Annotated in this window: 54 protein-coding genes, 1 other RNA gene and 2 pseudogenes (2 of these 57 running past the window's edge); 22 read left to right on the top strand and 35 right to left on the bottom strand. The window is 65.0% G+C overall.

What is annotated here, in order from left to right; all coding sequences use genetic code 11:
* From gcvP to N0B28_RS25125, 9 genes are all read right to left on the bottom strand, one after another.
* On the bottom strand, nucleotides 1-245 hold the start of the coding sequence (gcvP, locus tag N0B28_RS25085; protein ID WP_196932020.1) for an aminomethyl-transferring glycine dehydrogenase. 2,629 nt of this gene lie to the left of the window's left edge; 245 of the gene's 2,874 nt are visible here — the first part of the coding sequence; its start codon is at nucleotides 243-245; its stop codon lies beyond the left edge, outside the window.
* An 83-nt stretch (nucleotides 246-328) separates the two neighbouring features.
* Entirely contained in the window at nucleotides 329-712 is a 384-nt protein-coding gene (gcvH, locus tag N0B28_RS25090) for a glycine cleavage system protein GcvH (RefSeq protein WP_275729466.1), read from the bottom strand.
* Between the two features lie 45 nt (nucleotides 713-757).
* Nucleotides 758-1,840, bottom strand: coding sequence for a glycine cleavage system aminomethyltransferase GcvT (gene gcvT / locus N0B28_RS25095; protein ID WP_058541754.1), 1,083 nt, complete (start codon nucleotides 1,838-1,840; stop codon nucleotides 758-760).
* 118 nt (nucleotides 1,841-1,958) lie between these two features.
* Complete coding sequence (locus N0B28_RS25100) at nucleotides 1,959-3,581, bottom strand: iron ABC transporter permease (RefSeq protein WP_058541753.1); 1,623 nt, start codon at nucleotides 3,579-3,581, stop codon at nucleotides 1,959-1,961.
* Nucleotides 3,582-3,711: 130 nt separating this feature from the next.
* Nucleotides 3,712-4,713 carry an extracellular solute-binding protein gene (locus tag N0B28_RS25105; protein WP_043863409.1) on the bottom strand — a complete coding sequence of 334 codons (1,002 nt, stop codon included), beginning with the start codon at nucleotides 4,711-4,713 and terminating at the stop codon, nucleotides 3,712-3,714.
* 105 nt (nucleotides 4,714-4,818) lie between these two features.
* Nucleotides 4,819-6,036, bottom strand: coding sequence for a 2-octaprenyl-3-methyl-6-methoxy-1,4-benzoquinol hydroxylase (locus N0B28_RS25110; protein WP_167400227.1), 1,218 nt, complete (start codon nucleotides 6,034-6,036; stop codon nucleotides 4,819-4,821).
* A 36-nt stretch (nucleotides 6,037-6,072) separates the two neighbouring features.
* Complete coding sequence (ubiH, locus tag N0B28_RS25115) at nucleotides 6,073-7,269, bottom strand: 2-octaprenyl-6-methoxyphenyl hydroxylase (RefSeq protein WP_043863407.1); 1,197 nt, start codon at nucleotides 7,267-7,269, stop codon at nucleotides 6,073-6,075.
* A complete protein-coding gene (gene pepP, locus N0B28_RS25120) occupies nucleotides 7,266-8,600 on the bottom strand; it encodes a Xaa-Pro aminopeptidase (protein WP_043863469.1) in 1,335 nt (444 codons plus the stop codon). Before pepP ends, ubiH begins: the two co-directional genes overlap by 4 nt.
* A gap of 26 nt (nucleotides 8,601-8,626) precedes the next feature.
* On the bottom strand, nucleotides 8,627-9,181 hold the full coding sequence (locus tag N0B28_RS25125; protein ID WP_043863406.1) for a YecA family protein: 555 nt from the start codon (nucleotides 9,179-9,181) through the stop codon (nucleotides 8,627-8,629).
* A gap of 153 nt (nucleotides 9,182-9,334) precedes the next feature.
* On the opposite strand from N0B28_RS25125, the gene N0B28_RS25130 reads away from it, so the two are divergent.
* From N0B28_RS25130 to N0B28_RS25145, 4 genes are all read left to right on the top strand, one after another.
* Nucleotides 9,335-9,544, top strand: coding sequence for a TIGR02449 family protein (locus N0B28_RS25130; RefSeq protein ID WP_043863405.1), 210 nt, complete (start codon nucleotides 9,335-9,337; stop codon nucleotides 9,542-9,544).
* Entirely contained in the window at nucleotides 9,541-9,858 is a 318-nt protein-coding gene (locus N0B28_RS25135) for a cell division protein ZapA (RefSeq protein ID WP_043863404.1), read from the top strand. Before N0B28_RS25130 ends, N0B28_RS25135 begins: the two co-directional genes overlap by 4 nt.
* Before the next feature lie 19 nt (nucleotides 9,859-9,877).
* A non-coding RNA gene (gene ssrS, locus N0B28_RS25140) (6S RNA) lies at nucleotides 9,878-10,055 on the top strand.
* An 86-nt stretch (nucleotides 10,056-10,141) separates the two neighbouring features.
* A complete protein-coding gene (locus tag N0B28_RS25145; RefSeq protein ID WP_043863403.1) occupies nucleotides 10,142-10,747 on the top strand; it encodes a 5-formyltetrahydrofolate cyclo-ligase in 606 nt (201 codons plus the stop codon).
* A gap of 16 nt (nucleotides 10,748-10,763) precedes the next feature.
* Here the strand turns inward: N0B28_RS25145 and N0B28_RS25150 are convergent, their stop codons facing one another.
* Nucleotides 10,764-10,886 (bottom strand): hypothetical protein, encoded by a 123-nt coding sequence (locus N0B28_RS25150; protein WP_255001640.1) that lies wholly within the window; start codon nucleotides 10,884-10,886, stop codon nucleotides 10,764-10,766.
* Between the two features lie 210 nt (nucleotides 10,887-11,096).
* Here N0B28_RS25150 and N0B28_RS25155 point away from each other — a divergent pair, with 210 nt between their 5' ends.
* From N0B28_RS25155 to N0B28_RS25170, 4 genes are all read left to right on the top strand, one after another.
* On the top strand, nucleotides 11,097-11,546 hold the full coding sequence (locus tag N0B28_RS25155) for an EVE domain-containing protein (RefSeq protein ID WP_123753399.1): 450 nt from the start codon (nucleotides 11,097-11,099) through the stop codon (nucleotides 11,544-11,546).
* 101 nt (nucleotides 11,547-11,647) lie between these two features.
* Nucleotides 11,648-12,607, top strand: coding sequence for an HlyD family efflux transporter periplasmic adaptor subunit (locus N0B28_RS25160; protein WP_080922916.1), 960 nt, complete (start codon nucleotides 11,648-11,650; stop codon nucleotides 12,605-12,607).
* Nucleotides 12,604-15,339 carry a ribosome-associated ATPase/putative transporter RbbA gene (rbbA, locus tag N0B28_RS25165; RefSeq protein WP_275729479.1) on the top strand — a complete coding sequence of 912 codons (2,736 nt, stop codon included), beginning with the start codon at nucleotides 12,604-12,606 and terminating at the stop codon, nucleotides 15,337-15,339. The genes N0B28_RS25160 and rbbA overlap by 4 nt, the downstream gene beginning before the upstream one ends.
* Nucleotides 15,339-16,448 carry an ABC transporter permease gene (locus N0B28_RS25170; protein WP_229588995.1) on the top strand — a complete coding sequence of 370 codons (1,110 nt, stop codon included), beginning with the start codon at nucleotides 15,339-15,341 and terminating at the stop codon, nucleotides 16,446-16,448. Before rbbA ends, N0B28_RS25170 begins: the two co-directional genes overlap by 1 nt.
* Here N0B28_RS25170 and N0B28_RS25175 read toward each other — a convergent pair whose 3' ends face one another.
* A complete protein-coding gene (locus N0B28_RS25175; protein ID WP_054915500.1) occupies nucleotides 16,449-16,859 on the bottom strand; it encodes a flagellar basal body-associated protein FliL in 411 nt (136 codons plus the stop codon).
* A gap of 156 nt (nucleotides 16,860-17,015) precedes the next feature.
* Between N0B28_RS25175 and N0B28_RS25180 the strand changes: the two genes are divergently transcribed.
* On the top strand, nucleotides 17,016-17,993 hold the full coding sequence (locus N0B28_RS25180; RefSeq protein ID WP_275729482.1) for an NADPH:quinone oxidoreductase family protein: 978 nt from the start codon (nucleotides 17,016-17,018) through the stop codon (nucleotides 17,991-17,993).
* Between the two features lie 61 nt (nucleotides 17,994-18,054).
* Here N0B28_RS25180 and N0B28_RS25185 read toward each other — a convergent pair whose 3' ends face one another.
* The 7 genes from N0B28_RS25185 to trxA form a co-directional block, all read right to left on the bottom strand.
* Nucleotides 18,055-18,585, bottom strand: a complete 531-nt coding sequence (locus tag N0B28_RS25185; RefSeq protein ID WP_054915498.1) for a CbrC family protein — start codon at nucleotides 18,583-18,585, stop codon at nucleotides 18,055-18,057.
* An 11-nt stretch (nucleotides 18,586-18,596) separates the two neighbouring features.
* A complete protein-coding gene (locus tag N0B28_RS25190; RefSeq protein ID WP_081315193.1) occupies nucleotides 18,597-19,238 on the bottom strand; it encodes a TonB family protein in 642 nt (213 codons plus the stop codon).
* A gap of 51 nt (nucleotides 19,239-19,289) precedes the next feature.
* Entirely contained in the window at nucleotides 19,290-19,940 is a 651-nt protein-coding gene (locus N0B28_RS25195) for a gamma-glutamylcyclotransferase (RefSeq protein WP_043863394.1), read from the bottom strand.
* 276 nt (nucleotides 19,941-20,216) lie between these two features.
* On the bottom strand, nucleotides 20,217-21,185 hold the full coding sequence (locus tag N0B28_RS25200) for a CDP-6-deoxy-delta-3,4-glucoseen reductase (protein ID WP_043863393.1): 969 nt from the start codon (nucleotides 21,183-21,185) through the stop codon (nucleotides 20,217-20,219).
* Nucleotides 21,185-22,651, bottom strand: a complete 1,467-nt coding sequence (gene ubiD / locus N0B28_RS25205) for a 4-hydroxy-3-polyprenylbenzoate decarboxylase (RefSeq protein WP_054915496.1) — start codon at nucleotides 22,649-22,651, stop codon at nucleotides 21,185-21,187. The genes N0B28_RS25200 and ubiD overlap by 1 nt, the downstream gene beginning before the upstream one ends.
* Before the next feature lie 125 nt (nucleotides 22,652-22,776).
* On the bottom strand, nucleotides 22,777-24,036 hold the full coding sequence (gene rho, locus N0B28_RS25210) for a transcription termination factor Rho (protein WP_043863391.1): 1,260 nt from the start codon (nucleotides 24,034-24,036) through the stop codon (nucleotides 22,777-22,779).
* Between the two features lie 230 nt (nucleotides 24,037-24,266).
* On the bottom strand, nucleotides 24,267-24,596 hold the full coding sequence (gene trxA, locus N0B28_RS25215; RefSeq protein ID WP_043863390.1) for a thioredoxin TrxA: 330 nt from the start codon (nucleotides 24,594-24,596) through the stop codon (nucleotides 24,267-24,269).
* 240 nt (nucleotides 24,597-24,836) lie between these two features.
* On the opposite strand from trxA, the gene ppx reads away from it, so the two are divergent.
* Nucleotides 24,837-26,339 carry an exopolyphosphatase gene (gene ppx / locus N0B28_RS25220; RefSeq protein ID WP_043863389.1) on the top strand — a complete coding sequence of 501 codons (1,503 nt, stop codon included), beginning with the start codon at nucleotides 24,837-24,839 and terminating at the stop codon, nucleotides 26,337-26,339.
* Here ppx and ppk1 read toward each other — a convergent pair.
* Entirely contained in the window at nucleotides 26,326-28,560 is a 2,235-nt protein-coding gene (ppk1, locus tag N0B28_RS25225; protein WP_043863388.1) for a polyphosphate kinase 1, read from the bottom strand. The two genes, ppx and ppk1, sit on opposite strands and share 14 nt — an antisense overlap.
* 19 nt (nucleotides 28,561-28,579) lie before the next feature.
* Nucleotides 28,580-29,590: a porphobilinogen synthase gene (hemB, locus tag N0B28_RS25230; RefSeq protein ID WP_043863387.1), complete on the bottom strand. Its 1,011-nt coding sequence runs from the start codon at nucleotides 29,588-29,590 to the stop codon at nucleotides 28,580-28,582.
* 207 nt (nucleotides 29,591-29,797) lie between these two features.
* On the opposite strand from hemB, the gene N0B28_RS25235 reads away from it, so the two are divergent.
* Both N0B28_RS25235 and elbB read left to right on the top strand, forming a co-directional pair.
* Nucleotides 29,798-30,439 carry a DedA family protein gene (locus tag N0B28_RS25235; protein WP_043863386.1) on the top strand — a complete coding sequence of 214 codons (642 nt, stop codon included), beginning with the start codon at nucleotides 29,798-29,800 and terminating at the stop codon, nucleotides 30,437-30,439.
* Nucleotides 30,440-30,555: 116 nt separating this feature from the next.
* Nucleotides 30,556-31,224, top strand: a complete 669-nt coding sequence (gene elbB / locus N0B28_RS25240; RefSeq protein WP_043863385.1) for an isoprenoid biosynthesis glyoxalase ElbB — start codon at nucleotides 30,556-30,558, stop codon at nucleotides 31,222-31,224.
* A gap of 4 nt (nucleotides 31,225-31,228) precedes the next feature.
* Here the strand turns inward: elbB and N0B28_RS25245 are convergent, their stop codons facing one another.
* On the bottom strand, nucleotides 31,229-31,690 hold the full coding sequence (locus N0B28_RS25245) for a YaiI/YqxD family protein (protein ID WP_043863384.1): 462 nt from the start codon (nucleotides 31,688-31,690) through the stop codon (nucleotides 31,229-31,231).
* Nucleotides 31,691-31,788: 98 nt separating this feature from the next.
* A pseudogene (locus N0B28_RS25250) lies at nucleotides 31,789-33,312 on the bottom strand (FTR1 family protein); the annotation flags it as partial.
* 429 nt (nucleotides 33,313-33,741) lie between these two features.
* Here N0B28_RS25250 and N0B28_RS25255 point away from each other — a divergent pair.
* From N0B28_RS25255 to N0B28_RS25270, 4 genes are read left to right on the top strand one after another with little or no spacing between them, the layout of a single operon-like run.
* Nucleotides 33,742-35,133 carry a hypothetical protein gene (locus N0B28_RS25255; RefSeq protein ID WP_054915494.1) on the top strand — a complete coding sequence of 464 codons (1,392 nt, stop codon included), beginning with the start codon at nucleotides 33,742-33,744 and terminating at the stop codon, nucleotides 35,131-35,133.
* Between the two features lie 14 nt (nucleotides 35,134-35,147).
* Nucleotides 35,148-35,522: a YcfL family protein gene (locus N0B28_RS25260; protein WP_043863382.1), complete on the top strand. Its 375-nt coding sequence runs from the start codon at nucleotides 35,148-35,150 to the stop codon at nucleotides 35,520-35,522.
* Between the two features lie 29 nt (nucleotides 35,523-35,551).
* Entirely contained in the window at nucleotides 35,552-36,139 is a 588-nt protein-coding gene (gene lpoB / locus N0B28_RS25265; protein ID WP_043863467.1) for a penicillin-binding protein activator LpoB, read from the top strand.
* Nucleotides 36,140-36,142: 3 nt separating this feature from the next.
* Nucleotides 36,143-36,883 carry a hypothetical protein gene (locus N0B28_RS25270; RefSeq protein WP_043863381.1) on the top strand — a complete coding sequence of 247 codons (741 nt, stop codon included), beginning with the start codon at nucleotides 36,143-36,145 and terminating at the stop codon, nucleotides 36,881-36,883.
* A 123-nt stretch (nucleotides 36,884-37,006) separates the two neighbouring features.
* On the opposite strand, the gene N0B28_RS25275 is transcribed toward N0B28_RS25270, so the two are convergent.
* The 3 genes from N0B28_RS25275 to N0B28_RS25285 form a co-directional block, all read right to left on the bottom strand.
* Nucleotides 37,007-37,639, bottom strand: coding sequence for a LysE family transporter (locus N0B28_RS25275; protein WP_043863380.1), 633 nt, complete (start codon nucleotides 37,637-37,639; stop codon nucleotides 37,007-37,009).
* A gap of 85 nt (nucleotides 37,640-37,724) precedes the next feature.
* Complete coding sequence (locus tag N0B28_RS25280) at nucleotides 37,725-38,312, bottom strand: mechanosensitive ion channel family protein (RefSeq protein WP_043863379.1); 588 nt, start codon at nucleotides 38,310-38,312, stop codon at nucleotides 37,725-37,727.
* Nucleotides 38,312-40,222: an ATP-binding cassette domain-containing protein gene (locus tag N0B28_RS25285; RefSeq protein ID WP_058541744.1), complete on the bottom strand. Its 1,911-nt coding sequence runs from the start codon at nucleotides 40,220-40,222 to the stop codon at nucleotides 38,312-38,314. Before N0B28_RS25285 ends, N0B28_RS25280 begins: the two co-directional genes overlap by 1 nt.
* Before the next feature lie 50 nt (nucleotides 40,223-40,272).
* Between N0B28_RS25285 and N0B28_RS25290 the strand changes: the two genes are divergently transcribed.
* Entirely contained in the window at nucleotides 40,273-40,749 is a 477-nt protein-coding gene (locus tag N0B28_RS25290; RefSeq protein WP_058541743.1) for a TIGR02444 family protein, read from the top strand.
* Here the strand turns inward: N0B28_RS25290 and N0B28_RS25295 are convergent.
* Nucleotides 40,725-41,696 (bottom strand): AlgP family protein, encoded by a 972-nt coding sequence (locus N0B28_RS25295; RefSeq protein WP_123753393.1) that lies wholly within the window; start codon nucleotides 41,694-41,696, stop codon nucleotides 40,725-40,727. The genes N0B28_RS25290 and N0B28_RS25295 overlap by 25 nt on opposite strands.
* Nucleotides 41,697-41,923: 227 nt before the next feature.
* Between N0B28_RS25295 and N0B28_RS25300 the strand changes: the two genes are divergently transcribed.
* Nucleotides 41,924-42,589 carry an FKBP-type peptidyl-prolyl cis-trans isomerase gene (locus N0B28_RS25300; protein ID WP_123753392.1) on the top strand — a complete coding sequence of 222 codons (666 nt, stop codon included), beginning with the start codon at nucleotides 41,924-41,926 and terminating at the stop codon, nucleotides 42,587-42,589.
* Between the two features lie 25 nt (nucleotides 42,590-42,614).
* On the opposite strand, the gene N0B28_RS25305 is transcribed toward N0B28_RS25300, so the two are convergent.
* The 8 genes and pseudogenes from N0B28_RS25305 to N0B28_RS25340 form a co-directional block, all read right to left on the bottom strand.
* Entirely contained in the window at nucleotides 42,615-43,085 is a 471-nt protein-coding gene (locus N0B28_RS25305; RefSeq protein WP_043863375.1) for an Rsd/AlgQ family anti-sigma factor, read from the bottom strand.
* Nucleotides 43,086-43,317: 232 nt separating this feature from the next.
* Entirely contained in the window at nucleotides 43,318-43,839 is a 522-nt protein-coding gene (locus tag N0B28_RS25310; RefSeq protein ID WP_043863374.1) for a disulfide bond formation protein B, read from the bottom strand.
* 210 nt (nucleotides 43,840-44,049) lie between these two features.
* On the bottom strand, nucleotides 44,050-45,288 hold the full coding sequence (locus N0B28_RS25315) for a heme biosynthesis HemY N-terminal domain-containing protein (protein ID WP_054915489.1): 1,239 nt from the start codon (nucleotides 45,286-45,288) through the stop codon (nucleotides 44,050-44,052).
* Nucleotides 45,285-46,418 carry a uroporphyrinogen-III C-methyltransferase gene (locus N0B28_RS25320; RefSeq protein WP_043863372.1) on the bottom strand — a complete coding sequence of 378 codons (1,134 nt, stop codon included), beginning with the start codon at nucleotides 46,416-46,418 and terminating at the stop codon, nucleotides 45,285-45,287. Before N0B28_RS25320 ends, N0B28_RS25315 begins: the two co-directional genes overlap by 4 nt.
* Nucleotides 46,419-46,464: 46 nt before the next feature.
* Nucleotides 46,465-47,232, bottom strand: coding sequence for a uroporphyrinogen-III synthase (locus N0B28_RS25325; protein ID WP_078480664.1), 768 nt, complete (start codon nucleotides 47,230-47,232; stop codon nucleotides 46,465-46,467).
* Complete coding sequence (hemC, locus tag N0B28_RS25330; protein ID WP_043863370.1) at nucleotides 47,229-48,170, bottom strand: hydroxymethylbilane synthase; 942 nt, start codon at nucleotides 48,168-48,170, stop codon at nucleotides 47,229-47,231. Before hemC ends, N0B28_RS25325 begins: the two co-directional genes overlap by 4 nt.
* A gap of 117 nt (nucleotides 48,171-48,287) precedes the next feature.
* Nucleotides 48,288-49,034: a LytTR family DNA-binding domain-containing protein gene (locus N0B28_RS25335; RefSeq protein WP_043863369.1), complete on the bottom strand. Its 747-nt coding sequence runs from the start codon at nucleotides 49,032-49,034 to the stop codon at nucleotides 48,288-48,290.
* Nucleotides 49,031-49,138: pseudogene (locus N0B28_RS25340) on the bottom strand (sensor histidine kinase); the annotation flags it as partial. The pseudogene N0B28_RS25340 and the gene N0B28_RS25335, both read right to left, overlap by 4 nt.
* A gap of 218 nt (nucleotides 49,139-49,356) precedes the next feature.
* Here N0B28_RS25340 and argH point away from each other — a divergent pair.
* Nucleotides 49,357-50,751 carry an argininosuccinate lyase gene (argH, locus tag N0B28_RS25345; protein WP_043863368.1) on the top strand — a complete coding sequence of 465 codons (1,395 nt, stop codon included), beginning with the start codon at nucleotides 49,357-49,359 and terminating at the stop codon, nucleotides 50,749-50,751.
* 42 nt (nucleotides 50,752-50,793) lie between these two features.
* On the opposite strand, the gene N0B28_RS25350 is transcribed toward argH, so the two are convergent.
* A complete protein-coding gene (locus N0B28_RS25350) occupies nucleotides 50,794-51,456 on the bottom strand; it encodes a glutathione S-transferase (RefSeq protein ID WP_043863367.1) in 663 nt (220 codons plus the stop codon).
* Between the two features lie 145 nt (nucleotides 51,457-51,601).
* On the opposite strand from N0B28_RS25350, the gene N0B28_RS25355 reads away from it, so the two are divergent.
* From N0B28_RS25355 to N0B28_RS25365, 3 genes are all read left to right on the top strand, one after another.
* Nucleotides 51,602-51,886 (top strand): hypothetical protein, encoded by a 285-nt coding sequence (locus N0B28_RS25355; RefSeq protein WP_043863366.1) that lies wholly within the window; start codon nucleotides 51,602-51,604, stop codon nucleotides 51,884-51,886.
* An 88-nt stretch (nucleotides 51,887-51,974) separates the two neighbouring features.
* Entirely contained in the window at nucleotides 51,975-52,223 is a 249-nt protein-coding gene (locus N0B28_RS25360) for a TIGR02647 family protein (RefSeq protein WP_043863365.1), read from the top strand.
* Nucleotides 52,224-52,420: 197 nt separating this feature from the next.
* A protein-coding gene (locus tag N0B28_RS25365) for a class I adenylate cyclase (RefSeq protein WP_275729510.1) crosses the window boundary here: on the top strand, nucleotides 52,421-55,108 show its 5' portion. It continues 162 nt past the right edge of the window; only the first 2,688 of its 2,850 coding nucleotides appear in the window; it begins with the start codon at nucleotides 52,421-52,423; its stop codon lies off the right edge, out of view.

A 55,108-nucleotide genomic window follows, 5' to 3' on the forward strand; every position in this document is an offset into this window, starting at 1 on the left:
ACCTGGTTCTGCTCGGCGTAACCGCGCAGTTTTGCCAGGGCGGCCTGTTCATCAAGCGCCGGGGGCAGTTCCAGCGGGCGGTTCAGGCGAATGCCCGGCGGGACGGTCTGCTCGATCAGTTCACTGCGACTGCTCAGGCCCAGGGCCTGCAACATCGCCTGCTGCTCGGCCGCATCCGGGCCAAGATGACGACGCAGGAACGGGTTGGGATCGTGCAGTTGGCTCAGGGACGGCGACTGGGACATAGCGGCTCTCTCTTCCAAGACCAAGCCTCGAGGGGTCGAGGCTTATTGAGTCTAGGAAGGGATTGCCGTTCGTGCGGGAAAAACTACTCGCCGATGGCGGCCTTGTAGCCGGCAGCGTCCAGCAACTGCTCCAGCTCTGCCGGGTTGGACGGCTTGAGCTTGAAGATCCAGCTGGCGTAAGGATCGTTGTTCAGGTTCTCAGGGCTGTCGCTGAGGTCTTCGTTGACCGCGATCACTTCGCCGCTGACCGGCGCGTAGATATCCGAAGCGGCTTTCACCGACTCCACCACACCGGCGGCGTCCTTGGCCGCGAACACCTTGCCGACCTCGGCCAGTTCGACGAATACCACGTCGCCCAGAGCCTCCTGGGCGTGGTCGCTGATGCCCACGGTGACGGTACCGTCGGCTTCCAGCCTGGCCCACTCGTGGCTCTCGGCAAAATGCAGGTCGGCGGGGATATTGCTCATAGTGTCTTTCCTCAACAGGTCAGCGGTCGGCCCGCCGGAATGAATTCAGATCAGGATCTTGCCCTGGCGCACGAAGGTCGGCTTGACCACCCGTACCGGGTACCACTTGCCGCGAATTTCCACCTCGGCGCGGTCGGCGGTAGCCACCGGCACGCGGGCCAGGGCAATCGCCTTGCTCAGCGTAGGAGAGAAACTACCACTGGTGATCTCCCCTTCGCCAATCTGTGCGATTCGCACCACCTGATGCGCACGCAGCACACCGCGTTCCTCGAGCACCAGGCCGACCAGTTTCAGCTGCACGCCTGCGGCCTGTTCGGCCTCCAGCGCACGGCGTCCGATGAAGTCGCGGTCGGCCGGTTCCAGGGCGATGTTGTGGGCCAGGTTGGAGGTCAGTGGCGAGTGTGCCTCGTCGATGTCCTGTCCGTACAGCGTCATGCCCGCTTCCAGGCGCAAGGTATCGCGCGCGCCCAGCCCGCTGGGGGCAATACCGGCGCCGACCAGGTCGTTGAAGAACGCCGGGGCCTGCTCTGCCGGCAGGGTGATCTCCAGGCCGTCTTCGCCGGTGTAGCCGGTACGCGAGATGAACCAGTCGCGACTGCTGCGGCCTTCGAAGGGGGCCAGTTCACGAATCAGCGCCGCACGGTCACTGCTCACCAGTTCGGCCAACTTGTCCCGCGCATGCGGGCCCTGCACAGCGAAGATCGACAGTTCGGGACGCTCGCGCACCTGCACGTCGTAGTCGCCGATATGGGCCTGCAGCCAGGCCAGGTCCTTGTCGCGGGTGGCGGCGTTGGCCACCAGGCGGTAGCCGTCGTCGGTGCGGTAGACCAGCAGGTCATCGATCACACCGCCCTGTTCGTTGAGCAGGGTGCTGTACAGGGCCTTGCCGTGGGCATTCGGGCTGGCCACATCGTTGGCCAGCAACCAGCGCAGCCAGGGCGTGGCCTGGGCGCCGTGCACATCGATCACGGTGAGGTGCGAGACATCGAAGACCCCGCAGTCGCGGCGCACCTGGTGGTGCTCCTCGACTTGCGAGCCGTAATGCAGGGGCATGTCCCAACCGCCAAAATCGACCATCTTGGCGCCAAGCGCCAGGTGCAGGTCATAAAGAGGCGTACGCTGTCCCATGGGTTTCTCCTTCCGGGCGTGGCGAGGCTGCGGCTGAGGGCAGCGTTTCAGCTACCCGGTGCTGATCGGCCGCAGCGAATGCCGCGCATTGTAGCCGCAAGGGCGCAGCCTTACACCCTCAGTGACTCTGACCCGGGTGACGCGCCGAACGCCTTATCAAACCGATGACCGGCAGCAGCCCCACCAGCACCAGCGTCAACGCCGGCAGCGAGGCACGCGACCACTCGCCCTCGCTGGTCATCTCGAATACCCGCACCGCCAGGGTGTCCCAACCGAACGGGCGCATCAGCAGGGTGGCGGGCATCTCCTTGAGCACATCGACGAACACCAGCAGCGCCGCGCTCAGCGCACCCGGCACCAGCAGCGGGAGATACACCTTGAAAAACAATCGCGGGCCGCTGACCCCGAGGCTGCGCGAGGCCTCCGGCAGCGAGGGTCGGATGCGCCCCAGGCTGTTTTCCAAGGGGCCGTAGGCCACGGCGATGAAGCGCACCAGATAGGCCAGCAGCAGTGCCGCCAGGCTGCCCATCAGCAGCGGCCGGCCGGCACCGCCAAGCCAGCTCGAAAGCGGCACCACCAGCTGGTTGTCGAGGTAACTGAAGGCCAGCATGATCGACACCGCCAATACCGAGCCGGGCAAGGCGTAGCCCAGGTTGGCCAGGCTGACCCCGGCGCGCACCACGCGAGTGGGGGCCTGGCGTCGGGCAAACGCCAGCAGCAGTGCCACCGCCACGGTGATCAGCGCAGCCATGGCGCCCAGGTACAGGGTATGCAGGATGAGCGCGCCATAGCGCTCGTCGAGGTCGAAACGCCCGCGCTGCCAGAACCACACCAGCAACTGCAGCACCGGGATAACGAACGCGCAGGCAAACACCAGCAGGCACCAGCTGCTGGCAGCCAGCGCCTTGACCCCGCGCAGGTGGTACAGCGCCGCCACCCGGGGCCGCTCGTTGCTGCTGCGTACCGCACCGCGGGCCCGGCGCTCGCCGTACAGCACCAGCATGACGGCCAGCAGCAACAGGCTGGCGAGCTGGGCGGCGCTGGAGAGGCTGAAGAAGCCGTACCAGGTCTTGTAGATGGCGGTGGTGAAGGTGTCGAAGTTGAACACGGCCACCGCGCCGAAGTCGGCCAGGGTTTCCATCAGCGCCAGCGCCACGCCCGCGCCGATCGCCGGCCGCGCCATGGGCAGGGCCACGCGCCAGAAGGCTTGCAGCGGCGATTGCCCGAGCACCCGCGCCGCTTCCATCAGGCCCTTGCCCTGGGCCAGGAAGGCGGTACGTGCCAGCAGGTAGACATAGGGGTAGAACACCAGCACCAGCACGATGATCACCCCGCCGGTGGAGCGCACGCGCGGCAGGCGCATGGGGCCGAACCATTCGCGCAGCAGGGTTTGCACCGGGCCGGAGAAGTCCAGCAAACCGACGAAGACGAACGCCAGCACATAGGCGGGGATGGCGAAGGGCAGCATCAATGCCCAGTCGAGCCAGCGTCGGCCGGGGAATTCGCACAGGCTGGTGAGCCAGGCCAGGCTCACGCCCAGCACGGTGACGCCGACGCCCACGCCGAGGATCAAGGTCAGGGTGTTGCCCAACAGGCGGCTCATCTGGGTGTCGAGCAGGTGCGACCAGATCTGCAGGTCGATGCTCTGCCACGACAGCACCAGCACGCTCAGCGGCAGCAGCACCAGCGCGCAGACGGTGAAGACCAGGGGGTACCAGCGGCGTTGGGCGGGGTGGGCCAAGGGGGAGATCTCTAGCGAATGTGAGATTCGCCGGCAACGCCGGCTCCTACAGGGGTCGCGCATTACCTGTAGGAGCCGGCATTGCCGGCGAAGGGGCCCTGGAGGGCCCCGCAAGGATAAGGTCTTGCGCTCAGTTCCAGCCAGCCCGATCCATCAGGCGAATCGCTTCAGCCTGACGCTTGCCCGCCACTTCCACCGGCAGGCTGTCGGCCTTGAACTTGCCCCACGCCGCCACTTCTGCCGAAGGTTCGACCTTGGGGTTGGCCGGGAACTCCTGGTTCACATCGGCGAAGATCTTCTGCGCCTGCGGCCCGGTCATCCACTCCACAAGCTTGATCGCGGCCTCCTTGTGCGGCGCGTGCCGGGTCAAGCCGATGCCCGACAGGTTGACGTGCACGCCACGGTCGGCCTGGTTGGGCCAGAACAGCTTGATCGGCAGCTGCGGCTGCTCCTTGTGCAGGCGGCCATAGTAGTAGGTATTGACGATGCCCACGTCGCACTGCCCGGCCTCGATGGCCTTGAGCACTGCCACGTCATCCGAGAACACGTCGGTGGACAGGTTGTTCACCCAGCCCTTGAGGATCTCTTCGGTCTTCTCGGCGCCGTGGGTTTCGATCAGGGTCGCGGTCAGCGACTGGTTGTAGACCTTCTTGGCGGTACGCAGGCACAAGCGCCCTTCCCATTCCTTGCCGGCCAGCGCCTCGTAGGTGCTCAGCTCCTCGGGCTTGACCCGGTCGGTGGCGTAAGCAATGGTCCGCGCGCGCAGGCTCAGGCCGGTCCAGTCATGGGACGAAGCGCGATACTGCGGGGGAATGTTGGCGTCGATCACGGCCGACTTGATCGGCTGCAGGATACCCATCTGCTCGGCCTGCCAGAGGTTGCCGGCATCCACGGTCAGCAGCAGGTCGGCGGTGGCGTTGCTGCCCTCGGCCTTGATGCGCTGCATCAACGGCGCTTCCTTGTCGGTGATGAACTTGACCTTGACCCCGGTTTCCTTGGTGTAGGCATCGAATACCGGCTTGATCAGCTCGTCGATGCGCGAGGAATACACCACCACCTCGTCCGCCGCCTGTGCGGTACCGCCCAGCAGGGTGAGCGCCAGGGCGGCGAGTAGATGCTTGCGTGGCAACATGAAGGCGGTCCTCGGAATGCGGGAGAGGCGCAAATGGTAGTGAATGCCATTTGCCTTCTCAACCGAACTGCCAAGGGAGGAGTTACCAGATGTTGCGGTGCCGCCTCAGGCCCGTGCCAGCTCCGGCAGGTCGCCGCTCAGCCCCAGCGCCTGGCGCACGAACAGCGCCTTGGCCTCCGGCAGTTGCTCTACCCACTTCAGGCCACTGTTGCGCAGCCAGCGCAGCGGCAGCGGGTCGGCCTGGAACAGGCGCTCGAAGCCCTCCATTGCGGCCATCAAGGCCAGGTTGTGCGGCATGCGCCGTCGTTCGTAGCGGCTCAGCACGCGCACGTCGGCCAGGCGCTCGCCGCGCTCATGGGCATGCTGCAGCACTTCGGCCAGCACCGCCGCGTCCAGAAAGCCAAGGTTCACGCCCTGCCCGGCCAGCGGGTGAATGGTATGTGCCGCATCGCCGATCAACGCCAGGCCCTCGGCCACGTAGCGCTTGGCATGGCGCTGGCGCAGCGGTACGCACAGCCGTGGGTCGGCCGCCAGCACCGTGCCCAGGCGGCCCTCGAAGGCCCGCTCCAGCTCGGCGCAGAAGGCTTCGTCCGGCAGGGCCATGAGGCGCTCGGCCTGCGCAGGCGTGGTCGACCACACGATGGAGCACCAGTGCTGCTGGCCGTCGCGCAGCAGTGGCAGAAACGCCAGCGGGCCGTCATCGGTGAAGCGCTGCCAGGCCGTGGCCTGGTGCGGCTCGGCACAGCGTACGCTGGTCACGATGGCGTGGTGCAGGTAGTCCCACTCACGGGTTTGGCAGCCGGTCAGGCGGCGCACCGCCGAGTTGGCGCCGTCAGCCGCAATCACCAGCGGCGCGCGCAGGGTGCGGCCATCGGCCAGGGTCAGCAGCCAGTCGTCGCCACTGCGGCGCATCTGCTCCAGGCGGGCGTTGGCCAGCAGGCCGATCTCGCTGTCGTGCAGGCGCTGCAGCAGACCGTCCTGCACCACGCGGTTCTCGACGATGTGGCCGAGCACCTCGGCGTGCACGCTGGCGGCCGAAAAGTGGATCTGCCCGGTGCCGCTGCCGTCCCACACGTGCATGTCCGAATACGGGCTCAGGCGCCGCTCGCGGATGTGCTGCCAGGCGCCCACGCGCTCGAGGATGCGCTGGCTGGCCATCGACAGCGCGCTGACTCGCGGCTCGAAGGGCGCCTGTGCATCGAACGGCTTGACCGTCAGGGGGCTGCCGTCGAGCAGCAGGATGTCCAGGCCACTGTGCTGCAAGGCCAGGGCCAGGGCGCTACCGACCATTCCGGCACCGACAATCAACAGATCTGCGCGCATTTCCATGCTTTCAAGCCCGATAAAGAGAAGAAGGGGTCATTGGCCAGGCTGGTCCGGGCGTGTACCCAGGCCCATGGCCTGGCGGGCGAACCAGCGCTTGGCCGGGGGCAGCAGGTCCAGGCCCAGCAGGCCCAGGTTGCGCCCGGTGGCGAGCAACGGCTGGCCGCTGCCGAACAACCGCGTGACCTTGTCGGAGAAGCCCACGGTCATGTCCTGGTCCAGGCGCTGGCGCTCGCGGTAGGCCTGCAGGGTCGCCAGGTCGCCCGGTACTTCAGGCCCGGCCAGCAGACCGTCGGCCAGCGACTGCACGTCGCGCAGCGACAGGTTGAAACCCTGCCCGGCAATCGGATGCAGGCTGTGCGCGGCGTTGCCCAGCACCACCAGGTGCGAGCGCACCTGCTCCTGGGCCTCTACCAGCGACAGCGGGTAGAGGTGACGCGCGCCCACCTGGCGCAAGGTGCCCAGACGGTAGCCGAACACGCCTTGCAGCTCGGCCAGGAAGGCTCGCTCGTCTATCTCGGCCAGCCGTCTGGCATCCATTCCGGCACGGGTCCAGACCAGCGCGCAGCGGTTTTCCGGCAGCGGCAGCAAGGCCATCGGGCCGTCATCGGTGAAGCGTTCGAACGCCTGCCCGCAATGGGCCTCGCTCGGGGTGATGTTGGCGATCAGCGCACTCTGGTTGTACGGACGCTGGCTGACGTGGATGCCCAACTGCTCGCGCAGCCCGGAACGCCCGCCGTCGGCCAGTACCGCCAGGTCGCAGTCCACCGTGGTGTCGTCATCCAGTGTCAGGCGGTAGCCGTCGGCCAGCGGCTGCATCGCGCTGACCTGCGCCGGGCAGCGCCAAGTCACCACCTCGGCATCCAGCCCCTGCCACAGGCACTGGCCGAGCCAGGCGTTCTCGACCACGTAGCCGAGTGCCGGCACGCCTTCTTCCAGGGCGTCCAGGCGGGTGGCGCCAAAGCGGCCACGGTCGGACACCTGGATCTGGCGGATCGGTTCGGCGCGGCGGCTGATCGGCTGCCACAGGCCCAGACGCTCGTAGATCTGCCGGGTGCCGTAGGAAAGCGCCGAGGACCGTGCGTCGTAACTGGGCTGGAAGCTGTCGCCGGGGGCGAACGGCTCGATCAGCAGGATCTTCCAGCCACGCGCCCTGGCCCCGGCCTGCAGGGCCAGCGCCAGGCTGGCACCGACCAGGCCGCCACCGATGATGGCAAGGTTGACCCGGCTCATGCGGCGTGGCTGCGTGCAGCCGCCATCAATGCTTCGATTTCGGCCACCGTGCGCGGTACGCCGGAGGTCAGGATTTCACAGCCCTGCTTGGTCACCACTACGTCGTCCTCGATTCGTACGCCGATACCGCGCCACTTCTTCGCGACGCTCTGGTTGTCGGCAGCAATGTAGATGCCCGGCTCCACCGTCAGGGCCATGCCCGGCTCCAGCACGCGCCACTGGTCGGCGACCTTGTACTCGCCGACGTCGTGCACATCCAGCCCCAGCCAGTGACCGGCGCGGTGCATGTAGAAGGCGCGATGGGCCTCGGCCTCGATCAGCGCCGGCACGTCGCCCTTGAGCAGCCCCAGCTCCACCAGCCCTTCGGTGATCACCTGCACGGTGGCCTCGTGGGCATGGTTCCAGTGCTTGCCCGGTGCAATCGCGGCAAAGGCTGCAGCCTGGGCCTTGAGCACCAGCTCGTAGATCGCTTTCTGCTCCGGCGAGAAGCGCCCGCTGACCGGGAAGGTGCGGGTGATGTCGCTGGCGTAGCAGTCGATCTCGCACCCGGCGTCGATCAGGACCAGGTCGCCGTCCTTGAGCAGGGCGTCGTTCTGCTGGTAATGCAGGATGCAGGCGTTGCGACCCGATGCCACGATCGAGCCGTAGGCCGGCATCTTCGCCCCGCCCTTGCGGAACTCGTAGTCCAGCTCGGCCTCCAGGCTGTATTCGTGCAACCCGGCGCGGCAGGCCTGCATGGCCCGCACATGGGCGCGTGCCGAAATCGCCGCGGCCTCGCGCATCACCTTCACTTCCGTGGCCGATTTATACAGGCGCATGTCGTGCAGCAGATGATCCAGCGCAACGAACTCGTTCGGTGGCTGGGCGCCGAGGTTGGCCTTGGAGCGGATCACGTTGATCCACTCCATCAGGTGGCGGTCGAATTCGGGGTGGCTGCCCATGGCCGAGTACACCCGGTCGCGGCCTTCGATCAGGCCCGGCAGGATGTCGTCGATGTCGGTGATGGGGAACGCATCGTCCGCGCCGTATTCGCGTATCGCGCCTTCCTGGCCAGCGCGCAGGCCGTCCCACAGCTCGCGCTCGGGGTTGCGCTCGCGGCAGAACAGCACGTACTCACCGTGCTCGCGGCCGGGGATCAGCGCTATCACCGCCTCGGGCTCCGGGAAGCCGCTGAGGTACTGGAAGTCGCTGTCCTGGCGGTACACATGCTCCACGTCGCGGTTGCGAATGGCCACCGCGGCCGCGGGCAGGATGGCGATGCTGTTGGGTTCCATCTGCGCCATCAGCGCCTTGCGACGACGGGCATACTCCGCTTTGGGGATATGGGCTATTGGCACGAGGAACCCCTGTTCGGCATTTAGTGCAAGGAAGGCTTGGGCGCAGGCGCCTGTGGCTTGGCCAGCTCGGAGAACAGCAGCATCGGAGCGACGCGCAGGTACTCCATCACTTCCATATAGTCGCTTTCGCCGTCTTCGGATTCTTCCAGTGCATCCTGGACCTGGGAAATGGCATCCAGGTCACCCAGCACTTCCTTGGCTTCGGCACTCAGGCTCAGGCCTGCCGAGTTGAGGCCGAAGCCGTACAGGAAGCCTTTGCACCACTCGCCCAGGGCGATGGCACGCTCGGTCAGCGGGGCATCGTCGGTGGGCAGCAACAGCACGACGGTGACTTCTTCACCGGTGAGTTCGCCCTTGACCATCTCCTGCAGGCCGATCAAAGCGTTACGAACATTGTCTACAGGATCGACTTCCAGCAGGTGGGCCGCATCGGCCAACCAGCCGTCGGCATCGAAGCCGGCGCCGGCGCAGCTGCGCCCCAGCAACAAGCCGTGAAGCTCAGCAGGCGAAACAGGGTGACCGTTGCTGGTGAGCAAGGTGGCAAAAGCGGTGTATGGCGAATTCGTAATGGGCATGGGCAGCTAGGCGCCAGACGGCGCAATGACTAGAATGAAGGCCTTGTATCCTAGCACCGGCAGGCGCGCCAAGACCATCGACGCCGCCAATTCGGGGCATCCCGGAACTTAATGAGCGGGTAAGACCCGTCTGACAAAAGCGAGTGGCACGTCATGCCAGAGAACGACCTGCAAGCGCTGATGGGCCGATTCGAGCTGTTGATCGAACGTGTCGAGCAACTAAAGCGGCAAAATGCACTCCTATTAGCTCAGGAAAAATCCTGGCGCGAGGAGCGCGCCCACCTCATCGAAAAAAACGAGATCGCCCGGCGTAAGGTCGAATCGATGATTTCGCGGCTCAAGGCCCTGGAGCAAGACTCATGAGTTCAAGCAATAGCGTCACCGTTCAGATCCTCGACAAGGAGTATTCGATCATCTGCCCGCCGGAAGAGCGCAGCAACCTGGTCAGCGCAGCGCGCTACCTGGACAGCAAGATGCGCGAGATCCGCAGCAGCGGCAAGGTGATCGGCGCCGACCGTATCGCGGTGATGGCGGCGCTGAACATCACCCACGACCTGCTGCACAATCAGGAGCGCCCGCAGGCGCCCACCGGCGGTGCCACCCGTGAACAGGTGCGCGACCTGCTCGAACGTGTCGATCAGGCATTGGCCGACGACGCGGGTTCAAAACCGGCCTGAGTTTCGGGTATACTCCGACCACTCCCTGGAGTGCTTGCCAGTCGGTCATGTCCCTGAGCCGATACGCACAACCACGGGGGTTGCACGTGGGGCCGGTGTGCATGTCCGCTTGACGGAAAGCCTTAACGCCTCCTGTAATCTCCACCTTGAACTTTCGGGTTCAAGGGCTACACCGACAGCGGTTCGTCGGGGAGCCTGAATTCTCCAGCCTGCGCCCACCCAGCGGCGCACGCACATGCACTGCCACCCCTGCGTGGCAGTCGCCCCAGGGACCGCCCGTGCCATGACCGACACCGCGCCGCTTACCCGCCCCCAACTTCGTCGTCTGCTCCGTGATGCCCGCCGTGCCCTCAGCCCGGCCGAACAGCGCCGTGCCGCGCGCGGCCTGTACCGGCAACTGGCGCAGCACCCGCTGTTTCGTCGTGCCCGGCACATTGCCCTGTACCTGCCCAACGACAGCGAGATCGACCCGCGCCTGCTGCTGCGCGAAGCTCAACGTCGAGGCAAGCATACCTACCTGCCGGTGCTGCACGCCTGGCCCAGAACCCGCATGGCCTTCCAGCGCTTCGAGCACGGTGAAAAACTGCGCCCCAACCGCTTCCGCATCCCCGAACCACGCATCAATCTCACACGCCAGCGACCCACCTGGGCACTGGACCTGATCCTGCTGCCGCTGGTGGGTTTCGACGAGACGGGTGGGCGACTGGGCATGGGCGGCGGGTTCTATGACCGCAGCCTGGCGTATCAGGGGCGGCGCAAGGCCTGGAAGAAACCCCTGCTGCTGGGGCTGGCGCACGAATGCCAGAAAGTGCAACGACTGGCCCAGGCCAGTTGGGACGTGCCGCTGCAGGGCACGGTATCGGACAGGGGGTGGTACCTGGCACCCTGAACGGGCGCCGCAAGGCTCAACGCTTGACGGGGGTCGGGGCGGCCGGCATCTCGTAGGCGGCTGTTTCGAGTTTCTGTTCCCACAGGCTTTGTGCATAGCCGGTGGTGACCACACCCAGGCCAAACAGAAAAACGAGCACCCAGAGCAAATCCGGTTTGCGATTCATCGATTGCCCCCCTCAGGCAAACTCATCACGATGACAGCAACGGTTTTTATTATGCCGTGCAGCAGCGTCAAGCTTAAAATGCGCGCATTCTCCGACAACCTGGTGCCACACGCAAACGTTGACGCCAACCGGCTGTCGGTTTCATGCAACAGGTTATTTCAAACTTTGTCTGGAGCGTCAACGATGGCCTACTGGCTGATGAAATCCGAGCCCGACGAGCTCTCGATCGAAGACCTCGCCCGCCTCGGCCAGGCGCGCTGGGACGGGGTGCGCAACTACCAGGCGCGCAACTTCATGCGCGCCATGGCGGTGGGCGACCTGTTCTTCTTCTACCACTCCAGCTGCCCCGAGCCCGGCATCGCCGGTATTGCCCGCATCACCACCGCCGCCTACCCCGACCCCACCGCACTGGACCCCGAGAGCCACTACTTCGACGCCAAGGCCAGCGCCGAGAAGAACCCGTGGAGCGCAGTGGACGTGGAGCATGTGGAAACCTTGCGCAAGGTGCTGAGCCTTGGCTACCTCAAGCAACAGGCGGCACTGGCCGAACTGCCACTGGTACAGAAGGGCAGCCGCCTGTCGGTGATGCCGGTGACGGACGAACAATGGGCCGCGGTGCTCGCACTACGTTAATTTCGCGTAAGATGCCCACTCGTTTGATACGTATCAACCCGCCACGGTAGGCAAAACGTCAGACTCTGACGTCAAACGCAGCAGGATGCAGGTGCATGTCGATGAGCCAACACACCCCCAAACTCTTTGCCGGCGCGCTGATTGCGCTGCTGGTGGCAGCCGGCGGCCTGGGCTACTGGAAGTCCATGCACGACCGTCTGCCCGAAGGCCTGAGCATGGGCAACGGTCGCCTTGAGGCCACCGAGGTGCAGATCGCCACCAAAGTGCCGGGGCGCCTGGCCGAAGTGCTGGCCGACGAGGGCGACGTGGTACACAAGGGCCAACTGCTGGCGCGCATCGACACCCGCACCATGGAGGCCCAGCGCAACCAGGCCGAAGCCGAAGTGCTGCGTGCCCGCGAGAACTACGCGGCCGCCCAGGCCACCGTGCAGCTGCGCCAAAGCGAACAGCTGCTGGCCAGCCAGGAACTCAAGCGCGTGCGCGAACTGTTCCAGCGCAAGTACTCCAGCCAGCAATTGCTCGACCAGCAGCAGGCCCGCTACGACACCAGCAATTCAGCCGTGGTGGCAGCGCGAGCGCAACTCGCGGCAATCAAGGCCGCCATCGGTGCCGCCGAGGCCCAGGTGGCCCAGCTCACCAGCGAAATCGACGACAGCAGCCTGCGCGCGCCCATCGATGGCGTGATCCAGCTGCGCCTGGCCGAACCGGGCGAAGTGCTCGGGGCCGGCGGGCGCGTACTGCTGCTGATCGATCCCAGCGACCAGTACATGAACCTCTATCTGCCCGCCTCCACCACCGGCAAACTGACCGTGGGCGACCAGGCGCGCATCGTGCTCGATGCCCTGCCCGACCGCGCGCTGCCGGCCAAGATCAGCTTCGTGGCAGCCAAGGCGCAGTTCACCCCCAAGCAGGTGGAAACCCGTGACGAGCGCCAGAAGCTGGTGTTTCGCGTCAAGCTGCGCCTGACCGAGCCCAGCGCGGTGCCCCAGGCCAAGCCGGGCATGCCCGGCGCCGGCTATGTGCGTAGCGCCCCCGTGGACTGGCCGGCCAACCTGCAATGACGGCCCTGGCGCTGCAGGCGCGTGGCATCAGCCACCGCTACGGCTCCCTCGAGGCCCTGCAAAACATCTGCTTTGAACTTCCGGCAGGCACCCGCTGCGGCCTGATCGGCCCGGACGGTGCGGGCAAGTCGAGCCTGCTGGGGCTGATTGCCGGGGTCAAGAAGCTGCAACAGGGCGAGTTGCAGGTGCTGGACGGCTCGATCCGCCAGCGCCGCCACCGCAACAGCCTGTACCCGCGCATCGCCTTCATGCCCCAGGGCCTGGGCGGCAACCTGTACCCCGAGCTGTCGATCAGCGAGAACATCCGCTTCTTCGCCACGCTGTTCGGCCTGAGCCGCACCGAGTGCGACACGCGCATGCACGCGCTGCTGCTGGCCACCGACCTGGAACGCTTTGCCGAACGCCCGGCAGGCAAGCTCTCCGGGGGCATGAAGCAGAAACTCGGGCTGTGCTGCGCACTGATCCACGAGCCCGACCTGCTGATTCTCGACGAGCCCACCACCGGCGTCGACCCGCTGTCGCGCCGGCGCTTCTGGGAGCTGGTGGAGCAGGTGCGCGGCGAGCGTCCGCAACTGACCCTGCTGGTGGCCACCGCCTACATGGAAGAGGCCGAACAGTTCGAGCACTGTCTGATGCTCGACCGTGGTCGCCTGATCGCCCAGGGGCTGAGCCGCGAGCTGGCCAGCGCCACCGCCAGCGGCAAGCTGGACGACGCCTTCACCTGCTACCAGAGCCAGCAGCAGGATGACCGCAGCCGCACCCAGGCGCCGCTGGTGATCCCTCCACGCCCGGCCGACGACGGCGACATCGCCATCGAGGCCCATGAACTGACCCTGCGCTTCGGCGACTTCACCGCAGTGAACAAGGTCAGCTTCGCCATCGGCCGTGGCGAGATCTTCGGTTTCCTGGGCTCCAACGGCTGTGGCAAGACCACCACCATGAAGGTGCTCACCGGCCTGATGCCGGCCAGCGAAGGCAGCGCCACCCTGCTCGGCCGCCCGGTCGACGCCAAGGACCTGGCCACGCGCAAGCGCGTCGGCTTCATGTCGCAGAGCTTTTCGCTGTATGGCGAACTGAGCGTGCGTCAGAACCTCGAGCTGCACGCGCGCCTGTTCGACCTGAACAAGGCCGACAGCACCCCGCGCATCGCCGAACTGATCGAGCGCTTCGACCTGGGCGACATTGCCGACCAGCAGTCCGGCGCCCTGCCGCTGGGCCTGCGCCAGCGCCTGTCGCTGGCCGTGGCGGTGCTGCACCGGCCTGAAGTGCTGATCCTCGACGAACCCACCTCCGGCGTCGACCCGGCCGCACGCGACGACTTCTGGCGCCTGCTGATCGAGCTGTCCCGCGAGCAGGGCGTGACCATCTTCCTGTCCACCCACTTCATGAACGAGGCGCTGCGCTGCGATCGCATCTCGCTGATGCACGCCGGCCGTGTGCTGGCCTGCGATACCCCAGCCGCGCTGCAACAGCAGTTCGGTGGCCAGACCCTGGAAGACGCCTTCGTCACCTGCCTGGAACAGGCGCAGAACAGCAGCCCGGCGCCGACCGAAGCCCAACCGGTGAGCACCACCGCCGAGGCCGCCAGCCCGCCACCCCGCAGCGGCTTCAGCTTCGTGCGGCTGTTCGCGGTAGCCACCCGCGAAGGCAAGGAGCTGCTGCGCGACAAGGTGCGCCTGGCCTTCGCCCTGCTCGGTGCGCTGTTCATGATGGTGATCTTCGGCTATGGCATTTCGCTGGACGTGGAGAACCTGGCATTCGCGGTCTACGACCAGGACCAGAGCCCGCAAAGCCGTCTGTACCTGGAAGCGTTTCGCGGCTCGCGCTACTTCGCCGAGCAGGCGCCGATCCGCGACGCCGCGCAACTGCACAAGCGCCTGCAACGCTCGGAAATCAAGCTGGCGCTGGAGATCCCCCCCGGCTTTGGCCGCGACCTGAATGCCGGGCGCCAGCCGGTGGTGGCGGCCTGGCTCGATGGCGGCATGCCGTTTCGCGCCGAAACCAGCCGCAACTATGTGGAGGCCGTGCACCAGGCCAACCTCGAACAGCTCGCCGCGCTGAGCAGCCGCGCACAGCCAGGCCAGGCAGCGGTGAAACTTGAAACCCGCTTTCGCTACAACCAGGACGTGATCAGCGTGAACGCCATCGGCCCCGGGGTGATGGCGCTGATCCTGGCGTTCATTCCCGCGATGCTCACGGCGCTGGGCATCGTGCGTGAAAAAGAGCTGGGCTCGATCACCAACTTCTACGCCACGCCGCTCACGCGCCTGGAGTTCCTGCTCGGCAAGCAGGCCCCGTACCTGCTGGTGAGCCTGGTCAACCTGGCGTTGCTGGTGGCGATGAACCGCTGGCTGTTCGGCGTGCCGTTCAAGGGCAGCGCGCTGGCCCTGGCCTGCGGCGGGGTGCTGTACCTGCTGGCCACCACCAGCCTGGGGCTGCTGATCTCGGCGTTCACCCGCACCCAGATCGCGGCGATCCTGGGCACCATGATCATCACCAGCCTGCCGACCATCCAGTTCTCCGGGCTGATCGTGCCACGCTCTTCTCTCGATGGCGCGGCAGCACTGATGGGTCAGCTGTTCCCGGCCGGCTACTTCCTCGACATTGCCGTCGGCACCTTCACCAAGGCCCTGGACCTGCGCGAACTCTGGCCGCAGTGCCTGGCCCTGTTCGGGTTCTTCGCCGGCTTCACCGGGCTGAGCCTGATCATGCTGAAAAAGCAGGAGGTCTGATGCAGCGCCTGGCCCATATCTACCGCCTCGGTCTCAAGGAGCTGACCAGCCTGCGCCACGACAGCGTGCTGCTGCTGTTTCTGCTGTATGCCTTCAGCGTGGCCATCTACATGCCCGCCGCCGGCTCGGTGATCGGCGTGCACAACGCCAGCGTGGCCATCGTCGACGAAGACCACAGCCTGGTCTCGCGCAAGCTGGGCGAGGCGCTGCAACCGCCGGAGTTCCAGCCGGCGGTGACGCTGCCCTACGACCAGCTCGACCAGGCCATGGACAGCGGCCAGTACACCTTCGTGATCAATATCCCGGTGAACTTCCAGAGCGACCTGCTGGCCGGGCGCACCCCGGAACTGCAGGTGAACGTCGACGCCACCGCCATGAGCCAGGCGTTCATGGGCGCCGGCTACATCGGGCGGATCTTCGAACGCGAGCTGCTCGACTACGCCAAGCAGGCCGTGCAGAGCCCGGCGCTGCTGAGCCCACGGGCGCTGTTCAACCCCAACCTGGAGGGCGGCTGGTTTCTGGCGGTGATCCAGATCGTCAACAACATCACCATCCTGGCCATCGTGCTGACCGGCACTGCGCTGCTGCGCGAACGCGAGCATGGCACCCTCGACCACCTGCTGGTACTGCCACTGACGGCACTGGAAATCATGCTGGCCAAGATCGGCAGCAACGCGCTGGTGGTGGTGCTGTGCACCTGGGTGTCGCTGGAGGTGGTGGTCAAGGGGGCATTGGGAGTGCCGCTGGCCGGCTCCATGGGGTTGTTCCTGGGCGTGACCGCGCTGTACCTGTTCGCCAGCACCGCGCTGGGGATCTTCCTCGCCACACTGGCGCGCTCGACCCCGCAGTTCGGCTTGCTGGCGATCCCGGTGATCATCCCGATGCTGTTGCTGTCGGGCGGCAGCACGCCGCTGGACAGCATGCCGCAATGGCTGCAGTGGGTGATGCAACTGTCACCCTCCACCCACTTCGTCAGCCTGGGTGCCGCGATCCTGTTCCGCGACGCCGACGCATCGGTGGTGTGGCCGGACCTGCTGGCGCTGGCGGTGATCGGCCTGGCGTTCTTTGCGATCGCCCTGGCACGCTTTCGCCGCAGCCTGGCTTCGTGACTACTGCACGATCAGGTTGTTGAACAGCAGGTCGGCCACCACCGGCCGGCCTTCTTCGCCGTTGAGCACCTGCTGCACCTGCTTGAGGGCTTCCTGGCGAAGGTGTTCCTTGGCCTCGACGTTGCTCATGCCGTCCAGGCTCTGCTGGGTGAACAGGGCCACCAGCTGGTTGCGGATCAGCGGTTCGTGGTGCTTGACCGCGGCCGCATCCACATCGTTGTCCACGCGCAACGCCACATCGGCCTTGTACACGCGCAGCTTGGGGCCGCCATCAAGGGCATAGTTGCCCACCAGTGGCGGGGTCAGGGAGATGTACGACACCTTCGGCGCGCCCTCTCCGTCCTTGGCTTCTTCGGCCATGGCCGCCGCTGGCAGCATCAGAGCCAGTACCATCAAGATCCACGCTTTCACCAATTCGCTCCTCAAACAGTTGGCGCCAGCATACCCAGCGCCTTCGCCAAACCCAAGCCCGGGCTTATGCCGGCTTATCAGGCCGGGGCATGCTCGTTGACCCGACACCCTGCCCACCTACACTTATCGGCCACCACCCGCAAAGGAATAGCCCTGATGAAAGCCGTGTTGTGCAAAGCCCATGGTCCGGCCAGCGACCTGGTCCTCGAAGAGGTCGCCAGCCCCGTGCCCAAACGCAATGAAGTGCTGGTGCAGGTGCATGCGGCGGGGGTCAACTTCCCCGACACCCTGATCATCCAGGGCAAGTACCAGTTCCAGCCGCCACTGCCGTTCTCGCCGGGTGGCGAAGCAGCAGGGGTAGTGCTGGAGGTGGGCGAAAAGGCCGGGCCGTTGCAGGTGGGCGACCGGGTGATGGCGCTGACCGGCTGGGGCAGCTTTGCCGAGCAGATCGCGGTGCCGGGCTACAACGTGATGCCGATCCCGGCGCACATGGACTTTGCCACGGCTGCCGCATTCGGCATGACCTACGGCACCTCGATGTACGCGCTCACCCAGCGCGGGCAACTGCAAGCCGGGGAAACCCTGCTGGTGCTGGGCGCGTCGGGCGGTGTCGGGCTGGCGGCGGTGGAGATCGGCAAGGCCCTGGGCGCGCGGGTGATCGCAGCGGCCAGCAGCGCCGACAAGCTGGCCGTGGCCAAGGCTGCCGGTGCCGACGAGCTGATCAACTACAGCGAAAGCGGCCTCAAGGAGGAAATCAAGCGCCTGACCGGTGGCCAGGGCGTGGACGTGGTTTTCGACCCGGTGGGCGGCGAGCTGTTCGAACAGGCGGTGCGCGGGCTGGCGTGGAACGGACGGATGCTGGTGGTGGGGTTCGCCAGCGGGCAGATCCCGCAGTTGGCGGTGAACCTGACGCTGCTCAAGGGCGCGGCGGTGCTGGGGGTGTTCTGGGGTGCGTTCGCGCAGCGCCAGCCGGCGGATAACACCGCGAACTTCAAGCAGCTGTTTGCGTGGCATGCCGAGGGCAAGCTGAAACCACTGGTATCACAGACCTACCCACTGGCCGATGCCGGGGCTGCAATCGAGCAGTTGGCGGGGCGCAAGGCGGTGGGCAAGCTGGTGGTGTCTGTGCGATAGCCAAGCCCGCTCCCGCACTGCCCTGTGGGAGCGGACTTGACCCGCGATAGAGGCGTGAACGTCAGCTCATGTCCCAGGCCAGCAGCACCTGCTTGCACCCACGGCACACGAACTTGTAGAACCCGGTATCCCCGCCCGGCGCATACCCCACCGCGGCCCACGACCAGTCCTCCACGGTCATGCCGTTGTACTCGGCCCAGTGCTCCCGGGTCGCCGGCGTGGCCTCACTGATGTCCTCGGCGCTGGCGTCCCCGTGGAACTCGCAGGCGTCACCGCAATGGTGCATCCACTGGCTGTCCTGCCATGTGGGATAGCCCGGCGTGCGGTAGGCAATCTCGTCGAGCACCTCAGGCTTTATGCCCGCCTCCCCCATCGCATACACATCATGGAAACTGCCGTCGTAGCGCCTGGCCGCCGAACCATCGGCGATGCACCACGGGCAGATATCGCCCTCGAGTGTCTGCGCGGTGTACAGCGTGCCGTCATACAGGTAACCACGCGCCTGCCCGCAGCACACGCAAGCCTCGCTGCTGGCCACGATGTAATGAACCTTGCCGGGGTAATAGGTAAAGACCGGAAGTGGTGTTGTCATGGCATTCCTTCTCACAGCTGCTTGAGCGCAAGGTCACGCAGCTGCTGCGGCCAGGCGTCGATGAACATCAGGTCGGGCTGCCCGGCGCAGCGCCGCTCGATAGACGGCAGCGCTGCCTCGAACGCCTGCTGCGCCTGCTTGAACTGCAGCAGGGTGGGCGATGCGGGTGACGTCCTGGCCAGCAAGCCGATGGACGTGGCCACGCTGTCCATCTGCCACAGCGGCTGATGCGAGCGGATCTGACGGTAGGTGGTCAGGTAATAGTTGAACAGCTTGCACTGCAGCTGCGGCAACGCGGCCTGGGCATCCAGGGTCATCGCCATGGACTGCTCATCCATGCGAAAGAGCAGGCTCTGCACCACATCGGTTTTCACCGGCTCGCCCGCGGCCACCGTCCAGGGTTCGAACCGCACCTTTGCGATGGCCGCTTCTGCAGACGCACTGAACAACGCATGATCACTGTGCTTGACGGTTACATGGCTGACCGAGCCATCGCGCGAATCGACCTGGTAGCCGATGCGCACAGCGCCCTCCAGGCCCACCAGCCTCATGGCCCTCGGGTACACCGGGGCCGGGGGCTGCGCGAACGTGGGCACATGCTCGGCCTGCACGGCGCAGCACCAGCACAACAGTATTCCAAGCCAGCGTTTCATCCCTGATTCCCAACACGTCCATTGATAAGGGGCGCGATGGTACCGCAGGCTTCACGCCTTGTCCGCCGAATGACAACGCTTGAAGCGTGCCTCCAGGTTGCGGTCGGGCATGGCATGGGTGCGCAGCGCCGAAAGGGTCTGCTCGACATAGTCGCGGGTGGTGCCGTAGCGACCCTTGGCGCTGGCCAGGATATGGCTGAGCAAGGTGTCGGGCAGGTTGCCGGCATAGCACGGCAAGTGCCGCTCCAGCACGAAGCCCAGTGCCTGCACCTTGCTGCCGTCCTCGAGGCGGCAGTTGAGCCAGTGCGGACGGTACGCCGGGTACGGCATCTCGCGCTGCCACAGCGCCAGCAATGAATCCTCCAGGCGCTCTTCGGGCAGCCGATAGGCAAAGCCGCTGCACGAGCCACCACGGTCCAGACCGAACACCAGCCCCGGGCACTCCGGAGTGCCGCGGTGCTCGTGGGACCACAGGTACAGGCCGCGATGATAGCCATGCACGCGTGCCCGCCGGCGCTCGGCCGCGCTGCATTCCGGTCGCCAGATCAGCGAGCCATAGGCAAACAGCCAGACCGGGCCGCCCTGATGGCGGGACATGGTGTGATCAACCGATTGTCGAAGTTGCTCGTGGGTCAGTTGCTGACCGAAGTCGAGCACCGGAGGGTACGCCAAACTCGAGGGTGCAGTTTCAATTGCCGACATGATCGCCGCCAGAATTCCTCGTGAACTACTGAAGTGGCCCACTGTAAAGTCATTGCACTAACAATACATCGACCGTACGGCAGATGGCCGCTCGAATACAAGCCCCCGCTGCAAACAAAGCCCCCAGCACCGGGGCTTTCAGGCCTGCTGTTTCAAGTGTAGTAATAGTTTTTGGCGGTGTTTGCAATAATTAACGCGGCCAGCACTTATAACCAACGAGGCACAATCGGGTTATTTGAATCGGCGCGTTATTGCAACGCGCCGTTATTACCTAAGTTAGCCGCGCGGGGCATAAGCGAATACATCGGCGCGCATCTGGTGTGCGTCCATGCCAGCGTCCACCAGGGCATCGAGGGTGGCGTAGATCATGGTGGGCGAGCCACTGGCATACACGTGCACGCCCGCAAGGTCGGCAATGTCTTCGCACACGGCTTCGTGCAGCAGCCCGCAGCGCCCCTCCCAGCCGCACAGGTCGCTCACCACTTTGTGCAGGAACAGGTTGGGCAGCGTTGCCCACTCGTCCCAGTGCTCGATCTGATAGAAGTCTTCCGGGCGGCGCACTCCCCAGTACAGGTGCACCGGGTGCTTGAAGCCGCTGGCCCGGCAATGTTCGATCAGGCTGTGCATCTGCGCCATGCCGGTACCGGCAGCAATCAGTACCAGCGGCCCGTCCGGCAGTTCGGCCAGGTGCGTGTCGCCAAACGGCAGCTCCACCCGCGCCATGCGGTTGCGCTGCAACTGTGCGATCAGTTCCAGTGCACTGCTCTCGCGGGCCAGCACGTGCAACTCCAGGTCACGCCCGCTGTGTGGCGCCGAGGCCAGCGAGAACGCGGCCTTGTCGCCAGCTTCGCGCTCGATCATCAGGTACTGCCCGGCATGGTAGCGCGGCGGCTTGCCGGCCGGCGCGCGCAGACGCACGCGCCACACGTCGCCGCCCACCTCGACACATTCGCTCAACTGGCAGGCCAGCTTGCGTACCGGCAGCTCGCCCAGGGCCAACACGCCATCCCACAGCAACACGCAATCCTCCAGCGGCTCGGCGATGCAGGTGTACAGCTCGCCATGGTCCTTCACCTCGCCATCCTGGCGCACACGGCCTTCCACCAGCAGTGCCGCGCACACATGGCAATTGCCATTGCGGCAGCTCTGCGGGCAGTCATAGCCCAGACGTCGGGCCCCATCCAGTATGCGCTCACCAGGGTTCAGTGCCAGCACCGCCCCGGAGGGCTGCAAGGTAACCTGCATCAGTCTATTCCCAACTGTGTCCACAGCTCATCGATGCGTCGGGTGACGGCCTCGTCCTTGACGATGACACGCCCCCACTCGCGGGTGGTTTCGCCCGGCCACTTGTGGGTGGCATCCAGGCCCATCTTCGAGCCCAGGCCGGAAACCGGCGAGGCGAAGTCCAGGTAGTCGATCGGTGTGTTGTCGATCATCACGGTATCGCGCTTGGGGTCCATGCGCGTGGTGATGGCCCAGATCACGTCGTTCCAGTCCCGCGCGTTGATGTCGTCGTCGGTGACGATCACGAACTTGGTGTACATGAACTGGCGCAGGAACGACCACACCCCCAGCATCACGCGCTTGGCGTGCCCTGGGTACTGTTTTTTCATGGTGACCACCGCCATGCGGTACGAGCAACCTTCAGGCGGCAGGTAGAAGTCGGTGATCTCGGGGAACTGCTTCTGCAGGATCGGCACGAACACTTCGTTCAGCGCCACGCCCAGAATCGCCGGCTCGTCAGGCGGACGCCCGGTGTAGGTGCTGTGATAAATCGGCTTGGTGCGGTGGGTGATGCGCTCCACGGTGAACACCGGAAAGCTGTCGACCTCGTTGTAGTAGCCGGTGTGATCGCCATACGGGCCTTCGGGCGCCATCTCGCCGGGGTGGATCACGCCTTCGAGGATGATCTCGGCGGTGGCGGGCACCTGCAGGTCATTGCCGCGGCACTTGACCAGCTCGGTACGGTTGCCGCGCAGCAGGCCGGCGAAGGCGTACTCGGACAGGCTGTCGGGCACCGGGGTCACCGCGCCGAGGATGGTCGCCGGGTCGGCGCCCAGTGCCACGGCCACCGGGAACGGCTGGCCAGGGTGCTTCTCGCACCACTCGCGGTAGTCCAGCGCGCCGCCACGGTGGCTCAGCCAGCGCATGATGACCTTGTTGCGGGCGATGACCTGCTGGCGATAGATGCCCAGGTTCTGGCGGTCCTTGTTCGGACCTCGGGTCACGGTCAGGCCCCAGGTGATCAGCGGCGCCACGTCGCCCGGCCAGCAGTGCTGGATCGGCAGCGCGCCAAGATCGACGTCGTCCCCCTCGATCACCACGTCGTGGCAGGGCGCATCCTTGACCACCTTGGGCGCCATCGAGATGACCTTCTTGAAGATCGGCAGCTTCGACCAGGCGTCCTTCAGCCCCTTGGGCGGCTCGGGCTCCTTGAGGAAGGCCAGCAGCTTGCCGATCTCGCGCAGTTCGCTGACCGACTCGGCGCCCATGCCCATGGCCACGCGCTCCGGGGTGCCGAACAGGTTGCCCAGCACCGGAATGTCGTAACCGGTAGGGTTCTCGAACAGCAACGCCGGGCCCTTGGCACGCAGGGTGCGGTCGCAGACCTCGGTCATTTCCAGGATCGGGGAGATGGGGACCTGAATGCGCTTGAGTTCGCCGCGCTGTTCCAGGCCGCGGATAAAGTCGCGCAAATCGCGATACTGCATGCGGGAGCCTCGTGTTCGCCGTAGCGGTCGGGGTGCAAAGTGTAGCGCCGAACCCCGCCCGCCAGAATAGACAATGTACAGATAGCAAAAAGCCGGGTTTCCCCGGCTCTTGCGTACCGCCCGTGTTACTTGCGCTTCATCGACAGGAAGAACTCGTCGTTGGTCTTGGTCTGCTTGAGCTTGTCGACCAGGAACTCGATGGCGGCGATCTCGTCCATCGGGTGCAGCAGCTTGCGCAGGATCCACATGCGCTGCAGCTCGTCGTCGGCGGTCAGCAGCTCTTCGCGACGGGTACCCGAACGGTTGATGTTGATGGCCGGGAACACGCGCTTCTCGGCAATGCGACGGTCCAGGGGCAGTTCCATGTTGCCGGTACCCTTGAACTCTTCGTAGATCACTTCGTCCATCTTCGAGCCGGTCTCGACCAGCGCGGTGGCGATGATGGTCAGCGAACCGCCTTCCTCGATGTTACGTGCAGCACCGAAGAAACGCTTCGGCTTCTCCAGGGCGTGGGCGTCGACACCACCGGTCAGCACCTTGCCGGAGCTCGGGATCACGGTGTTGTAGGCACGGGCCAGACGAGTGATCGAGTCGAGCAGGATGACCACGTCCTTCTTGTGCTCGACCAGGCGCTTGGCCTTCTCGATGACCATCTCGGCCACTTGCACGTGACGGGTTGGCGGCTCGTCGAAGGTGGAGGCGACCACTTCGCCGCGCACGGTGCGCTGCATCTCGGTCACTTCTTCCGGGCGCTCGTCGATCAGCAGCACGATCAGGTGGCACTCCGGGTTGTTGCGGGTGATGTTGGCCGCGATGTTCTGCAGCATGATGGTCTTGCCCGCTTTCGGCGGGGCGACGATCAGGCCGCGCTGGCCCTTGCCGATCGGCGCGCACAGGTCGATGACGCGACCGGTGAGGTCTTCGGTGGAACCGTTGCCGGCTTCCATCTTCAGGCGCTTGTTCGGGAACAACGGCGTCAGGTTTTCGAAGAGGATCTTGTTCTTCGCGTTTTCCGGACGGTCGTAGTTGATGGTGTCGACCTTGAGCAGCGCGAAGTAGCGCTCGCCTTCTTTGGGCGGGCGGATCTTGCCGACGATGGTGTCACCGGTACGCAGGTTGAAGCGACGAATCTGGCTGGGCGAGACATAGATGTCGTCCGGGCCGGCCAGGTACGAAGCGTCAGCCGAACGCAGGAAGCCGAAACCGTCCTGGAGAATCTCCAGCACGCCGTCACCGGAGATTTCCTCGCCGCTTTTCGCGTGCTTTTTCAACAGGGAGAAAATCACGTCCTGCTTGCGCGAACGGGCCATATTTTCTATGCCCATCTGTTCGGCCAATTCGAGCAGATCGGTAATCGGCTTTTGCTTGAGTTCAGTCAGATTCATAAGGGGAATGACGTAATCATGTAAGAAGGGGGAATTAAGCTTCTGGCTTAATGAAGCCGCGCCGCAGAGAAGGCGACAGGATCGCGTACTAATTCGAATTGAGGTGCGTCGGCGACGGCGTGCAGGGGGCACTGAAAGAAACAGTGCGAGGCCGAATGTATCACTTGCATTTTCTGGCGTCTAGTCACCAGACAGAGAAAAGCCCCGACGAATGCGGGGCTTTTTTCGACTCAGATATTGGCGTCGAGGAACGCCTGCAGCTGAGACTTGGACAATGCGCCGACCTTGGTCGCCTCGACATTGCCGTTCTTGAACAGCATCAGCGTCGGGATGCCACGCACGCCGTGCTTGGCCGGGGTTTCCTGGTTTTCGTCGATGTTCAGCTTGGCGACGGTCAGTTTGCCCTCGTAGGTAGCGGCGATGTCGTCCAGAACCGGAGCGATCATTTTGCATGGGCCGCACCATTCAGCCCAGTAGTCGACCAGCACCGGACCTTCAGCCTTGAGCACGTCGGCTTCGAAGGTGGCGTCGGTGACGTGTTTGATAAGATCGCTGCTCATGGAAGTCTCCAAGGTCGTAAGCAAAAAAACGTGGCCCATCATAGCCGCCATCGCCGTAGACAGGAAGCCACGCGCGATTGACTGTAACTATAGTTGTGCGAGACGTTGCATATCGACTGTCACACAAAAGTCATAAAAAAGACTCGCAACTGCGTCAGGTCAAGCCTTGCCACACTGCGCGTTGGCGTCGGCGGCGGATCGTGGCACGATTGCCGGGTTATCGACCGAGAACCCATCACCATGCCGCAAAACCCAGCCAAGAATCTGTCCCTGATAGCCGCCATCGACCTGGGCTCCAACAGTTTTCACATGGTCGTGGCCAAGGCCCACCACAACGACATTCGCATCCTGGAGCGGTTGGGGGAAAAGGTTCAGCTGGCCGCCGGCATCGACGAAGAGCGCCAGCTCAGCGAAGAGTCCATGCAACGCGGGCTCGACTGCCTCAAGCGCTTCGCCCAGCTGATCAACGGCATGCCTGACGGCGCGGTGCGCATCGTCGGCACCAACGCCTTGCGCGAAGCGCGCAACCGCGGCGAATTCATCCGCCGCGCCGAAGCCATTCTCGGACACCCGGTGGAGGTGATTTCCGGCCGTGAAGAAGCACGCCTGATCTACCTGGGCGTCTCCCACACCCTGGCCGACACCCCCGGCAAGCGCCTGGTGGCCGACATCGGCGGCGGCAGTACCGAATTCATCATCGGCCAGCGCTTCGAGCCCCTGCTGCGCGAAAGCCTGCAGATGGGCTGCGTGAGCTTCACCCAGCGTTACTTTCGCGACGGCAAGATCACCCCGGCGCGCTATGCCCAGGCCTACACCGCCGCGCGCCTGGAGCTGATGAGCATCGAGAATGCCCTGCACCGCCTGACCTGGGATGAAGCCATCGGCTCCTCGGGCACCATCCGCGCCATCGGCCTGGCCCTGAAGGCCGGCGGCATGGGCAACGGCGAGGTCAACGCCGAAGGTCTGGCCTGGCTCAAGCGCAAACTGTTCAAGCTGGGCGATACCGACAAGATCGATTTCGAAGGGGTCAAGCCCGACCGGCGCACCATCTTCCCGGCGGGCCTGGCGATCCTGGAGGCGATCTTCGACGCGCTGGAACTGCAACGCATGGACCACTGCGAAGGTGCCCTGCGCGAAGGCGTGCTGTACGACCTGCTGGGCCGCCACCACCACGAAGACGTGCGCGAACGCACCCTGACCTCGCTGATGGAGCGCTACCACGTCGACCAGGGGCAGGCGGCACGGGTCGAGCGCAAGGCGCTGCATGCCTTCGACCAGGTGGCCAAGGCGTGGGATCTTGAAGACGGGATCTGGCGCGAACTGCTGGGCTGGGCGGCCAAGGTGCACGAAGTGGGGCTGGACATCGCCCACTATCATTACCACAAGCACGGCGCCTACCTGATCGAGCACTCCGACCTGGCCGGCTTCTCCCGTGAAGACCAGCAGATGCTGGCACTGCTGGTGCGCGGGCACCGGCGCAACATCCCCAAGGACAAGTTCGCCGAATTCGGCGACGACGGCGTGAAGCTGATTCGTCTGTGCGTGCTGCTGCGCTTCGCGATCCTGTTCCACCACATCCGCGGCACCCAGCAGATGCCGACGGTCAAGCTGCATGCCGCCGGCCAGAGCCTGGATGTGGAGTTCCCGGCCGGCTGGCTGGAACAGAACCAGCTGACCCAGGCCGATTTCGGCCTGGAAGCCGAATGGCTGGCCCGGGTCGGCTTTACCCTCAGCGTACGATAAGCACCGGGTTGCTCAGGCGCTCGAGCAGAGTGGCCTGGGCACTGCGCGGGTTCTGGTTGCCGGTCGGCGTGCTGCGCACATAGCGGCCGTCCGACTGCAGCAGCCACGCGTGGGTGTTGTCGGTCAGGTACCCCTCCAGCTCCTTCTTCACCCGCAGGATCAGCTTCTTGCCCTCCACCGGGAAGCAGGTCTCGACACGCTTGTCGAGGTTGCGCTCCATCCAGTCGGCACTGGAAAGGAACATCTGCTCTTCCCCGCCATTGAGGAAGTAGAACGCCCGGGTGTGTTCCAGGAAACGCCCGATGATCGAGCGCACGTGGATGTTGTGCGAAACGCCCGGAATGCCCGGACGCAGGCAGCACATGCCACGCACCACCAGGTCGATGCGCACGCCCGACTGGCTGGCCTTGTACAACGCCTTGATGATCTTGGGGTCGGTCAGCGAGTTGAACTTGGCGATGATGTGCGCCGGCTTGCCTTCCAGGGCGAACTGGGTCTCGCGCGCGATCATGTCGAGCATGCCCTTCTTGAGGGTGAACGGCGCGTGCAGCAGCTTCTTCATGCGCAGGGTCTTGCCCATGCCGATCAGCTGGCTGAACAGCTTGCCGACGTCCTCGCACAAGGCGTCGTCGGAGGTCAGCAGGCTGTAGTCGGTGTACAGGCGGGCGTTGCCGGCGTGGTAGTTGCCGGTACCCAGGTGCGCATAACGCACGATCTCGCCGGCCTCGCGCCGCAGAATCAGCATCATCTTGGCGTGGGTCTTGAACCCGACCACGCCATAGATCACCACCGCACCCGCCGCTTGCAGGCGGCTGGCCATCTGCAGGTTGGACTCTTCGTCGAAACGCGCGCGCAATTCGATCACCGCGGTGACCTCCTTGCCGTTACGCGCCGCATCCACCAGCGCGTCGACGATCTCGGAGTTGGCGCCGCTGCGGTACAGGGTCTGGCGCACGGCCAGCACGTGCGGGTCTTTCGCCGCCTGACGCAGCAGGTCGACCACCGGGGTGAACGACTCGAAGGGGTGCATCAGCAGGATGTCCTGCTTGCTGATGACACTGAAAATGTTCTCGCTGTTCTGCAACAGCTTGGGAATCGCCGGAGTGAACGGCGTGTACTGCAGCTCCGGGTGGCTGTCCAGGCTGGTGATGCTGAACAGGCGCGTGAGGTTGACCGGGCCATTGACCTGGTACACCTCGTGCTCGCTCAGGCTGAACTGCTTGAGCAGGTAGTCGGACAGGTGCTTGGGACAGGTATCGGCCACTTCCAGGCGCACCGCATCGCCATAGCGACGCGAGAACAGCTCGCCACGCAGGGCGCGGGCCAGGTCTTCGACGTCCTCGGAGTCCAGCGCCAGGTCGGCGTTGCGGGTCAGACGGAACTGGTAGCAGCCCTTGACCTTCATGCCCTGGAACAGGTCGTCGGCGTGCGCATGGATCATCGACGACAGGAACACGTAGTTGTCGCCGGGGCCACCGACGTCTTCCGGCACCTTGATCACCCGCGGCAGCAGACGCGGCGCCGGAATGATCGCCAGGCCCGAATCACGACCGAACGCATCGATGCCTTCGAGCTCGACGATGAAGTTCAGGCTCTTGTTCACCAGCAGCGGGAACGGGTGGGTCGGGTCCAGGCCGATCGGGGTAATGATCGGCGCGATCTCGTCGCGGAAGTAGCGGCGCACCCAGGTCTTGAGCTTGGTGGTCCAGTGTCGCCGGCGGATGAAGCGAATCTGGTGCTTTTCCAGCTCCGGCAGCAGCACGTCGTTGAGGATCGCGTACTGGCGGTCCACTTCGCTGTGCACCAGCTCGCTGATGCGCGCCAGCGCCTGGTGCGGCTGCAGGCCGTCGGCGCCGGCCTGCTCGCGAGCGAAGGTGATCTGCTTCTTCAGGCCCGCCACACGAATTTCGAAGAACTCATCCAGGTTGCTGGAAAAGATCAGCAGGAACTTCAGTCGCTCCAGCAGCGGGTAGGACTCGTCCAGCGCCTGCTCCAGCACGCGGATGTTGAACTGCAGCTGGGACAATTCGCGATGGATGTACAGGCTGCTGTCGTCCAGGCCCGGCACGGCAATCGCCGGCACCGCCGGGGCCGGAGCCACCACGGGCGCCTCGGCTTCGACCACCGGCGCGGGCTCGAGGTCCGGCGGGGTTTCGACCAGTTGCTCGGGCACCGGCTGGGCATCCTTCACTTCGACTTCGGTAAGTGCTTCGTTATTCATCTAGCGTTCCTGAAGGGCGTTACTGCCCTCTCATCAATTGTGCGGCGCGAACAGCGAAATAGGTCAGGATGCCGTCGGCGCCCGCCCGTTTGAAAGCGGTGAGGGATTCGAGGATAACCCCTTCCGAGAGCCAGCCGTTCTGGATCGCGGCCATGTGCATCGCGTACTCGCCACTGACCTGGTAGACGAAGGTCGGCACCTTGAACTCGTCCTTGACCCGCGCAAGGATATCCAGATACGGCATGCCTGGCTTGACCATTACCATGTCGGCGCCTTCGGACAGGTCGGCGGCCACTTCATGCAGGGCCTCGTTGGTGTTGGCGGGGTCCATCTGGTACGAGGCCTTGTTGGCCTTGCCCAGGTTCAGCGCCGAGCCGACCGCGTCGCGGAACGGGCCGTAGTAGGCGCTGGCATACTTGGCCGAGTAGGCCATGATGCGCACGTTGACATGACCGGCCAGCTCCAGGGCTTCACGGATCGCCTGGATCCGCCCGTCCATCATGTCCGACGGGGCCACCACCTGGGCGCCGGCCTCGGCATGCGACAGCGCCTGGCGCACCAGGGCGTCGACGGTGATGTCGTTCTGGACGTAGCCTTCCTCGTCGAGGATACCGTCCTGGCCGTGGGTGGTGAACGGGTCCAGTGCCACGTCGGTGATCACCCCCAGCTCCGGGAAGCGGTCGCGCAGGGCGCGGGTGGCGCGCTGGGCAATACCGTCCGGGTTGTAGGCTTCGGCGCCATCCAGCGACTTCCTGTCCAGCGGGGTCACCGGGAACAGGGCCAGCGCCGGAATACCCAGCTTCACCCACTCCTCGGCGGCCTGCAGCAGCAGGTCGATGCTCAGGCGCTCCACGCCCGGCATCGAGGCGACTTCCTCGCGACGGTTTTCGCCGTCCAGCACGAACACCGGCAGGATCAGGTCGTCAACAGTCAGTGTGGTTTCGCGCACCAGGCGACGGGAAAAGTCGTCACGGCGGTTGCGACGCAGGCGAGTGGCAGGAAACAAACGGTTAGCGGGGGTAAAGCTCACGGCAGACTCCTGAGCCCGCGCAGGCGGGCGAGCGCGACAGTTATAAGCAGCCATTATGACGCCCGTATGACGACCTGAGGCAACCCTGCGACTTATGGACGCATTCATTCTCCTTGTAGGAAATGTTCACGTCGAGACACATTTGGACACTTTCCCTAAAGCCTCCCAGGGGGTAGGCTGCGCGTTCATTTCGCCAGCACCCAGAAAATGCTTGAACAATTCCTGCAGGATTTCGGCTATTTTGCCCTTTTTCTAGGCACCTTTTTTGAAGGTGAGACCATACTGGTTCTCGCCGGATTTCTTGCGTTCCGTGGCTACATGGATATCAACATGGTGGTGCTGGTTGCCTTCTTCGGCAGCTATGCCGGCGACCAGCTGTGGTACTTCATGGGGCGTCGTCACGGGCGCAAGCTGCTGGCGCGCAAGCCGCGCTGGCAGATGATGGGGGACCGTGCGCTGGAGCACATCCGCCGCCACCCCGACATCTGGGTGCTGAGTTTCCGTTTCGTCTACGGCCTGCGCACGGTGATGCCCGTGGCCATCGGCCTGTCCGGCTACCCGCCGCGCCGCTACCTGCTGCTCAACGGCATCGGTGCCGCGGTATGGGCACTGGCCCTGGGCGCGGCCGCCTACCACTTCGGCGCCATCCTCGAAGGGCTGCTGGGCAACGTGAAGAAGTACGAGCTGTGGGTACTCGGTGCCCTGGTGGTACTGGGCGCCCTGCTGTGGCTGCGCCGGCGCTTCAAGGCCGCCCGCATTGCCCGCCAGGAAGCCGCCGAGGCCCAGGCCGAACAGGCGCGGGCCCAGGCCCGGGAGCAGCACACTGGCGAAGGTGGCGACCGGCCATAGGCCTGGCTGCTCGCTCTCACGACTGAACACTCCCCCTGCATTGCGATCTATGTAGAGAGCCTGGCGAGAATGGCCAAATCAGGGGACATTTAGCGCCTTGAACGGGAGTAGTGAGCATGACCAAGAAAAAAGTTGCGGTGATCCTTTCCGGTTGCGGTGTGTACGACGGTGCCGAAATTCACGAGAGCGTCATCACCCTGCTGCGCCTTGACCAGCGTGGCGCCCAGGTGCAGTGCTTTGCGCCAAACATCGCGCAGATGCATGTGATCAACCACCTTACCGGCGAAGAGATGCCCGAAACGCGCAACGTGCTGGTGGAGTCGGCGCGCATTGCGCGCGGCGAGGTCAAGGACCTGCGTGAAGCGAATGCGGACGACTTCGACGCACTGATCGTGCCCGGTGGCTTCGGCGCTGCGAAAAACCTCTCCAACTTCGCCGTGGAAGGCGACAAATGCTCGGTCAACCCCGATGTGCTCGCACTAGCCGAAGCCTTCGCCGAAGCGGGCAAGCCGGTGGGCCTGATCTGCATTTCGCCGGCCCTGGCGGCCAAGATCTACGGGCCAGGCGTGGTCTGCACCATCGGCAACGATGCCGACACCAGCGCGGCCGTGGTCAAGATGGGCGGCACCCATGAAGAATGCGATGTGCACGACATCGTCGAAGACACTCAGCGCAAGCTGGTCAGCACCCCCGCCTACATGCTGGCGCAGAGCATCGGCGAGGCGGCGGGCGGGATCTACAAGCTGGTCGACCGGGTGCTGGAACTGACCCACGAGGCCGACTGAGGCATCACTGCGGGTAGGCGCGTGCCAACCGCGTGAGAATGCGGTCCAGCGCATTGGCGAAGGCCTGTTTCTCACGCTCGCCGTAGGGCGCCTGCCCACCACCGACCTGGCCCTGCTCGCGCAGGTCGGTGAACAGGTTGCGCACCGCCAGCCGCTCGCCCATGTTGCGCTCGTCGAATTCGCGGCCACGCGGATCGAGCGCGGCCACCCCCTTCTTGACCAGCCGATCGGCCAGCGGCACATCGCTGCAGATCACCAACTCGCCGGGCACGGCGTGTTCCACCAGGTAGTCGTCGGCAGCATCCGGCCCACTGGGCACCACGATGAGCCTGACGCAGGCAAAGGCCGGCTTGATCTGGCCCTGACCGGCGACCAGCACCACCTCGAACTGGCGCTTGAGGGCAAATTTGACCAGTTGGTCCTTGGCCGCCTTGGGGCAGGCATCGGCGTCGATCCAGACACGCATGGTTGGGTTATCCACCGCAAAGAGAACAAGGCGCACAGTATCCCTGCATTGGCGCGGCGTTGCAGCATTCGCCGACAAGCCAGCGCAGGGGCCCTCGATCAGTGCACCGAAACCCGCCGCCCTGCCAGCCAGCTGCGCCCGTACAACACCGCAATGGCCACAAGCGCCAATGCCTGCGCGGCCAGCGAATACGCATCGGCATGAATCCCCAGCCAGTCGAAGTCGAAGAACGGCACTGGCCGCGTACCGAACACCCCCGCCTCCTGCAACGCCTTCACCCCATGCCCGGCGAACACCACCGACAACGCGCACAGCAGCGCCGCGTTGATGCTGAAGAACAGCGACAGCGGCAGCTTCGCCGACCCGCGCAGAATCACCCACGCCAGCCCCACCAGCAGCACCAGCGCCGTCGCCCCGCCGGCCAGCACCGCATCGTGCGCCGCAGGCCCGGCCTGCAGCCACAGGGTTTCGTAGAACAGGATCACCTCGAACAGTTCGCGGTAAACCGAAAAGAACGCCAGCACGGCAAAGCCGAAGCGGCCGCCGCCCCCCACCAGGCTGCTTTTGATGTAGTCCTGCCAGGCCGCCGCATGGCGCCGGTCGTGCATCCACACCCCCAGCCACAGCACCATCACGCAGGCGAACAGGGCGGTGCAGCCCTCCAGCAGTTCACGCTGTGCGCCCCCCACGTCGATCACGTAGGCAGCCAGTGCCCAGGTGGCAAAGCCCGCCACCAACGCCAGCGCCCACCCCACGTTGACGCTGCGCACTGCCGACTGCTGCCCGGTATTGCGCAGGAAGGCCAGAATCGCCGCCAGCACCAGGATTGCCTCCAGCCCCTCGCGCAGCAGAATCAGCAGGCCGGAGATGAAGCTCAGCGACCAGCTCAGGCCATCGCCACCCAGCAGCTTGGCCGATGCTTCGAGCTTGGCCTTGGCCGCCGCCAGGCGTTGCGTCACCTGCTCCACCGGCAAGCCGTCCTGCAACCCCTGGCGGTAGGCCATCAGGGCCTTTTCGGTGTTCTTGCGCAGGTTGGCATCGACGTTGTCCAAAGCGCTTTCCACCAGCTCGAAGCCCTCCAGGTACGCCGCCACCGACAGGTCGTAGGCCTGCTCGTGGTCGCCGGCACGATAGGCGGCCAGGCTCTGTTCGAGGGTGGTGGCGGTGTAGTCGATCAGTTGGCCAGGGCCGCGTTGCGCAGCTGGCGGCTTGGCGCGCTGGGCGCGAAAGGCGGCCGCCGCCTCGCCACCCTGGGTGTCACGCACCTGCGCCGGGGTGAGCTGCGCCAGCTCGGCCAGGCTGAAGCGCCGGTCGGCCTGCACAGCACCAGGCTCGGCGCTGAAGCCGGCAATGTAGCTGGCCACATCCCAGCGCTGGCGCTCGTCGAGCTGGTCGGCGAACGCCGGCATGTCGCTGCCCTCGATGCCCTGCTCCATCACCCGGTACAGCTCGGCCAGGCTCAGGGTGTCGAGCCGCGCCGCCTGGCGCAGATCGCCCGGCGGTGGTTCCAGCCCCAACCCCGCCGGCCCATCGCCGGCGCCGCCGTCACCGTGGCACACCGAACAGTGCTGGGCGTACAGCGGTGCACCGCGGGCCGGGTCCGGGGTAATCAGCGGCGCTTGCGGCGCGGCACTGCTCAAGGCACTGCCCAGGGCCAGCAGCGGCCCTAGCAGCCAGGCGAACACACGGGGGCGGGGCATCATGGGAGCCAATCTCGAACAGGAATGAGGAGGATTGCATTGTTCACTTCCACTTGCGCCGGCTCAAGCACCACCCGGAAGTTTCATGAAAAATTTTGAAACAAGTTTATCTCCTACCCCGGGAATCGACTTATTCCTACACCACACGGGAAATGTGACTACTGGCACATCCAAGAAAAAATGAAGCACAAGGCCATTAATTAGCCAGTCATTGCGTCTATAATGCCGCGCCTTTCGTTATAGCGAATGGAAATACAGGCTCCTCTGTTAAGAGGATTTGGAACTAGCGTCCAAAGGGATCACCGCCACTCGCCGGCGCCTAACGTCACTTTTTCAGGGAAGAGATTCAAGATGGCCTCCCGTGTCCTCACCGTCGCCACGCTGTGCGCGATCGTCCAACTGACGGGCTGCGCAGCGTTTCGCAGCTACGACAGCGAACTCCAGGAAACCAACCAGCAGCTGGCCAGCGGCAACGTCGACGCGGCCCTGGCCCTGCTGGAAAAGAACAACAAGGGTGAGGACAAGGACCTTCTCTACTACTTCGAGAAAGGCGAACTGCTGCGCTCCAAGGGCGATCTGAGCGGTAGCCAGGATGCCTGGCGCGAAGCCGATAGCGTGGTGTTCAAGTGGGAAGAGTCGGTGAAGCTGGACACCGCCAAGTACCTGAGCCAGTTCGGCAGCTACCTGGTCAACGACAAGGTGCGCCGCTACGAGGGCTACGACTACGAAAAAGTCATGCTGACCACCCAGATGGCCCTGAACCTGCTGGCGCAGAATGATTTCGACGGTGCCCGCACCGAAATCAAGAAAACCCACGAACGTGAGGCCGTGATCGCCGAGCTGCGCGACAAGGAATACCTCAAGCGCGAAGAAGAGGCCGAGAAGGAAGGCGTCAAGACCGAGTACAAGGACCTGCAGGGCTACCCGGTGGCCGCCCTGGACGCGCCTGAAGTGGTCGGCCTGAAGAACAGCTACCAGAGTGCGTTCAGCCACTACCTGTCCGGCTACGTATACGAAGCACTGGGCGAAAAAGGCCTGGCTGCACCGGGCTACCGCAAGGCGGCCGAACTGCGCCCGAACACCGCGCTGCTCGAGCGTGCGCTGCTCGACCTCGACAAGCCTGCCGCCAAGGGCGCCGACAGCGACGTGCTGATCGTGGTGCAGAGCGGCCTGGCGCCGGCCCGCGACTCGGTGCGCATCCCCCTGCCCCTGCCAATCAGCGGCAATCTGGTGATCACCCCGCTGTCGTTCCCGATCATCAAGGAAGACACCTCCACCGCGCACTTCAGCGAGATCTACCTGAACGACAAGACCCTCTCGCTGACCGCGCTCAACAGCACCACCGCCATGTCGCGCCGCGCGCTGCGTGACGACATGCCAGGCATCATCCTGCGCACCAGCGTGCGCGCCATCACCCGTGGTGTGGCGCAAAAGCAGCTCAACGACGTCAACCCGCTGGCTGGTCTGGCCGTGGGCATCGCCTCGGCCGTCACCGAAGGCGCCGACACCCGCACCTGGCGCACCCTGCCGGACGACACCCTGGTTGCCCGCGTGCGCCTGGCCCAGGGCGAGCACCAGCTGAGCCTGCCGTCGAACCTGGGCGGCAGCAAGATCGCCGTGAAGATCGATCGCCCCTATCAGGTCGTGGCCCTGCGCGTCGTGGGCAACCGCGTCTACGCCGGTGGCCCGGCCCTGCAAGTCACCCAGCCTGCGCCGGCCGCCGCCGTCGCCAGCCTCAAGTAAGCCAAGGAATCGCCATGCGCCTCAAGCTTCTCGCCGCGCTCGCCACCGCCACCCTGCTGGCCGGCTGCGCCACCCCACCACCGCCCGCACCGGGCAGCGCCGCCAGCAAGGTGGTCGTGATGGGCAAACTGAGCAACATCGATATCGGCCCGATGCGGGTTGCCCGCGAAAACGGCTTCATGACCGTCAAGGTCTCGCTGACCAACACCAGCCGCAGCAACAAGACGATGTTCTATCGCTTTGCCTGGCTGGGCAACGACGGCTTCCCGGTCGCCAGCGAAGAAAGCTGGAAGACCCTGAGCCTGTACGGCTCGCAGTCCACCGTACTGCCAGCGATTGCCCCGGTCCCCCAGGCCACTGACTTCCGCATTGAAGTCCAGGCCCAGTAATTTTCAATTTTCAGGAGATGCTCAACATGATGTTCGCTCGTTTTTCCCTGCTGGCCGTAGTGGTCGCGCTGGCCAGCGGCTGTGCCAACAACTCCCCTGTACTGGGCGGCAAGAACATTGGCTACGGCGACAGCAAGGCCGTTGAACTGGTCACCAACGAGTTCGGTTCCACCGACCTGCAGATGATCGCCGAAAGCATGACCCGCTCGCTGGCCCAGTCCGGCATCCTGCAGGGCCGTCCGGTGGTTCAGGTCTACGACGTGAAGAACAAGACCAGCGAGTACATCGATACCCGCGAGATCACCACCTCGATCAAGACCCAGCTGATGAAGACCGGCACCGCCCGCTTCGCCAGCGACAACAACCAGATGCAGAGCCAGGTCGACCAGCTCAAGCTGCAGAACCAGAGCGGCCTGTACAAGAAGAACACCGTGGCCAAGACCGGCAACATGATCGCTGCCAAATACCGCCTGGAAGGTTCGATCAGCTCGATCGTCAAGCGCAGCAGCGACTACAAGGACGTGTTCTACAAGTTCAGCCTGCAGCTGATCGACGTGGAAAGCGGCCTGGCCGAGTGGATGGACGAAAAAGAAATCCGCAAGACCACGGAGCGCTAAGCAATGCGTGCATGGATGGGCATCATCGGCCTGGCTTGCGCGTTCGGCGTGCAAGCGGCCCCCAAGGTAGCGGTCACCGACCTGGCTTATCAGGAGCGCGTGGAGCAGTACATCCACATGGTCTCGGCGAGCAGCAACTCGAATGCGAGCATGTACCACGCCAACGCGTCGTCCAGCTACAGCGAGTTCGAAAGCAGCCAGAGCTACATCGAGCAGACCGAGCTGCGCAAGTTCAGCGGTGACATCAAGGGCGAGATCCTCAAGTCCGGCATGTTCCAGTTGGTGCAGGGCACGCCGTACACGGCCAAGGCCAAGCAGGACGTGTATGACGTGATCGCGCGGATCAAGGCGGGCAACTACAAGGGCGCCGACTACGTACTGTTCGGCACCCTGTCGGATATCGACTTCCAGCGCGATATCACCTCGATCGACAACACCAACAGCTACTCGGCGATCCTGGGCCTGACCCTGGTGGCCGATTTCAGCCTGATCAACACCCGTACCTATGAGATCACCTCGGCGTTCACCGCCATGGGTGAAGGCCAGGACACCAAGCTGGTGAACAGCCAGGACGTGCGGGTCAGCCTGAACCGTCCGCGGGTGGTGCGTGAAGTGTCCAAGGAACTGGGCATGGATGTGGCCAGACAGCTCAAGGAGCAGCTGGTGGGTGTGATGCCGGATCAGGAACGTGCGCCGATGCGCAACAACCTGCCGCCGGATGAACCGGCGCAGATCTTGCGCTGAGCATGCAAAAGGCGACCTTCGGGTCGCCTTTTTTATTGGGTGTCTGTGCTGGCCTCTTCGCCGGCAACGCCGGCTCCCACAAGAACAGTGGTGAACCGCGATGGAAGGCGCAGCCTTCCGGTCTTAGACCGGCGCCCGGCGAATGGTCGCCAGCAATGTCGCCGCACCCAGGAACAACCCGGCAAACGTGCGGTTCATGCGCCGCTGCTGCCGGGGCGTGCGCAACAGGCGCAGCACCCGCGCCGCCAACCCGGTATAACCCGCCATCACCAGCAGGTCCACCGCCACCATGGTGCCGGCGATCGTCAGGTACTGCGGCAGCAGTTCGGCATGCGGATTGATGAACTGCGGCAGCACCGCAAGCATGAAGATCAGCGCCTTGGGGTTGCTGACGTTGACCAGAAAACCACGGAACACCAGGCTCAACGGCTTGCCGATGGGGCGTACCGTCGAGTCGTCGGCCAGGTCTGCCGGCAGCGCTCGCCACTGTTTCACGGCCAGGTAGATCAGGTAGGCAACGCCAAACCATTTGATGACCTGGAACGCGGTAGCCGAGGCAGCGAGTACCGCGCCCACGCCGGCGGCAATGATCGCGATCTGCATCACCAGCCCCAACTGCAGGCCCAGCGCGTTCCAGTAGCCGCGCCAGAAGCCGTACTGCAGGCCGCAGGACATGGACGCAATGGCCCCCGCCCCAGGCGAAAGACTGATTACCCAACAGGCAGCAAAAAAAGCCAACCACGTTTCCAGCGACATCACACACCTCGGCCCGGACCCTTGTTCAAGGGTTCCACGCTAATGCGCCGCTGAAAAAATCACCACATTTTTTTGCAGCCGGTGTTCAGGCCCCGGGTTTCGGGCTTTCGCTTACCACGGCCAGGCCGTCCGAACCGCGCCAGCGGCGCACGCTCTTCTGGAAGAACTGGCTGTTGGGCACCTGCACCAGTGCGCCGCCCGCCTCGGGCAGTTCGACCAAGGTGGTGAACAGCAGGTTGATCGCGGTCACGCGGCCCTTGACCCCCGGCTTGTCGAGTGTCTCGACCAGCTCGACAACGTCGCCGATGCGAAACGGCCCCACGGTGAAGATCAGCACCGCGCAGAGCAGGTTGGACAGTACGCTCCACATCGCGAAGAAGGCCACCGCCGCCACCGCGACAAAGCCCGACAGGGCCGTCCACAGCACCGTGGCCGAAACACCCAGGCGCTCCAGCACGAAGATCAGCGCGCTGCCCATGATCAGCCAGCGCAAGCCGCCGCGCAGCGGCACCATCAGCTCCGGCGGCAACGGGTAACGCTCGCTCAGGCGAGTCAGGCAGCGCGCCACCAGGCGTTGCAGCAGGTACGCCGCGACCAGGATCAGCAGTATCTGCAGGCCCATCCAGAAGGGGCCGATCCACTCGACCGGCAGCAATCCCTGCATCGACTCCATCAGGACAACGCCTCCAGCTCGGCCTGCATGCTTTCAAGCACTTCGAGCGCTTGCATCCAGGCTTCTTCCAGCTCGCCTTCGCGCACCTTCAGCTTGGCCTGGCGGGCCAGCAGCTCGCGCAGCTCGTCCTTGCGCGCCGCTTCATACAGCGCGCTGTCGCTCAGGCTGGCATCGACCCCGGCCAGCTCTTCATGCAACTTGGCCAGCTCGGCTTCGAGCTTGTCGGCCTGGCGCTTGTGCGGGGCCAGTTGCTGGCGCAACGCCGCCGCAGCCTGGCGCTGGGCCTTCTTGTCGGTCTTGTCGGGGTTGACCGGTGTGGTGCTGACCGGGGCATTGCGCTGACGATACTCGACCAGCCAGCGGGTGTAGTCGTCGAGGTCGCCATCGAAGGTCTCGACCTTGCCGTCTGCCACCAGCAGGAAGTCGTCGGTGGTGCTCTTGAGCAGGTGACGGTCGTGGGACACCACCAGTACCGCGCCACTGAACTCCTGCAGGGCCATGGTCAGTGCCAGGCGCATCTCCAGGTCCAGGTGGTTGGTCGGTTCGTCGAGCAGCAGCAGGTTGGGCCGCTCCCAGGCAATCAGCGCCAGGGCCAGGCGGGCCTTTTCGCCGCCGGAGAAGTTCAGCACCGGCTCGTCGATGCGCGCACCGCGAAAATCGAAACCGCCGAGGAAGTCGCGCAGGGTCTGCTCGCGCTCGGTGGGGGCCAGGCGCTGCAGGTGCAGCAGGGGGCTGGCCTTGCTGTCCAGCGAATCGAGCTGGTGCTGGGCAAAGTAGCCCACCACCAGGTTCTCGCCGCGCACCAGGCGTCCGGCCAGCGGCTCCAGCTCGCCGGCCAGGTTCTTGATCAGGGTCGACTTGCCGGCGCCGTTGGGGCCCAGCAGGCCGATGCGCGCACCCGGGGTGAGCTGCAGCTTGACCTTCTCCAGCACGGTCTTGTCGCCATAGCCCAGGCGGGCTTCGGCAAGGTCGAGCAGCGGGCTGGAGATCTTCTCGGACTCGCGGAAGGTGAAGTCGAACGGCGAGTCGACATGCGCCGCCGAAAGCTCCTCCATGCGCTCCAGTGCCTTGATGCGGCTTTGTGCCTGGCGCGCCTTGGTGGCCTGGGCCTTGAACCGGGCGATGTACTTTTCCATGTGGGCGCGTTGCGCCTGCTGCTTCTCGTACGCCTGCTGCTGTTGCGCCAGGCGTTCGGCACGGGCGCGCTCGAAGGCGCTGTAGCCGCCGCGGTAGAGGGTCAGCTTGCACTGTTCCACGTGTGCCACGTGGTCGACCACCGCATCCAGGAAATCGCGGTCGTGGGAAATCAGCAGCAGCGTGCCGGGGTAGCTCTTGAGCCAGTCTTCAAGCCACAGGATCGCATCCAGGTCCAGGTGGTTGGTGGGCTCGTCGAGCAGCAGCAGGTCGCTGGGGCACATCAGTGCCTGGGCCAGGTTCAGGCGCATGCGCCAGCCGCCGGAGAAGTCGCCGACGCGCCGGTCCATCTGTTCGTTGCTGAAGCCCAGGCCGGCCAGCAGCTTGCGGGCGCGGGCATCGGCGGTATAACCGTCGGCGCTGTCGAGCTCCACATGCAGGCGGGCCAATGCATTGTTGTCGTGCGCGGCCTCGGCGGCTGCGAGCGCAGCCTGTACCTCGCGCAGGCGCACGTCGCCATCGAGCACATAGTCCACCGCCAGGCGATCGAGGGTATCGACCTCCTGGCGCATGTGCGCGATGCGCCAGTCGCCGGGCAGCTGGCATTCGCCCGAATCGGGCGTGAGCTCACCGCGCAGCAAGGCGAACAGGCTGGATTTGCCGGCGCCGTTGGCACCGATCAGGCCGGCTTTCTGGCCGGCGTGCAGGGTCAACTCGGCGCCTTCTAGCAGGCGCTGGGGACCACGCTGTAAAGTGAGGTTCGAAAGTCTGATCATAATGGCCGCGGAGTCTACCAGCTTCGATGGCAACTGGCGCGAGTAGGACCATGCACACCGACCTGTGGAATTTCGCTCTGCACCTGTACGCCCGGCCGGGCGTGGAGGCTGCCTGCCTGGCCTTGCAGGACGAAGGGGCCGATGTGTGCCTTCTGCTGTGCGGGGCGTGGCTTGAAGCCGGCAGGGCCGGGGTGACCCCCGAGCGCGTACAGCACCTGCAACAGCTGGCCGCTGCCTGGCAGCAGCATGTGGTGACACCGCTGCGTCAACTGCGCCGCCAATGGCGTGCAGACGCGCAGCACGACCCGCAGCTGACGCACTTGCGCGAGCAGGTCAAGGCACTGGAACTGGAGGCGGAGCGAACATTGCTGGCGCGCCTGCAACAGGCTAGCGAAGGCTGGATGAATCAGGGTGTGGCAGGTGACTGGCTGGCCGTGCTGGCCCCCCAGGGCACCCGGCACCACGACGCGCTGCAGGTGCTGCGCGTCGTGGCGGTGGCGGATCAGGAAGCAGTCGAGGGCGACTGAGTCACTGGGGTCGTCACGGGTGCAGCGGCAGGCGAAGCAGCCGGTGCGGCCGTGGTGGCCGCAGCAGGTGCCGAAGTCGCCGGTTTGGCAGCAGCGGGTTTGGCGGCCGGCTTGGCGGGTGCGCGGGTAGCGGCGGGCTTGGCGGGGGCCTTGGCAGCAGCAGGCTTGGCAGCTGGCTTGGCCGGAGCCTTGGCAGCGGCGGGTTTGGCAGCTGGCTTGGCGGCTGCAGGTTTGGCAGCTGGCTTGGCCGGAGCCTTGGCCGCAGCAGGTTTGGCAGCTGGCTTGGCGGGCGCCTTGGCAGCGGCAGGTTTAGCAGCTGGCTTGGCGGGGGCCTTGGCGGCTGCGGGTTTGGCAGCAGACCTTGCCGGAGCCTTGGCGGCTGCAGGTTTGGCAGCTGGCTTGGCCGGAGCCTTGGCAGCGGCTGGCTTGGCCGCGGCAGTTTTGGCCGCTGGCTTGGCGGCGGCTTTGGTAGCGGCTGGCTTGGCTGCAGCCTTGCGGGCCGGGGCCTTGGTGGCCGACTTGGCCGCTACCGGAGCAGCCTTGGCCGAACGCGAGGTCAGGGCCTTGGACGCTGCTTCCTGCACCTTGCCGACGCCTTGGGCGAGCTTCAGGCTTTCCTGCGCATCACGCTTGAGCTGCACGATGTACAGGCGGGTTTGCGACTGGCGATCCTTGAGCGAATCGAGCAGGGTTTCCAGTTCGCCTACGGCGCCCTTGGCCTTGTTCTGCGCCTTGTTCTTGCCGGCGACCGCAGCGTCCTGAAGTTTGAGACGCGACTTGTGAAGTTTTTCCTGCGCCTTGCCCCGTTGTTTTTCCAACTTGGCCAACAGTTTTTCAGCATCAGCCAGTGCTTGCGAGCAGGCACTTTCCAGATGCTCGAGCAAACTGCCCGAGAGTTGATGTAGCAGGTGTAATGGCGTACTGACTGGCTTCTTACTGGCCGACATGGCTTACCTCCTGGCTGACGAGAATGCGGCTCATACTAGACCTTCTGCTGCTACCGCCGCTAGGGCATGTTGACAGTAAGTAGGACGCCGCGTTGCATGCCTGGGCAAAGTTGTTATGGCTGCAGCTGCGCACAAGTGTAGATGCTGTTAAAAAGGCTGTCGGAATTTGCTCTATGCAAAGATTCATCCGGCCCTCACCATGCACTCAAACCACCTGGAGTGAGCCTGTGCCACGCTACCTGTTACTGCTCTTGCTGCTCGCCCTGCCCTGCGCATTCGCAGACACCACCGAGCCACCGGCAAGTGCTCACGACCTGTCCTATAGCGTCGGCGCCAGCCTGGGTGAACGGTTGCGCAACGAGATGCCCGAGCTGCAGCTCGATGCCTTGATCCAGGGGTTGCAACAGGCCTACGCGAACAAGCCCCTGGCAATCAGCCAGGCACGGCGCGAAGCGATTCTCAGCCAGCACGAGGCCCAGGCCAGCGAGGCCGCCGAGCAGTCGCAGGTGGAAATGCTGATGGCGGTGGAAACCCGTTACTTGGCCACCGAACGCGCCCGTGCCGGAGTACGAGAACTACCCGAAGGCGTACTGGTGACCGAACTGGTCAAGGGCAATGGTGCCTCACCCAGGGCCGATGGCCAGGTGCAGGTACGCTACGTCGGCAAGCTGCCCGATGGCAGCGTGTTCGACCAGAGCGAACAACCGCAGTGGTTCAGCCTCAAGAGTGTGATCGAGGGCTGGCAGGTGGCGTTGCCACAGATGGCTGTCGGGGCGAAATGGCGTGTGGTGATTCCGTCGGCCAAGTCCTACGGAGCCGATGGCGCAGGCGATCTGATTCCGCCGTTCACGCCACTGATCTTCGAGATCGAACTACTGGGGGTTGCCGACTGAATGTCGGCAACGGAGGAGACAGGGATCAGGCCTGGACGGCCTCTTCTTCCTTGTGCGCGTTGTGCAGCACTTCGATCAGGCAATCCTCAAGCTCGAAGCGCTCGTGGAGCAGGCTGCCCAGCTCGCTGAGCTTCTTGGCGAAGCGCTCCTGGTCGGTACAGTTGCCCTTGTCGCAGTGATCGTTGAAAGCCGACGCGATATCGGTAATGGCACTGATACGAGGGCTGATCTGCTTCGCCAGTTCCAGGCCCTTGTCATCTCCGAACGCCTTGGCTTCAGCCACCAACTGCTCACTGACCTCGAAGTGCCAGGCGGAGACGTAATCGACGAGTATCGCGCAGAAGCCGAGGTTCTTGTCCTTGTCCGCAAAAGCCGGTTTGGCATCGCGCAATGCGCGAAAGGCCGTGACCAGTTCGGCCCGCTCGTCCAGCCAGCGGTCAATCAGCTTGTGAACCCCACCCCAGCGTTCCTGAGCATTCTGACAACTATCTAACATGGCGGTGTCTTCCCTTCTGGGTCATGCCGCTGCGCCCCGTCGTGCGAGGTATGCACAACAAAGGGAGAAAGCAGCAGAACGGCATCGAGCAGCAGTGTTTTGGGTATGCGTGCAAGGGAGATTATTCCCGCACGCCCTTGCCTTCAAGGTACGCAGGCGACAAGTTTCATACAAGTGTTTAATCGCCGCACCCGCGGCCATCGGTCGATTGCCTGGCCCCCGCCGGCAAGCGTCAGGGTTTCAATGACTTGCCCGTGGCCGCTGGCTGCACGTACAGCAGCCGCGCCAACGCCAGCGCCGCCAGCAGCAGGAAGGCCAGGAGGCTCCACTCCGGCAGGCTCAGGTCCAGAAAGCTCCAGGTGATCGAAGCGCAATCGGCCGAACCAAGCAGCATGGCGTGCAGCACGTCGGCAAGGCTGCCTTGCTCGATGAGCGCACCGAGGGGCATCGAGCAGGCCTCACCCGCCGCCACCCCGCTGCCCTGCAACCAGATCTGGCGCACCGCCAGCAAGCCGCCCCCCAGCGCCAGGCCCAACGCCGCAGCCGCATAGCGACGCGCACCCGGCTGACCCGGTGCATGCAGGCGCGCGGCCAGGCAGACACCGGCAAACACAACCAGCAATACACGCTGGCTCTGGCACAGCGGGCAAGGCACCAGCCCTTTGGTGAATTCGAGGTAAAACGCACCGGCGAGAATCAGTAACGACGCGACGAAAGCCAGGGAGAACAATGAGCGCAAACAGGCCAATGGCATGGCAAGTCCAGGTGCGGGAAAGACATGTAACAACGGTAGAGGAAAATCGAGCCTTGTTTCAAGGCACGACAGGCGCGATAAATCGCTGAAACATAAGGGAAGTGTCGAAGAGTTGAGGTGGATATTTCCTCTGTAACTCAGCGAAAAGTTACCCACCCCCGCAACCAGCCAAACAGTACGGGTTTAACCTGGGGCTAAACCCGTACGACGTCAGGCCCGGACGGCTTCAGGCAGAGGCAAGGCCAGCAGGCGCTCATCCAACAGGCCCAGGCCCTCCTGAAACAGCTGGTTGCTGCGCTCGGTGTCGCCCAGGCCGGCCAGCAGACGGGCCAGCTCGGCGCAGGCCTCAGGGTTGCGCTGCCGGCGCAGGCTGTCTTCGAAGTAGTCGCGCGCCTTGCCCCACAGACGATTCTGCAGGCTCAGACGACCCAGGGTCAGCAACAGGCTGGGATCGTCCGGGTGCTGCTTGAGCCAGCCCTCGGCCGTCTGCAACTGACGCGCCGGGTCGCCGCCTCGCACCAGCCCGTACAGCCGGGCCAGGTGGCTTTCGTATTCGCGCTGCAGGGCCGTACGCAGGACCTTCTCGGCGTCGCTTTCGGCGCCCAGCTGGCGCAGTTGCTCGGCATACGCCAGCACCAGTTGCGGCTCCTGGCGTTGTGCCGAGGTCAGTTGCTGCCAGGCACGTTCAAGGGACTGCTGTGCGGTCTGGTCGTCCTGCTCGCGGCGTGCGGCCAGGCTCAGGTTTTCGCCCCAGGCCCGCCGCTCCAACTCGCCCAGTTCCGCGGCAGACAACACCTTGTCCTTGCGCAGCTCCGGCAGCAGGCGGATCACCGCGCTCCAGTCGCCACGCTGCTGGTACAGACGCTGCAACTGGCGCAGCACCTGCACGTTGTGCGGGTGGCGCTCGTGCATCGCCTGCAGGGTCACCAACGCTGCCTCGGTGTCACCGCGGTCGACCTGCAACTGCGCGTGGGTCAGGGCGATGGCCAGCTCGGCTTGCGGCTGGCGTTCCAGGGCACGTTCCAGCAGGTTGTCGCTGTCCTCGGTGCGCCCCAGTTCGTTGGCAGCGCGGGCCGCCCCGAGGTAATAGAGCAGCGGCTGGCGTTCGGCCTCGGCAGCGCGATGCAGATGGCGCTGGGCACTGGCCCAGCGGCCCTCGGCCAGGTCCAGTTGCCCCTGCTCGATGGCCAGGCGTGTACGCCGGCTGCGGTTGCGCCGCGACCATGGGTTGACCACCCCGCCCGAGGTGAACACCAGGCCCAGCACGAAGCGCACCATCAGCACCACGAGCACCACGGCCAGCAGCAGGGCCAGGGTCGCCCACAGGCTCGACTCGTAGCGGAAGCTGTCGTAGGCGATCAGCACGTATCCGCTATGCCGGGCCACGGCGATACCCAGCAGGGTCGCGGCGACGATCGCCACCACCACCCACAGGTAGGCACGTTTCATGGGGTGCCCTCCTCATGACCTTGTGCCGCCGGCTGGCGCGTGATCGATTCTTCGGCGGGCAGGTGGCGACGCTCGAGGTAGGCCTGGACCGCACCGAGGCTGTCGGCCAGGTCCGGCGTCACTACCGACACCGGCTCGTTCGCCACCGCGTTGAGCTGTTCGAGCATCGACTGGCTCTGCTCGTTGTCGTGGTTGAAGTTGGCCAGCAGCACGCTGCGCGCTTCATCCAGCGCCTGGGCATAGACCTTCGGCTCGCCGTTGAGCGCGGCCCACTGCGCCTGCTCCAGGGTCAGGCTCAGGGCCAGGCGCACCTGGTTCAGGGCCTGGCCGGCCAGCAACGGCTTGACGTTCTTGTCGGCATTGAAATCGATACGGAAGTAGCGCGACAGCTGCGCCCACCACTGTGACCAGCGGCTGGCACCGTCGCCGTCGGCAGCCAGGCCGAACAGCGGTTCGCCGCCTTCTTCGAATTCGGGGGCCATGGCGGTGAGCTGCACTACCTGCTCGCGCAGCGCGGCCAGCTTGAGGAACAGCCCGGTGCGGTCCGGTTGCTTTACGCTGTTCAGGGTGGCCAGGCTGCGTGCCAGCTGTTCGCGGGCAGCGAACGAGGCCGGGTCGCTCTGCTCGCGCAGGATCTGGTCGGCGCCTTCGACCAGCGCTCGAGCGCTGGTGATGTCCTGCAATGCCGACAGGCGCAGGCTGGCCAGGCGCAGCAGGTGCTCGGCCTCGGCCAGGCGCCAGTCCTTGCGGCTGGCACCGAGCACGGTCTCCAGGCGCTGGCTCAGACGTTGCTGGTCGCCCTGCAATTGCGCCACCAGGCGCCGGCGCTCTTCGAGCTCGGCGGCCGGTGGCAGGTCGGCCAGGCGTGACGACAGTCGCTGCTCGCCCTGCTGCAAGGCCTGGGCCTGGGCATTCAAGGCCTGCAATTGTTCGCTCTGGAGCTGGTTGGCGCCCTGCAGGTGGCGTACCTGCCAGACACCCCAGCCACCGATTGCGACACCTGCCGCACCCAGCAGCAGGGCGAACAGTGCCAGACCGGTGCCGGCCCGCTTGGCAGGGGCGGCGGGCGTTTGCGCGGGCGCTTCTGGCGCCGGCTGCAGATCATCGTTGGGCAAGGCAGTTTCGCTCACGTATCCATCCTTTGCATTGGGGCACCTCGCCAGACAGCTTAGCGCCTTAGGAGGCGGGCGCAGGGGTTTCCTGCAACGCCGCCAGCAAAGCCGTGGCACTGGCACCACGGCAATCCACTACATTCTGTGCGCCAGCGGCGCGGGCCTGCTCGGCAACACGCGGGCTCGGCACGAACAGCGGCCACGCGGCCAGTCGCGACCAGTCGCTGCCAGCCAGCTGGCGCAGGTGTTCAAGACCCTGCCCACTGCTGACCACCACGCCGTTCAGGCGTTCCGCATCGATGCGTCGCATCAGCGTGCCGACCGGGTACTCGGGCAGGCAGCGGCGGTACAGGGGCAGATAATCGACACTAGCACCCTGCGCGGTCAATCGCTCGGCCAACAGCTCGCGACCGTCTTCGCCGCGCATGATCAGAAAGCGCGGCTGGGGCTGTGCGAAAACTTCCTGCAGCCGGGTCAGCTGCAGCAGGGCTTCGCTGTCATCCCCCTGTGGCGGGAAGTGCACTTCGCAGCCATGGGCCTGCAGGATCGCGGCGGTAGCCGCCCCCACCGTGAACCACGGCAGGGCCGGCGTGCGGGGCCAGTACTGGTCGAGCAGGGCCAGGCCGAGCCGGGCTGCCGGCTTGCTGACCACGATGACCGCAGCATAGTCGGCCAGGCCGAGCACGGTGCTGCGCTGCGCATCGGTCACCGGCAGCGCTTCGATCTCGAGCAGCGGCAGGCTGCTGCCGAACACCCCGGCCTGGGCCAGGGTCGCGGCCAGTGCCACGCAGTCGTCGGCCGGCCGGGTCAGCAGCAGGCGCCAGCCGTTCACGGGTGGCCGGCCTCGCCATACACCGCCTTGAGAATGTCTTCGGCGCCCTGGTTCAGCAGGTCTTCGGCGACGCGTACACCCAGTGCATCCGCGTCTGCGCGCGGTGCACGTGCCTCGGCGCTGAGCAACAGGCCACCGGCCGGCTCGCCCACCAGGCCGCGCAACCACAGCTGCTCGCCCTCGAGCACGGCGTAACAGGCGATCGGTACCTGGCAGCCGCCGTTGAGGTGCTTGTTCATGGCCCGTTCGGCCACCACGCGGTCAGCCGTATCGGCGTGGTGCAGCGGCGCAAGCAAGGCATGGATTTCGGCGTCGGTGGTGCGGCACTCGATGCCTACCGCGCCCTGGCCACCGGCTGGCAGGCTGTCGTCGACGCTGATGCTGGCGGTGATGCGGTCTTCGAAACCGAGGCGGATCAAACCGGCAGCCGCCAGGATGATCGCGTCGTACTCGCCGGCATCGAGCTTGGCCAGGCGGGTGTTGACGTTGCCGCGCAGGAAGCGGATCTCGAGATCGGGGCGGCGGGTCAGCAACTGCGCCTGGCGACGCAGGCTGGAGGTGCCGACAATGGCGCCTGCCGGCAGTGCATCGAGGCTGGCATAGGTGTTGGAGACAAAGGCATCGCGCGGGTCTTCGCGTTCGCAGATGCAGAACAGGCCCAAGCCTTCGGGGAAGTCCATCGGCACGTCTTTCATCGAGTGCACGGCGATGTCGGCTTCCTGCTCCAGCAACGCGGTTTCCAGCTCCTTGACGAACAGGCCCTTGCCGCCGATCTTCGACAGTGGCGAGTCGAGCAGCTTGTCGCCGCGGCTGACCATCGGCACCAGGGTCACCACCAGGCCGGGGTGTGCCTGTTCGAGGCGGGCTTTTACATAGTCGGCCTGCCACAGGGCAAGGGCACTTTTGCGCGTGGCAATGCGGATTTCACGAGTGGACATGGATCGATCCGTACGAGATAGATGCGCGGGATGATAACAGCTCAATCCGGGCTGCTAGCAGATCTATGTCAGTGGAGGGGTCGACCGTCCCTGGTCAAGCAGTGCTCCCGCCCCGCCCTAAAGCTGCTGCATCATCTTGCGTACGCCGGCCACATGGCGGCGGCTGACAATCAGGGCATCGCCATTGAGGCCCTTGAGAAAAAGCTGGAAATGCCCCAGCGGCGTGCGCTGCAGGCGTTCGATACGGTCGCGGGCCACCAGCGCGTTGCGGTGGATACGCACGAAGCGCTCGCCGAACTCGTCTTCCAGAGCCTTGAGCGGTTCGTCCAGCAGCACCTCGCCGCCCTCATGACGCAAGGTCACGTACTTGTGATCGGCGATGAAGTAGATCACCTGGTCGATGGGAATCAGCTCGATGCCCTTGCGGGTCCTGGCGCTGATGTGGCTGCGCGGCCCGTTGCCGCTTTCGGCGCCGGGGCGGGTCAGCGCCGCCAGCTGCACGCGGTTCGGGCGCTCGGCCTTGCGCAGCGCGTCGCGCAGGGCATCGGCCTGAACCGGCTTGAGCAGATGGCCCAGGGTGCTGTCCTTGAACGCCTGCACGGTGAATTCGTCATCCCCCGTACAGAACACCACGGCCGGTGGCGCTTCGCGCTCGCACAACCGGGCCGCCACCTGCAGCCCGTCCATGCCGGGCATGCGGATGTCGAGCAGGACCACCTCGGGCTTGAGGCTGTCGATCAATGCCAGGGCCTCTTCGCCATTGGTGGCGCTGGGCTCCAGCACGGTATAGCCCTCCAGCTCGCCGAGCATTCGGCTCAGGCGTTCCCGGGCTTGGGGTTCGTCATCAACGATCAGGACATTCATATAGCGCTGGATTCCTGCGTGAGTCTCGCACAAGGATAGCGTAGACAGGTGAAGTGACGACCGTCACGGCGATCCACGCTCAGACTCGCACGAGGGCTAAAGATTCACTGGGAGGGCGAAACCTGCCAATCCTCTGTCCAACTGTAGACGGTTGCAGGCACGCTGCCGTTCAATCGATAAATATCCTTTTGCATCGCCCCTGTCGTGGCCCCCGGCTGCGACACAAACCCGCAGTTGCGCCGACCGCCGAGCCCCGTGAGCCCCGGCAACCCTGCTATCATCTGCGCCACTTTTTCCGTTCACGCCTTACACGAGTGAATCCATGAGCACCGACAAGACCAACCAGTCCTGGGGCGGCCGTTTCAGCGAGCCGGTCGACGCCTTCGTCGCCCGCTTCACCGCCTCCGTCACCTTCGACCAGCGCCTGTACCGCCACGACATCATGGGTTCGATCGCCCACGCCACCATGCTGGCCAAGGTCGGCGTGCTCACCGATGCCGAGCGCGACAGCATCATCGACGGCCTGACCACCATCCAGGGCGAAATCGAGGCCGGCAACTTCGACTGGCGCATCGACCTCGAAGACGTGCACATGAACATCGAGGCACGCCTGACCGACCGCATCGGCATCACCGGCAAGAAGCTGCACACCGGGCGCAGCCGCAACGACCAGGTGGCCACCGACATCCGCCTGTGGCTGCGCGACGAGATCGACCTGATCCTGGCCGAGATCACCCGCCTGCAAAAAGGCCTGCTGGAGCAGGCCGAGCGCGAAGCCGACACCATCATGCCGGGCTTCACCCACCTGCAGACCGCCCAGCCGGTGACCTTCGGGCATCATCTGCTGGCCTGGTTCGAAATGCTCAGCCGCGACTACGAGCGCCTGGTGGACTGCCGCAAGCGCACCAACCGCATGCCGTTGGGCAGCGCCGCACTGGCCGGTACCACCTACCCGATCGACCGTGAACTGACCTGCTCGCTGCTGGGCTTCGAAGCGGTGGGCGGCAACTCGCTGGACGGCGTGTCCGACCGTGACTTCGCCATCGAATTCTGCGCGGCGGCCAGCATCGCGATGATGCACCTGTCGCGCTTTTCCGAAGAGCTGGTGCTGTGGACCAGCGCGCAGTTCCAGTTCATCGACCTGCCGGACCGCTTCTGCACCGGCAGCTCGATCATGCCGCAGAAAAAGAACCCCGACGTCCCCGAGCTGGTACGCGGCAAGACCGGCCGCGTGTTCGGCGCCCTGACCGGCCTGCTGACCCTGATGAAGGGCCAGCCGCTGGCCTACAACAAGGACAACCAGGAAGACAAGGAACCGCTGTTCGATGCCGCCGATACCCTGCGCGATTCGCTGCGGGCATTTGCCGACATGATCCCGGCGATCAAGCCAAAGCACGCGATCATGCGCGAAGCCGCGCTGCGCGGGTTCTCCACCGCCACCGACCTGGCTGACTACCTGGTACGCCGCGGCCTGCCGTTCCGTGATTGCCACGAGATCGTCGGCCACGCGGTGAAGTACGGCGTGGACACCGGCAAGGACCTGGCCGAGATGAGCCTGGACGAACTGCGCCAGTTCAGCGACCAGATCGAGCAGGACGTGTTTGCCGTGCTGACCCTGGAAGGCTCGGTGAACGCTCGCAACCACATCGGCGGCACCGCACCGGCCCAGGTACGTGCAGCCGTGGCCCGCGGCCAGGCGCTGCTGGCCAGCCGCTGAGGCATTCGCCAGGCCCGTCTGGCGGGCCTGGCTGCGCTGAAGTCAGCGCTTGCCGGTACGCACCATCTCGAGGAAGGCCGGCATCTGGGCTTCCTTGTCTGCGGCGTTTCTCTGCACGTTGGGGTTCTGCTTGAAGTGTTCGAGCAGGGCCTTGGCCTGCGGGAAGTCCGCCAGCACATCCATATCGAACACCTTCTTGCCCACCGCATACGCCAGGTCGACGCTGTAGCAGAACAGGATGTCCGCCAGGGTCATCTGCTCGCCCGCCACATAGGGAGCGAAGGCACCGTTGCGCTTGAGGGCGGCAAGACCCGCCAGCAGCTCGGCCTTGGCCTTTTGCTTGATGGCCGGGTCCACCTGGGCACCGAAGAACGCCTCGGGGTAACAGGCTCGGGCCGGCAGCTCGATGTACAGCTCGATCTCCTTGGCCAGTTCGCGCACCTTGGCCTGGGCGAACACGCCCTCGGGCAGCAGCGCCTTGCCGGGCTGGGTCTGCTCGATATAGTCAAGGATCAGGTTGGTCTCACTGAGAAAGCCGTGCTCGGTCTCCAGCACCGGCACCTTGCCGCAGGGGCTGATCTTCAGTGATGCGGGGCCGGGGCCGCCGAAAAACAGCACCTCTTCGAAGGGCACGCCCTTTTCCAGCAGCGCCAGTTTGACCATGTTGTAGTAGTTGCTGACTGCAAAACCGTGAAGCTTGAGCATGAAACATGCCTCCAGGCCGAAAGGGGTTGGCCTGGCCTTTATAGACGCTACCGCAGGCACTGACCAGCATCATGCAGTTGCTCGATAGCCAGGCATTGGCGTGCACTGCATGGCAAACTGGATGCCCATTCCGAGGAGAGCGCCCATGAGCGAGCCCACCGATATCGACAATGACGAAGAAGCGTTCGCCGAATCGACCCTGATCCAGGCCATCGAGAACCAGATCGAGAACGACAACCCGCCAGCGGCCAAGGCCACGTTCAACAAGCTGACGCTGGTGGGCTACGAGCGCGAGGACATCCTCAACCTGATGGCCCACGTGCTGGCCTGCGAGATCGACGCCATGCTCGAGGACGACCGAGCGTTCGATACGCAGTGGTACGAAACCGCCCTGCGTGCGCTGCCTGAGTTGCCACCCGAAAAGGACTGAAGCAATTACCGGCTGGCGTGGCTACACTGCAACTTCATGTACCCCTGCAAGGGTGCTGCCCTCCACTTCAGGAAAGTCCGGAGTATCTATGTCGTTTACCCCCGAGCTGATTGCCGAACTGGAAATACTCGCGCTGTTCAACCTGGACAGCACGCAGGAAGGACTGAAAGTCCATGCCACCGCAGCACCCCAGGCGATTGCCGCCGCCAAGCGCCTGTTCTCCAAGGAACTGATCACCCAGGAAGACGGCGGCTACCTGACCCCGCTGGGCCGCGATGCGGCGCAGAACGTACAGCAGTTGCTGATCATCCTGAACACGGTCGCCGAGCCGGCTTGAGAGCTTCGCTGAAGCCTTCGCCGGCAAGGCCGGATCCTGCAGATCGATACAGGAGCCGGCCTTGCCGGCGAAGGCCACACTCGGTCAATACGTCAGGCGCTGACAAAATGGCGCCAGAAATCAAATAGATTTCAGCCCCTCGCCCCGTAGCGGCTAAACTCGCCATTGCTCCCGTGATGGCCAGTTAGAGCCCTGCAATGAACCACCCCCACGAAATTCGACCCGACCTCGACGAAGGCATCGATCGCAAGGTGCTCAGCCAGTTGCGCAAGCGCTTCCTGGCCATCAACCAGGGTCGACTGGCACGCGCCATGGAAGGGTTGTCGAGCCGCCAGCAGCAGGTGCTCAACCTGCTGGCGCTGTTCTTCCACGTCAATCACCCGCTGCTGCCCGGCTACGTATCGGGCACCACTCCGGCGGGCATCTCGTGCTACGAGCCCGACGACGAGGCGCTGGCCGAGGCCCAGCGCCTGACCCGCTCGTTCACCTACCGCAAGCGTCACGGCCAGCCACCGCGCCCGCTGCTGGGGCTGTACCTGATGGGCAGCCTGGGAACCCTGGCCCAGGCCGATGAAAGCGACATGGACGTGTGGCTGTGCCACGCCCCCGGGCTCAGCGAGGCCGAGCTGAGCGAGCTGCGCAGAAAGTGCGTGTTGCTGGAGGTCTGGGCCGCGTCCCAGGGCGCCGAACTGCACCTGTTCCTGATCGAGCCGGAGCGCTTCGTCACCGGCGAGCGCAATACCGCACTGAGTTCCGACGACTGCGGCACCACCCAGCACTACCTGCTGCTGGACGAGTTCTACCGCACCGCGCTGTGGCTGGCCGGGCGCACGCCGCTGTGGTGGCTGGTGCCGGTCTACGAGGAAAGCAGCTACGCGCATTACACCCAGACCCTGCTGTCCAAGCGCTTCATCCGCGCCGACGAGAACCTGGACCTCGGCCACCTGGCCCACATCCCGCCCGGCGAGTTCGTGGGCGCCGGGTTGTGGCAACTGTTCAAGGGCATCGAGTCCCCCTACAAGTCGCTGCTCAAGCTGCTGCTGACCGAGGTGTATGCCAGCGAACATCCGCACGTGCAGTGCCTGAGCCTGCAGTTCAAGCAGGCGGTGTTCGCCAACCGCCTCGACCTCGACGAGCTGGACCCGTACATGATGGTGTACCGGCGTATCGAGCAGTACCTGCAGCACCGCGGCGAGGCCCAGCGCCTGGAACTGGTGCGACGCAGCCTGTACCTGAAGGTGAACAAGAAGATCAGCCTGCTGGCGCGCCAGCGCAGCGGCGGCTGGCAGCGCGATCTGCTCGAGCGCCTGACCCGCGAGTGGGGCTGGGACGAGCGCCAGCTGATGCTGCTGGACAGCCGCAGCCAGTGGAAGGTGCGCCAGGTGGAAGCCGAACGGCGCATCCTGGTGGCCGAACTCAACCACAGCTACCGTTTTCTCGGCCAGTTCGCACGCAAACCGCAAGCTGCCACGCGCCTCGACCAGCGCGACCTCAACGTGCTGGGCCGACGCCTCTACGCCGCCTTCGAGCGGCGCGCCGGCAAGGTCGAGTTCATCAACCCGGGCATCGCCCCGGACCTGGCCGAAGACACCCTGACCCTGGTCCAGGCACCCAATCGCCAGGAGCCTGGGCAAACCCACTGGAGCCTGTACAGCGGCAACCTGAACGCCCATGAGTGGGAGCAGTTCGTGCCGTTCAAGCGCTGCCGCGAATTGCTCGAACTGCTGGCCTGGGCGCACCGCAACGGGGTGATCGACAGCACCACGCGCCTGGCGCTCAACCCCGGCAGCAGCGACCTGAGCGAGTACGAGCTGTTCAACCTGCTGGGCAGCCTGCAGCAGAGCGTGGCCCTGCCGTTCAAGGAAGTCAGCGAGGCGCGCCTGCTGCAACCGAGCGTGGCGGACAAGATCCTGCTGCTGGTCAACGTCGGCATCGACCCGCTGCAGCATCACCGCGACCTCAACATCCTGATGACCACCGAGCGCACCGACTCGCTGAGCTACGCCGGGGTGCGCGAGAACCTGGTGCTGACTCTGGACCAGGTGACCCTCAACAGCTGGAACGAAGTGCTGGTGCAGCGGTATGACGGCGAGCACGCCCTGATGCGCAACCTGCGTGACTACCTCAACAGCCTGGGCAGCAAGGGCCACCTGCCTACGCTGAACGTGCGCTGCTTCTGCCACAACCGCGCCCAGGCCATCGCCCAGCGGGTCGAAGAGGTGTTCGCCACCGCTCAGGCGCTGCTTGCCGAAGGCCTGGGGCATCGCTACCTGATACAGGTGCAGCAGCACACCCATGTACTGGAATTGCACCACGGGGCGGTCAACCTGGTCAGCCTGGACAGTCAGGATGCACTGTTGGCATACCTGGGCGAGGAACGTGCCGAGTACACCCCGCTGCACCTGGACGCCAACGTGCTGGAAGACCACGACCTGTCGCTGGTGCTGCCCCAGGGCCAGCCGCAGTGCCTGCAGGTGTTCTACCGGGTGCAGGAGAACTGGGCCGACGTCTACGTGCTGGATGAATTCAATGCGCTGTGGCAGCAACGCCTGCCCTACCACGACGACAGCAGCCTGTTGCTGCCGCTGCAGCGCTTTCTGCAATCGGTGGTGTTCCGGCACAACGCACGGCTGCCGCTGGAAGAGCTGCCGGCACAGGGCGCGCTGGACATCCTCTACTATCAGCTGTCGCCCCCCGGTATCGGCCGGGCACGCCAGCTGGAGCCGCGCCAGGCACCGCCCACCACGCTGGGCAGCACCGCCTACGAAGTGCAGGCGATCATCCAGGCAGGCGTCGAAGACGCCCTGCAGGTGACGTTGTACTGCAACCAGAAGGAGTTTTCGGAGCTCGAGTATGGCGACCAGCTGTATGCGGTGGTCGCCCGC

This window comes from Pseudomonas sp. SD17-1 (assembly GCF_029201585.1).
Lineage (GTDB): Bacteria > Pseudomonadota > Gammaproteobacteria > Pseudomonadales > Pseudomonadaceae > Aquipseudomonas > Aquipseudomonas palmensis.

Coding starts and splice junctions, on each gene's coding strand:
- N0B28_RS25200 (WP_043863393.1), bottom strand. CDS start 21,185: ATGCAGGTTACCTTGCAGCCCTCCGGGGCGGTGCTGGCACTGAACCCT.
- N0B28_RS25245 (WP_043863384.1), bottom strand. CDS start 31,690: ATGCGTGTCTGGATCGACGCCGATGCCTGCCCCAAGGCGGCCAAGGAC.
- N0B28_RS25235 (WP_043863386.1), top strand. CDS start 29,798: ATGCTTGAACAATTCCTGCAGGATTTCGGCTATTTTGCCCTTTTTCTA.
- N0B28_RS25195 (WP_043863394.1), bottom strand. CDS start 19,940: ATGTCGGCAATTGAAACTGCACCCTCGAGTTTGGCGTACCCTCCGGTG.
- N0B28_RS25255 (WP_054915494.1), top strand. CDS start 33,742: ATGGCCTCCCGTGTCCTCACCGTCGCCACGCTGTGCGCGATCGTCCAA.
- N0B28_RS25280 (WP_043863379.1), bottom strand. CDS start 38,312: ATGGAGTCGATGCAGGGATTGCTGCCGGTCGAGTGGATCGGCCCCTTC.
- N0B28_RS25185 (WP_054915498.1), bottom strand. CDS start 18,585: ATGACAACACCACTTCCGGTCTTTACCTATTACCCCGGCAAGGTTCAT.
- N0B28_RS25360 (WP_043863365.1), top strand. CDS start 51,975: ATGTCGTTTACCCCCGAGCTGATTGCCGAACTGGAAATACTCGCGCTG.
- N0B28_RS25305 (WP_043863375.1), bottom strand. CDS start 43,085: ATGTTAGATAGTTGTCAGAATGCTCAGGAACGCTGGGGTGGGGTTCAC.
- N0B28_RS25145 (WP_043863403.1), top strand. CDS start 10,142: ATGACCGACACCGCGCCGCTTACCCGCCCCCAACTTCGTCGTCTGCTC.
- ppx (WP_043863389.1), top strand. CDS start 24,837: ATGCCGCAAAACCCAGCCAAGAATCTGTCCCTGATAGCCGCCATCGAC.
- N0B28_RS25110 (WP_167400227.1), bottom strand. CDS start 6,036: ATGCGCGCAGATCTGTTGATTGTCGGTGCCGGAATGGTCGGTAGCGCC.
- N0B28_RS25190 (WP_081315193.1), bottom strand. CDS start 19,238: ATGAAACGCTGGCTTGGAATACTGTTGTGCTGGTGCTGCGCCGTGCAG.
- ubiD (WP_054915496.1), bottom strand. CDS start 22,651: ATGCAGTATCGCGATTTGCGCGACTTTATCCGCGGCCTGGAACAGCGC.
- N0B28_RS25125 (WP_043863406.1), bottom strand. CDS start 9,181: ATGCCCATTACGAATTCGCCATACACCGCTTTTGCCACCTTGCTCACC.
- argH (WP_043863368.1), top strand. CDS start 49,357: ATGAGCACCGACAAGACCAACCAGTCCTGGGGCGGCCGTTTCAGCGAG.
- N0B28_RS25105 (WP_043863409.1), bottom strand. CDS start 4,713: ATGTTGCCACGCAAGCATCTACTCGCCGCCCTGGCGCTCACCCTGCTG.
- gcvH (WP_275729466.1), bottom strand. CDS start 712: ATGAGCAATATCCCCGCCGACCTGCATTTTGCCGAGAGCCACGAGTGG.
- N0B28_RS25290 (WP_058541743.1), top strand. CDS start 40,273: ATGCACACCGACCTGTGGAATTTCGCTCTGCACCTGTACGCCCGGCCG.
- N0B28_RS25130 (WP_043863405.1), top strand. CDS start 9,335: ATGCCAGAGAACGACCTGCAAGCGCTGATGGGCCGATTCGAGCTGTTG.
- ppk1 (WP_043863388.1), bottom strand. CDS start 28,560: ATGAATAACGAAGCACTTACCGAAGTCGAAGTGAAGGATGCCCAGCCG.
- N0B28_RS25170 (WP_229588995.1), top strand. CDS start 15,339: ATGCAGCGCCTGGCCCATATCTACCGCCTCGGTCTCAAGGAGCTGACC.
- N0B28_RS25275 (WP_043863380.1), bottom strand. CDS start 37,639: ATGTCGCTGGAAACGTGGTTGGCTTTTTTTGCTGCCTGTTGGGTAATC.
- N0B28_RS25295 (WP_123753393.1), bottom strand. CDS start 41,696: ATGTCGGCCAGTAAGAAGCCAGTCAGTACGCCATTACACCTGCTACAT.
- trxA (WP_043863390.1), bottom strand. CDS start 24,596: ATGAGCAGCGATCTTATCAAACACGTCACCGACGCCACCTTCGAAGCC.
- lpoB (WP_043863467.1), top strand. CDS start 35,552: ATGTTCGCTCGTTTTTCCCTGCTGGCCGTAGTGGTCGCGCTGGCCAGC.
- N0B28_RS25260 (WP_043863382.1), top strand. CDS start 35,148: ATGCGCCTCAAGCTTCTCGCCGCGCTCGCCACCGCCACCCTGCTGGCC.
- elbB (WP_043863385.1), top strand. CDS start 30,556: ATGACCAAGAAAAAAGTTGCGGTGATCCTTTCCGGTTGCGGTGTGTAC.
- N0B28_RS25270 (WP_043863381.1), top strand. CDS start 36,143: ATGCGTGCATGGATGGGCATCATCGGCCTGGCTTGCGCGTTCGGCGTG.
- N0B28_RS25155 (WP_123753399.1), top strand. CDS start 11,097: ATGGCCTACTGGCTGATGAAATCCGAGCCCGACGAGCTCTCGATCGAA.
- N0B28_RS25355 (WP_043863366.1), top strand. CDS start 51,602: ATGAGCGAGCCCACCGATATCGACAATGACGAAGAAGCGTTCGCCGAA.
- N0B28_RS25350 (WP_043863367.1), bottom strand. CDS start 51,456: ATGCTCAAGCTTCACGGTTTTGCAGTCAGCAACTACTACAACATGGTC.
- gcvT (WP_058541754.1), bottom strand. CDS start 1,840: ATGGGACAGCGTACGCCTCTTTATGACCTGCACCTGGCGCTTGGCGCC.
- hemC (WP_043863370.1), bottom strand. CDS start 48,170: ATGTCCACTCGTGAAATCCGCATTGCCACGCGCAAAAGTGCCCTTGCC.
- N0B28_RS25180 (WP_275729482.1), top strand. CDS start 17,016: ATGAAAGCCGTGTTGTGCAAAGCCCATGGTCCGGCCAGCGACCTGGTC.
- N0B28_RS25160 (WP_080922916.1), top strand. CDS start 11,648: ATGAGCCAACACACCCCCAAACTCTTTGCCGGCGCGCTGATTGCGCTG.
- ubiH (WP_043863407.1), bottom strand. CDS start 7,269: ATGAGCCGGGTCAACCTTGCCATCATCGGTGGCGGCCTGGTCGGTGCC.
- N0B28_RS25285 (WP_058541744.1), bottom strand. CDS start 40,222: ATGATCAGACTTTCGAACCTCACTTTACAGCGTGGTCCCCAGCGCCTG.
- rho (WP_043863391.1), bottom strand. CDS start 24,036: ATGAATCTGACTGAACTCAAGCAAAAGCCGATTACCGATCTGCTCGAA.
- N0B28_RS25135 (WP_043863404.1), top strand. CDS start 9,541: ATGAGTTCAAGCAATAGCGTCACCGTTCAGATCCTCGACAAGGAGTAT.
- N0B28_RS25310 (WP_043863374.1), bottom strand. CDS start 43,839: ATGCCATTGGCCTGTTTGCGCTCATTGTTCTCCCTGGCTTTCGTCGCG.
- N0B28_RS25315 (WP_054915489.1), bottom strand. CDS start 45,288: ATGAAACGTGCCTACCTGTGGGTGGTGGTGGCGATCGTCGCCGCGACC.
- rbbA (WP_275729479.1), top strand. CDS start 12,604: ATGACGGCCCTGGCGCTGCAGGCGCGTGGCATCAGCCACCGCTACGGC.
- N0B28_RS25335 (WP_043863369.1), bottom strand. CDS start 49,034: ATGAATGTCCTGATCGTTGATGACGAACCCCAAGCCCGGGAACGCCTG.